Below are 57,671 nucleotides of genomic sequence, written 5' to 3'. Positions count from 1 at the left end.
CATTCGTTGACCACCGAGCGCGCAGGATCGGTGCCCATCCGCGCGGTACCGAGCAGATGCCAGCCGCCCCAGGGAATCGGGTTGTTGATGCAGATGTCGGTGGCGCCGGCGGTTTCGAGAATTTCCCGGCCGCGCGCCAATCCATGCTCCATCATCTTCCGGCTGTTTTCGCTGATCGTGTAGTCGATCTTCGGCGCGGGAATCCCATGGCTGTCCTTCAGCACGGGATCGAGCGTGACGCGGTTGTGCTCCTCGGGCAGATCCTCGCAGATCGCAGATACCGCGAGCCGATGGCCGTTGAGCTTGCGGAACACGCGGTGATGGTCCGCGCCCCATGGCAAAATGCCCTTCTGTTCGCTCGCGACGGCTTCGAACACCGGCCCCGCGCCGCGGCCGAACTGGATGCCGTAGCCGCGCACGAAGCCGCGCGAGAGATCGGTGTCGTAAAACTCCTTGCTCCAGAGGCAAGTCGGCGGCGCGCGGTTGGAATCGGTCGGCTCCTTCACAAAACCGTAGATTTGCGCATAGGGATGGAACATCAGGTTTTTGCCGACCAGGCCGGATGAATTGGCCAGGCCATTCGGGAAGCGGCCGGAGACCGAATTCAAGAGCAGCCGCGGCGTGCCAACGCCGTTGCAGGCGATGATGACGACTTCGGCCGGCTGGAATTGCTCGACGTCATCCCTGTCGTAATAGACGACGCCCGAGGCCATGCCATGCTCGTTGGTCAGAATCTCGCGCACGCGGCAATGGGTCTTGAGCTCGACGCCGGCGCGGATCGCCTGCGGCCAATAGGTGATGTCGGTCGAGGCCTTGGCGCCTTGCGCGCAGGCCGGCGTGCAATGGCCGAGATTGATACAGCGCGCCCGGCCCTCGTAATCCGTCGTCGCGACCGTGGTGTCCGACGGCCACCAATGCCACCCGAGCTTGTTCATGGCCTTGCCGATCAGCGGGCCGGAAAGTCCGAGCGGCTGCGGCGGCATAGGCGGATGCGTCAGCGGCGACAACGGATCGCCCGACAAACCCGAGACCCCCATCATGCGGTCGTTCTCTTCGAAGAACGGTACCAGCGTGTCGTAGTCGATCGGCCAGTCGTCGGCGACGCCGTCGAGCGTTTTCGCCTTGAAATCGGACGGATGCAGCCGCGGCCAATGCGCGGTGTACATCACCGTCGAGCCGCCGACACCGTTGAAGTTCACGACCTTGATCGGCGAGTTGTCGTCGTTGATTGGATAGTCCTCGGGCCGGCCGCGGACGTTCGGGCTGGTCGACCAGTCGCCATAAAATTTCGCCTCCCAGTCGCGCCCCGTGCTCGGATATTCCGAGGGCTTCATCCAGCCGCCCTGGTCGAGGCAGAGGATATGCATTTTGGTTTCAGCCAGGCTCCACGCCACCGCCGCGCCGGACGCGCCGGCGCCGATGATGAGGACGTCAACGGGGTCGTTCATTGCGGTCGCTTCGCTCCCTGAACTAGCGTCGCCTTGAAGGCGATCTGGGCTCCACGATAGGGGCAGATGCTGCCGGCAGTAAAGCCGAGCGAGGCCGACTTGGCGGGACAAACGCGCAACCCAGCCACGCCATGATACAGGTTTGTTTGCGGACGCGAGACGGGGTAGCTTTTGAGCAAACCATACGCATGGAGGCGACGCCGATTCCGGACTACGACGCCATCATCATCGGCGCGGGCATGTCGGGGCTGTACCAGCTCTACCGGCTGCGCGAGCATGGATTTCGCGTGCGCGTGTTCGAAGCCGGTACCGATGTCGGCGGCACGTGGTACTGGAACCGCTATCCCGGCGCGCGCTTCGATTCCGAGAGCTATTCCTATGGCTACTCGTTCTCGAAGGAGTTGCTGGAGGAATGGGAGTGGTCGGAGCATTTTGCGGGCCAGCCGGAGACGTTGCGCTATCTCAATTATGTCGCCGACAAGTTCGACCTGCGCCGGGACATCCAGTTCAGGAGCCGGGTGACGGCGGCTACTTACGGGGAAGATACGCGGAGCTGGACCATTACGCTGGAGGACGGCAGCCGGTTCGACGCGCGCTTCCTGATCACCGCGATCGGGCCGTTGTCGACGCCTACACTGCCGCGGATCGAGGGCCGCGAGGATTTCAAGGGCGCCTCCTTTCATACCGCGCGATGGCCGAAGGAGCCGGTGAACTTTGCCGGCAAGCGCGTCGCCGTGATCGGCACCGGCGCGACCGGCGTGCAGACCATCCAGACCATTGCGGGACAGGTCGGCCACCTCACCGTATTCCAGCGCACGCCGAACTGGTGCGCGCCGCTGCACAACGGCAAGATCGACGCCGAAACCCAGAAGAAGATCAAGGCCGACTATCCCGAGATCTTCGCCCGTTGCCAGGAAACCTTCGCCTGCTTCCTGCACACGCCGGACCCGCGCGGCGCGTTCGAGGTGTCGGACGAGGAGCGCGAGGCGTTTTATGAGAAGCTCTATGGCGAGCGCGGCTTCGGCATCTGGCAGGGCAATTTTCGCGATATACTGATCGACCGCAAGGCGAACGCCACGATCTCCGATTTCGTCGCGCGCAAGATCCGGCAGCGCGTGAAGAATTCGGCGGTCGCGGAAAAGCTGATTCCGAAAAATCACGGCTTCGGTACGCGACGCCTGCCACTCGAGACCTTCTATTACGAGGTCTACAATCAGGACAATGTCGAGTTGGTCGACATCAACGAGACGCCGATCGAGCGGATCACGCCTGAGGGCATCAGGACAAGCGAACGGGATTACGAGTTCGACATCATCATCTATGCGACCGGTTTCGATGCCATCACCGGCAGTTTCGACAAGATCGATTTTCGCGGGATTGGCGGCGCGCGACTGAAGGACAAATGGAAGCGAGGACCGGAGACCTATCTCGGCATCATGGTGCATGAATTTCCGAACATGCTGATGCTGATGGGACCACACACCGCGCTCGGCAACATCCCGCGCAGCATCGAATACAGCGTCGACTGGGTCACCGGGCTGCTCCTGTTCGCGATCAAAGAGGGGTTGACGCGGCTGGAAGCGACGCCGGAGGGCGTGAAATCCTGGACCGATCACGTCAAGGCGCTCGGCGAGGGATTGCTGTCCAACGAGGTCAACTCCTGGATGACCGGCATCAATTCCAACGTCGAAGGCAAACAGAGGCGCATCGTCGCCCGCTACAGCGGCAGCGCGCCGGCTTATCGCGCGAGGTGCGACGAGGTAGCGGCCAAGGGGTATGACGAGTTGAGGCTGGGGTAGCGTCATCGTCATGCCGGCAATGCCTCCTCCCGTCATTGCGAGCGAAGCGAAGCAATCCACGTCTCGGCTCGGGGATAGCTTCGCTGCGCTCGCAATGACGGGGAAGTAGCGACACAACATGCCATCGTCATCCCCCCGCGCCAGGCGGGGATCCAGTACGCCGCGGCTTATCGGTTCAATTACTGCTGTCTCTGGAATACTGGATCCCCGCCTTCGCGGGGATGACGACTGAATATGAGGCGGCCTTCTCGCGACGCATTGCGTCCGAGCTTTGCTCTCAACTTCCCGCCCTCTCATTCAGAGGGCGCAGGGAAGACCGGGTGCGCGCCGCACCCGCGGTCTCGTGTGCAAAGTGCGCAAAAGGAAACGCACACGAGCATACAGGTACAGCGGGAGCATCCCGGCCTTCCCTGCGCAATGGCTTTACGGCTTACTTCGTGCTCTTCTCGGCGAACGGCCTTTTTGCCACCGTCGCCCCGGAGAAGCTTTCGCTTCTTAAGGACTTAATGCCAGCACCGCGACATCAGAACCACACGACTTCGCCGTACGCATCCGGCACACTCGTCAGTCATGGCATCAGCGTCCATCGCATCTCACCGCGCGTCAGGTGACGATGGCCGACGCCCCTCATCTCGCCGTGAGACGGAGCGAGTTATGCCGCTGATTTGGGGAAGAACGGAAGCGGAATATTTTTGATTTGGCGGATTGACATTATTTCTGAAAATCAGAAGTGATTTGCCCCGCACATCACAGGCGCCGTAGGACCTCCTACGCCTTCTCAGACGATCAACTTCAGCAGATAGCTCCTCGTTTCACGAAGGCGAGTATCGACGGCGTTAGCATCGAAGAGATATTCGCCGCCCTCGGGACGATACATCGCCAGTATCTCAACGGTTTGCTGGAGATAGTCGTCGTCGGGAAACGCATCATCCAGGGCGGCTTCGATTTCATTCGCGCTTGCGATACTCGTGTCAGCCCCCGACACAAAACGATCGATCAGCGAGATTATTCGGAGCGCAGTCAAGTGTTTCACCACGCATCGATACACGGCCGCTTGCGACCGCTGCGTAATTCCGGCTTTGGCACCGAACGCAGGCCGGACATGATCCAGTGCCGCGTGTCGGCGGGGTCGATCACTTCGTCGATCTCGAGCACCGAGGCGATCGAGACCGCCTTGCCGTTGGCGTAGAGTTCGGCGACCTTGGCCTTGTAATAGTCCTCGCGCTCGACCGGGTCTTCGATTGCTTCCATCTCCTTGCGGAAACCGAGCCGGACATAGCCTTCCAGCCCCATGCCACCGAACTCGCCGGTCGGCCAGGCCACGGTGAAGAAAGAGGCATGGAAGCCACCGCCGATCATGGACTGCGCGCCCAGCCCATAGCCCTTGCGCAGGACGATGCCGAACAGCGGCACGGTAAGGCTGGCGCCGGTCACGAACATGCGCGCGACATGGCGCACGATCGCGGTTTTCTCCGCTTCGGGTCCGACCATGAAGCCCGGCGTATCGCAGAGCGATATAATCGGAATGTCGAAGGCGTCGCAGAGCTGCATGAAGCGCGCGGCCTTGTCGCCGGCCGGCGCGTCGATCGCGCCGCCGAGATGCTTTGGGTTGTTGGCGATCAGGCCGAACGGTTTTCCCTCGATACGGATAAAGGCGGTGATCATGCCGACGCCGAAATCCCGGCGGATCTCCAGCACCGAGCCTTCGTCGGCCAAGAGATCGATGACGCTGCGGATGTCGTAGACCCGCAGCCGGTTCTCCGGAATGGACCGCCGCAGTAGGCGCTGGTCCGGCGCTTTCCAGTCGGCGACCGCGCCCTGGAAGTAGGACAGATATTTCTGCGCCGCGGATGTCGCCTCCGCTTCATCCTCGACCAGAATGTCGATGACGCCGTTCGGCGACTGGAACGACACCGGACCTACTTCAGCAGGGTGATAGACGCCGAGCCCGCCGCCCTCGATCATCGCCGGTCCGCCCATGCCGATCGAGGCATTCTTCGTCGCGATGATGACGTCGCAACAACCGAGCATCGCGGCATTGCCGGCAAAGCAATAGCCGGAGACGACGCCGATCACCGGCACGAGCCCCGAGAGCTTTGCGAACTGCACGAAGGACGGCCCGTCGAGGCCGGTCATGCCGAGCCTGTCCGTATCGCCGGGGCGGCCGCCGCCGCCTTCGGCATAGAACACCAGCGGCAGCCGCCATTGCTCGGCCAAGCCGAGCATGCGGTCGATCTTCTTGTGATTCATGTGACCTTGCGTGCCGGCGAGCACGGTGTAATCGTAAGCGATCACCATGCAGCGGGCGGCGTCCGCGCCGAATTTTTCTGCGTTCACGGTGGCGACGCCGGAGATCAGGCCGTCGGCCGGCGTGTTGCGGATCAGGTCGTCGACCGTGCGGCGGCGGCGCTGCGCGGCAATGGCGAGCGAGCCATATTCGACGAAGGAGCCTTCATCGACGAGGTGCGCGATGTTCTCGCGCGCCGTGCGCTGGTTGGTTTTCCGCCGTCGTTCGACCGAGGCCGGCCGGTTTTCATCCAGCGTGATGGCATGGCGTTCGATCAACTCGGCGAGGTCGGGGCGGATGTGGTCGAGATCGATATCGTCCTCCTCGGTGACATCATGGGCGTCGATCTCGGCAGGCTCCAGATAGAGGATCGGCTCGTCCTGCATCAGCGTCACGCCGGAGCCGGCAGCGATCTGCGTCACCCGGCCGCCCTGCGGCGCCGTGACCAGATGCTCCATCTTCATGGATTCGAGCACGGCGATCTGCTGGCCGGGGCGAACGAGGTCTCCCTCCTCGACGTCTATCGCGACGATCGTGCCTTGCAGCGGCGCTGGCACCGCGACCGAACCTGCCGGGCCGGTTGCCGATGCCGCGACCGCGATCGCGAGCGTCTCGTCATCGGAAGCGCTGCCGGATTCGACCAGTTCCGTCTCCGCCGTCGTGTTGGTTTCGCCAACCAGATCGGCGACATGCTTGTCGATAAAACCGGTGCTGAGACGGTTCTCGACGAAATCCGGATGCGCCAAAATCGCCGCGAGGAAGGGAACGTTGGTGGCGACACCGCCGATGCGAAATTCACGCAGCGTCCGCGAGGCCTTATGCACCACGTCGGTCCAGTTGCCGCCTGGCGAATGCACGATGACCTTTGCGAGCAGCGAGTCGAAGGCGGCGCTGGTCCGGTAACCCGAATAACCGAACGTATCGACGCGCACGCCGGGGCCGGACGGCAGGTCGAACACGGCCAGCGTCCCGCCGGTCGGCCTGGTGGCGCCGGTCTCGTCCATCACCTCCATGTTGACGCGGAGCTGGATCGCAAAGCCGCGCGGCCTCGGGATATAGCCCTGCGCAAGCCCGAGCGAGCCCAGCGTCGCACCGGCCGCGACCGCAAGCTGCGACTGCACGAGATCGAGGCCGAGCACCTCCTCGGTGACGGTATGCTCCACCTGCAGCCGCGGATTGGCCTCGATAAAGGCAAACGCCTTGTCGCTGGTCCTGGCGTCGTTATCGACGAGGAATTCGAAAGTGCCGAGATTGTCGTAGTTCGCGGCGGCGGCAAGCTCCTTGGCGGCGTCGATGATGCGCGAGCGCAAGGCGTCGTTCAGCGACGGGCTTGGCGCGACCTCGATGAGCTTTTGGTTGCGGCGCTGGATCGTGCATTCGCGCTCCCACAAATGGCTGATCGCGCCGTGGTGGTCGCAGATGACCTGCACCTCGATGTGGCGGGCATTGCGAATCAGGCGCTCGACATAGACGCCATCGCTGCCGAAGGCCGCCATCGCCTCGGATTGGCAGCGCGCATAGGCCTCCTCCAGCCTGCCCGCGTCGTCGACGATGCGCATGCCGCGGCCACCGCCGCCGGCGATGGCCTTGATCATGATGGCGCCGCCTGCGCCGAGCGATTCCAGGAAGGCCTTGGCCTCATCGAGGCTGGTCGGCCCGCTGGTGCCCTCGATAACAGGCACGCCGCATTTTTTTGCCAGCGCCTTGGCCTGCGCCTTGTCGCCGAACAGATCGAGCGCTTCCGGCGACGGGCCGACGAAGACGATACTTTCCTCGATGCAGCGGCGGGCCAACCCGGCATTCTCGCTGAGGAAACCATAGCCGGGATGCACGGCGTCGCATTCGGTCGCCTTGGCGGCTGCGATCACCGCCTCGATATCGAGATAGGCCCGCGCGCCGCGCCCGGGGATTTCAAGGGCGGCGTCGGCGGCGCGGACATGCAGCGATTGCGCGTCGTCGGCGGAGTAGATTGCGACCGTCGCAAGGCCAGCGTCGCCCGCGGCGCGCGCGATGCGGATGGCAATCTCGCCGCGGTTGGCAATCAGCAGCTTGTGGAAAGACATGAACGGTTCCGTCTGGACAGCAGAGCGAAATGATGCGGCGATCGGCTCACCTCGCCCCGCTTGCTTCCCATACCCCAATCAGCAGCGCGAGGCGGCTACCGGCAGTTTCTTGTTTACTCGACATGAACCGTTGCCGAGATTCTGCGCAAGTGGAATTTCGTTCCACATGACGGAATTCACACAGCTACTGAGGCGCTTAGCGCTCTACCGGCAATCGAGCTGGGCTTCGAACCAGCTCTGCAGCGACGCTGCGAGCGGCGGCCAGGCCCGCTGAAATGGCGAGAGTTGTCTTGCGTTGGCGCGATAGATTCCGCGCAATTCCCGCTCGATCGCGGGGAAATCGACACCGGTGCAACGGCCTTCACTGACGATCAGCCGACCGTCCACCACGACGTCGCGCAAGAAAGACGCGTTGCCGCGGGCGAACAGGAGATCGATGGGATCGACCGGCATGATCCGGTCGCGGTCAAGCCGATCGAGATCGATGGTGACGAAATCGGCTGGCGCGCCTGATATGAGGGCGCCCGTTCCGGGCGCGCCGGTCGCCTTGCGGCCATTGGCGATCGCGAGCGCGAGGAATCCGGCAGCGGTCCAGGTTCGCTCAAAGCCGCGGCCGCCGTGCATCATCTGCACCAGCCGCATCTCGCGCAGCACGTCGTCGTCTTCGTCGAGCGCGAGACCATCGACGCCGACCGCGATGGCGCAGCCACACCGGTGCGCCGCGGCGATCGGCGCGAGACCCGAGCGCAGGTGCAAATTGGAGGAGAAGTTGGTGACGATACGCGCGCCGGACGCGGCGATCATCTCGATCTCGTCGGGGCGGGCGTGGATGCAATGCGCCAGCGTCAGCCGCTCCGACAGGAAGCCGATGTCGCGGAGATAACGGACGACGCCATCCGGAAAATGCTGGTCAGCCCAGGCGCGCTGATAGATTGTCTCCAGGAGATGCATGTGGATGCGTCGCCCGGTGCGCGCCGAATTCTCGGCTACCGCCTCGAGCAGCGGTTTTGAGCACCATTGCACGCCCGCGGGGCCGAGCTGCACATCGACTTTTGGACCTGCGATGGCCGAGGCGATGGCATCCGTGAGTTCGATATAGGCCTTTGGCGACATCGGCGCGCGGACGAACAATTCCTCAATGGCCTTGCGATCGTCGCTTGAGAGCTGCGACAGCACCGGTTCGCTGTCGCCATAGACGACCGGGTTCTGGTCGCGTACCGCGAGCGCAAACGCGATGCGGATGCCGACATCGGACGCCGCCCGCGCAATCGCCTTTGCCTCCTCGACCAGCGGCATGGTGCCGCTTGGCCGGGTGTAGTGCACCATCATCGCCGCGCAACCCGCCCGCGCCGATCGCGCTAGCGCAGACGCCGCGGTCAGATAGGGATCGACCGGCGTGCCGAGCGCAGAGCGCAGGATCCAGCTTTCCAGCGGCATGCCGAGCGCGCCGAACGAGGACGCGGTCGGCCGCGCGTGATCATGGGCGTTGACGAAGGCGGGAAGAATGAGGGAGCGCGGGCCGGTTGTGGACGGCGTCGCTGGCGAGATGGACGTGACGAGGCCGTTGTCGTGTTGAAGCACGACGTTGTCAAGCAGACCATGGTCGGTGCCGGAGAATAGGCTATGTGCCGCGATTTCCATTGTATCACCGCACTCCGTCATTGCGAGGAGCGAAGCGACGAAGCAATCCATCCATCCCCGTGCGGCGACATGGATTGCTTCGCTTCGCTCGCAATGACGAACGGATATACCGGTTGTTAATTCGCCGTATACACCAACTCCCGCTCGGCGCGCGGCGGCAGGAATTCGCGGGAGAAAATCTCCGCAGGCGCCGGCGCGCGGGCGAGCTGGTAGCCTTCGACGATGATACCGATGGCGCGGGCCATGCGGTCGTCCTTGACATCGCCGACGCCGATCTCCTTCATCTCGGGCGACACGATCAGCTTGTCGAAGGAAAACTGCAGGCGACGCTTCTCGACCTCGGCATTGATCAGATTGTCGTAGTTCAACGCGGCCTTCATCCCGGCATTCTGGTCCTTGGCGATCGCGATAACGGCTTTGTTGACGGCGCGGACGAGGCCGGCGACGGCCTTCGGGTTGGACGCCAGCAGCTTGCGCGACACCATCATGCCGTTGGAATAGAGATCGAGGCCGTAATCGCCGAACGAAAACCACCTGTAGTCCTTGTCGGGATCCTGGCGGTTCAGCACCAGGTTGAAGTAGCTCGTGATGTTAAACACGAGCGCCGCGTCGATATCGCCCTTGATCAGCATCGGCTCCTGCAGGTTCGGCGCCATGTTGGAGATCTTGATCTTCTCGCCCTCGAGCTTGTTCTTGTTGGCAAACACCGGCAACAACCGCGTCGTCGGCGTGCCCTGCGCGCCGCCGAGCGTGCGGCCCTCAAAGTCCTTGATGGTGTTGATGCCGCTGGTCTTCTTGGTGACGATGGCGAACGGCGGCTGGTTCCAGATCATGTAGACCATCACGGGCGCGTCCTGCGGCTTGGTCGAGGCGTTCTGGATGATGGCGTTGACGTCGCCGAAGCCGGCGTCATAGGCGCCCGACATGATGCGCGTCACCGTCGCGCCGGAGCCCTCGCCCTGATCGATCACGACATTGAGGCCCTCTTCCTTGAAGAAGCCGTTGTCCTTGGCGTAGAAGAACGCGGCATCCGAGCCTTGCGTTTTCCAACCCAGCGTGAACTTGATCGTCGTCTCCTGGGCATTGGCGGCGCCGGCAAACAAGACGGCTCCCAACAGCACGGCGCTTACTCTGGCTAACATCGTATTCTCCTCGACGGGGGTTCGATGGCGGTTGGCGAAAACTTTCATGTCGCGATCATGTCGTTCTTGCGGGTGGCCCAGCCGGTGACGCGCCCCTCGATTACCGAGAAGATCACGTAGAGCGCGACGCCGAGGCCGGCGAGCACGAACAGGCCGGCGAACACCAGCGGCACATTGAAATTCGAGGACGCGGTCATCATCACGTTGCCGATGCCGCGGTTCGAGGCGACGGTCTCCGACAATACCGCGCCGACGAAGGCGTAGGAGATCGCGACCTTCAGCGAGGCAAAGAAGAACGGCATGGTGCGGGGCAAGCCGACGTTCCAGAGGATGTCGAACTTGCTGGCGCCGAGTGCTTTCAGCACGTCTTCGAGTTCGGGTTCGGTCGTCGCCAGTCCCGTCGCGATGTTGACCACGATCGGGAAGAAGCAGATCGAGAGCGCGGTCAGCACCGCCGGCACCGAACCGGAGCCGAACCACAGCACGAAGATCGGCACCACGGCGACCTTCGGAATCGAGGAAAATCCGACCAGCAGGGGATAGGCCGTATCATACGCGGTTTTCGAGACGCCGATCACCGCGCCCAATACGACGCCGAGGCCGACGCCAAGAACAAACCCGACCATCGTCGTCGCCAGCGTCTGCAGGATATGCGGCCACAGGGTGGGGAATTTCTCGACCAGCGTGACGAATACCTGCGAGGGACGCGGCAGCACCAGGTCGGACATGCCTGATATCAGGCAGAACAATTCCCAGGCGACGAAGAACAGCACGATCAGTGCCGCCGACCAGGCTTTCTGGCGATAATCGAGATCGGGCATGTCAGGCTGCTCCCTGCGCTGACGCGGTACGGGCATCCTCGATGAACGCGCGCAGTTTCTGGTTCAGCGCGACGAAATCCGGCTCGAAGGTCATGGCCACGGTGCGTGGCCGGGCGAAGTCGACGCGGCTGTCATCGAGGATGCGGCCCGGACGCGCGCTCATCACGCAGATGCGGCCGCCGAGAAAGGCAGCCTCGCGCAGATCATGCGTCACCAAGAGCACGGTCGGCTTGTGCGCGATCCAGAGGTCCTGCAGGATCGACCACAGCTCTTCCCGCGTGAACTGGTCGAGCGCGCCGAAGGGCTCGTCGAGCAGCAGCATGCGCGGCTCGTGGATCAGCGCGCGGCACAGATTGGCGCGCTGAAGCATGCCCCCGGAGAGTTGCCAGGGGTAGCGGTTGCCGAACCCCTTGAGGCCGACCTGCTCGAGCAGCGCATTGGCCTTGTCGCGGAATTCGGTCTTGCGCAGCTTGCGGAATTGCGAGCGGAACGGCTCGACGATCTTGAGCGGCAGCATGATGTTCCGCTCGATCGTCATCCAGGGCAGCATGGTCGGATTCTGGAACGCCATGCCGACGCGTAAAGCGCGCGCCGCCACCTCGCGGCCGCCGACGATGACCACGCCCGATGTCGGCTGCACCAGGCCGCTCACCAGCCGCAGGATGGTCGACTTGCCGCAGCCGGACGGCCCGACCAGCGCGACGAACTCGCCATCGGCGATCCGCAAGCTTGTCGTGGACAGGGCCGGCACCGCCCGGGCGCCGCGGCCGAAGGTGACGGAAGCCTCCGACAGTTCGATCGCTATCGGAGCTGCGGAGCCCGGAACCGGCGTGCCCTGAAATTCGGAATGTGGTTGCATGCGCATCATGGCTGGAAGTGCATGCAAACCGGATGCCAGCCAAACTTGCCTCTGAAATCAAGGGGGCTGCGATTTGCCGCCCGATCCGGCGGATTCCTTTTGTGCAATTCCGCCCTCAAAGTGCATGCAATTGAGGCGCACAATCAGGCGGCAATTGTGATAAGAGGACCCATTCGAAGCACCCGTCAGGATTCGCCGATGGCGCCCCGCCCCGCCAGCAAGACTGCTGTCCCATCCGACAAGGTCGGCGTGATCTGCCGCGCGCTGCGCCGCGCCATCATCGAGCAGGCGCTGGCGCCCGGCGCGAAATTGCCGGAAGATTCGCTCGGCGAGCGGTTTGGCGTCAGCCGCACCATTGCGCGGCATGCGCTGGGCCAATTGGCAGCGGAAGGTCTCGTCGAACTGCGCCGCAACCGGATCGCCGTGGTGGCGACGCCGAGCTGGCAGGAAGCGCGCGATGCCTTTGATATCCGGATCGAACTCGAGCGTCTGGTGGTGCGGCAACTCGCCGGCAAGCTGACCAAGAGCCAGATTGCCGAACTCAACGCCCATGTCGATGCCGAGGATCGCGCGCGCGACGGCTCGGATGCGGTGTCGATCCGCCTCGCGACGGAATTCCACATCCTGCTCGCCAACATGACGAACAGTCCGATCCTGGTGCGTTACGTCAGCGAGGTCGCCTATCGCTGCTGCCTGACGCTATCGCTCTACAGCCGCCCGCATTCGTCGGAATGCGCGATCAACGAGCACCGCGCAATCATCGCCGCGCTAGTCAAGGGCGACGAGGCCAAGGTGATGAGCCTGATGCACAGCCACCTGGATTCGGTGGCCAGCCGCGCACTGGTAGCCCCCGCCCCGCCGCGCGGCCGCGATTTGCTGGATATTCTGGCGCCCTATGCCGAGGAAGGCGAAAGCGAGCGGGTGGTGAAGCTGCCGAAGGTGGTGCGGGCGAGGTAGGGCGACGTGTCCCGGACGCGGCGCAGCGTGAAACGCTGCTCCGCAGAGCCGGGACCCACGGCAGCAGCGGGTGGGCCCCGGATCAGCAGCGCACCACGCCGCAAGTGCGGCGCGCTGCCCAGCATCCGGGGAACGACCTCACGCCTCAATCCCCATCTGAACCAAAATCCGCTCGGCGCTGTCGTTCCAGACGTCCATCTTCACGATCAGCCCACCCCTGACCACAAAGCGATCGACATAGCGATTGCCTTCGAACGGCGTGCCGTCGAGCCATTCGCCGTAGAGCGTGCCGATGCTGTAGACGACGGTCTCTTCGGCGCCCGGGCAGACGTCGAAGCGGTCCATCTTCTTCTTGACCCAGCGATAGCGCCGCGCGTTGAAGCCGGTCGGGCCGCGGGGATGGTCGAACTCACGTCCACCGGTGAAGGTGATGATCGTGCCCGGCTTCATGTAGGCCACGGCCGCATCGGGATCCGGGATCATCGATGCCGTGAGGTAGGCTTTGACCACCTCGGCGTCGGACATTCCCTTCACTTCGGTTTTAGCGGCGACAGACATGGCGGCTTCTCCTGATGCCAGGGATACTACAGTTCAGCCCACAAACTGCATGCACATATTTTGAACAGTTCAGCCTTCCAATTGCACACAATCTGGAGCTGCCCGTCGCCCCCGCTTCCGATAGGTTGAGACCTTCTCCAGCCCGACGCCTGATGAACACCAAAACCGCCTTTGACCTGATCTTCCGCAACGCCAGGACGCGAACCTCGGCGACGCCTGTCGATATCGGCATCGCCGGCGGGCGTATCGTGGCCATCGAACCCCGGCTTGCCTGCGAAGCAGCCGAGATCGAGGTCGGCGGCAAGCTTGCCCTGCCCGGCTTCGTCGACGCCCACATCCATCTCGACAAGGCCTGCCTGCTCGGCCGCTGCGCGCACAATCATCGCAGCGTCAGCGAAGCCATCGCCGCGGTCGCCGCGATGAAGCGCGATTTCACGGTGGAAGACGTCTATGCCCGCGGCGCGCGCGTGATCGAGCGCGCCATCGTGCATGGCACCACGCGGATGCGTACCCATGTCGAAATCGATCCGCGGATCGGCTTGCGCGGTTTTGAGGCGGTGAAAGCGCTCAAGCGCGATTATGCCTGGGCGCTCGATCTTTCGATCTGCGTGTTTCCGCAGGAGGGCCTGACCAACGATCCCGGCGCCGAGGAACTGCTCATTGCGGCCCTGCGCGACGGCGGTGAGGTGATCGGCGGCTGCCCCTATATGGACACCGATCCGAACACGCATCTCGAAAAGATCTTCGACCTCGCGCAGCAATTCGATGTCGATATCGACCTGCACCTCGACTTCGATCTCGATCCGTCCTGGTGGCATCTCGACGAGGTCTGCAGGCAGACCGAGCGGCGCAATTACCATGGCCGCGTCGCGATCGGTCACGCCACCAAATTATCGGCGCTGCCGCCGGACCGGCTGAAGGCGGCAACGGCGCGGCTGGCGAAATCCGGCGTCGCCGTCACCGTGCTGCCCGCGACCGATCTCTATCTGATGGGCCGCGACGCCACGCATAACGCGCCGCGCGGGCTGACGGTGGCGCACAAGTTGGTTGAAGATGGCGTTCTCTGTTCGGTGGCGACCAACAATGTGCTCAATCCCTTCACGCCGTTCGGCGACGCCTCGCTGCTACGGATGGCGAATTTCTACGCCAATGTCGCACATGCCGGGATCAGCGATTTCGACGCCTGCCTCGATCTCGTGACCGAGCTGCCGGCACGGCTGATGAACCTGCGCGACTACGGCGTCGCGGTGGGCAATCCGGCGGACCTGATCATTCTCGATACCGACAGCGGGACAAACGCGATTGCGGAATTGCCTGATGTGCTGATGGGCTTCAAGAACGGGCGGCAGGTGTTCGAGCGGCGAAAGCCGACGCTATTTGCTCCGTAGGTTGCTGAGCCGGACCTTCGGGCGCGTCTCCGGACGATGCTTCGTATAGCCGGGCGAACCATGCAGGCCATGCCGTGCCTTATGCGCTGCCCTGCAATTGACGATCCCGCCGATCCATTGTTGTTATCAGCCAACCACAACAACAAGCCGGGGGCAGGAAATCATGAAAAAAGCCACCACCGTTAGAAGCGTCGAAACGCTCGCCTGCGACGCCGGATGGCGGAACTACCACTTCGTCAAGATCATGACCGAGGACGGCATCGTCGGCTGGAGCGAGTACGACGAGGGTTTTGGCGCGCCCGGCGTGACGGCGGCGATCGAGCGGCTCGGCGCGCGCGTCGTCGGCAAGAACGCGTTCCAGCACGAGCGGATTTACGCCGAACTGTTCGCCGCGACGCGGCCGGCCGCGGGCGGCGTGGTGGCGCTGGCGCTTGGGGCTCTCGAGAACGCGCTGCTCGACGTCAAGGCCAAGGCGCTCGGCGTGCCCTGCTACGAACTGCTCGGCGGCAAGATCCGCGACCGCATCCGCCTCTACTGGTCGCACTGCGCGACCTGGCGCATCAACCATCCCGACTGGTTCAAGCCGGCGATTACCGATCTCGATGGTGTGAAATCGATTGGCCGCGAGGTACGCGAAAAAGGCTTTACGGCGATGAAGACCAACATCTTCGTCTACACCGACAGCAAGCCGCAAGGCTGGCGGCCGGGCTTTGGTTCGCCGTTCGAACCCGAGATCAACGTCGATCGCAAAGTGCTGCGCAATCTTTGCATGCATCTGGAGGCAATCCGCGACGGCGCCGGCCCCGATGTCGATCTGCTGCTCGACCTCAACTTCAATGCCAAGACCGAGGGCTACCTCAAGATACTGCGCGCTATCAAGGACATCGATCTGTTCTGGGTGGAGATCGACACCTTCAACCCGCAGGCGCTGGGCTACATCCGCCGCCAGAGCCCGCATCCAGTGTCATCCTGCGAGACGCTCTTGGGACTGCGCGAGTTCCTGCCCTATTTCAACGAGCAGGCGATGGATGTCGCCATCGTCGACACGCCATGGAACGGGGTGTGGCAATCGATGAAGATCGCAGCAGCCGCCGAGCATTTCGAGGTCAACGTCGCCCCGCATAATTTCTACGGCCACCTCTGCACCATGCAGAACGCGCATTTTTCCGCCGCGGTGCCGAACTTGCGCATCATGGAAACCGACATCGATCGCCTGGCGTGGGACCATGAACTGTTCACGCATGTGCCTGAGATCGTCGATGGCCATCTCATCATGCCGGACCGCCCGGGCTGGGGCACCGAGCCCAACGAGGAGGGCCTGCGCGCCCATCCGCCGAAGAGCAAGGGCGGGCTGTTGAATTACGGGCAGAAGAAATAGGCGACGCGATTCTGCAGTAGCGCACACCAGGACGTGTACTCAATCGCGGCGCGCAGACCAGGCGCGTTCGATGTCCGCCATAGTGCTGACAACGACGCAAAAACGGACAGTGCTTATGGGCCGCGTTGAGCCGCGGCAAGGCGCCCAAGGCCGCGCGGCGCGGCTTAGCGAAGCCAAATGGGCCGCCGGTCTACATAAATAAAATCGAACGTTGCGGTTCAGGTGTCTTTGATGTCCCATATACCCCAACAGCGGCGCGAACTCGTCCGAGTTGCGTTAAGGCTGTATGGCGAGGAGGTCGAGGCATGAGGATAACGATCGTAGCTTTGGGAACGGCCCTGGCCCTGTATAACCTGGGCACGTTTGGTACCGCAGCGCATGCGCAGACGGCCCAAGTCGTTCGTGAACCACGGGAAAGGCCCATCATCAGGGTGCCCGTCGTAAGGCCAACTCCCTACTGGGATTACAATATCGTTCCACGATATCGTTATCGCCCTGAGGACGACCGGGTCGATCCATGCGGCGGGCCCGTAGTGCCGGTGATACGCGAGGGGCCTCAAGAGGCAACGGTTCCGTTGTGGCTGGCGAACGAATTGGGTCTTGGCCGTGTGCATGGTCGAGATTGGCCGTGTAGGGGTCGAAGGCGGTAATGCACCAAGCGAGCAGAAATTTTCTGCTTAGCTCCCAACAGCCGACTTCTTCGCCTTCATAGGTACATGCTCTAGCAGACTCGTCATCTAGAGGAGCGCGGAATGCGTGTCTCGAACGATGCACGGCCACCGGCCGAGCCATCGCACTTCGAGACGGCCGCTGCGCGGCCCCCTCAGGGTGGGGACAGAGTGAAATCTCCTACATTCACTTGTCGCCCAGAAACGCGCTCTCGATGACGTCGCCGATCGGCTGCCAGGAACTGCCGTCGAACTGCACCAGCCGCATCTGTTCGATCGGATGGAAGTCCGACGGCCCGGTGTTGATCGCTATTCCCGGAAATGCGACCGTGCTCTGGTAGTTCCGCAAGGATGCGGCTTGCCGCATGATGTTCTCGCGCGACAGGTCGTCGCCGCATTGGATCAGTACGCGCGCTAGCGTCTCGGCCGCCGCGTAACCGAAGATGGCATTGCCATCCTCCTTGTCGCCATCAGGATAATACTTATCCATGAACGCCAGCCATTCCTTGATGGCGGGGTCATCCTTCCAGGTGGCGTCGCTGGCGTCCTTCAGGAACGAGGTGGAGATCACGCCGACGGAATTCTGCAGCCCCGCCGGCCGCAGCGCGTTCGCGATCGACGCCGCCGCATTGACCAGCACTAGCACCGGATGCCAACCCAATTCAGCCGCTCTACGGATGGCACGCGCCGAGATCGGCGGTGCGCAGTTGAGCACGAGGACGTCAGCGCCCGAGTTCTTGAGGATGTCGACCTGGGTATCGATCGACATATCAGCCTCGATGGCGATGTCAGCAACGATCATGTTGGCGGTGATGCCGAGCCCCTCCTGCAATCCCCGGAACAGATCGCGACCGAACTGATCGTTCTGCCAGAGCACGGCGATCTTCCGGCTCGGATAGGCGGCCTGGATGTAATTGGCGTAGATGCGGCCTTCGGCCCGGAACGTCGGCTGCCAGCCCATCGTCCACGGAAAGCGCTTGGGATGCGCCCACTCCTCGTCGCCGGAGGCGACGAAGAGCTGTGGGATATTTCTCTCGTTGAGATAGGTTCGCGTCGCCAGGTTGGTCGGTGTGCCGAACGATCCGAACATCAGGTGCACTCGCTCCTGCTCGACCAGCTCACGGGTATGCTCGACCGCCGTTCTCGGATTTGAGCTGTCGTCGCGGGAGATGAACCTGATCTTACGCCCGTTGATGCCGCCGCGCTCGTTGATCATGTCGAAATAGGCGGCCTCCGCCCTGCCGATCGAAGCGAACGCGGCAAGCGGGCCGGTATAGGGCATGATGTTGCCGATGCGGATTTCGGTGTCGGTCACGCCGGCAGCCCGGGCCGGCTGCAGGGCGGCGACTGCCAACATTGCGACGACGGAATACAGCGCCAGTCTGGCTTTTGTTATTATTTGCATCAACATGGCCTCCAAACTACAGGGAGTTTGTGACGCCTAACCCAGCGGCCGCAATGATAGCGCGCATGACGAGATTGTCGAAATCAAATGTTGGCCGCGTGGCCGCGTAGGGTGGGCAAAGCCACCGGGTCGCGCGAAATGCGCGCCCGATGACAGGCTCAGCGTGCCCACCCTTCATCCTCGCGGATCGATGGTGGGCACGGCGCTTGCGCGCCTTTGCCCACCCTACGCTCTCCGCTTCACCGGAGCGTAATATCCAGCCATCCCAGCGTATTCACCGCGACGCGGTCGCCGATATCGACCACAACGGTCGTGGTCTCGGCCTCGATGATGGCGGGTCCGGCCAAAGTGTGGCCGGGCTGCAGGTCATCGAGCGCGTAGACCGGGACTTCGCGCCAGCCGCCGAAGAAGGCCTGCCGCTGGCTGCGTGGCGAACAGGTGCTGGATGCTGCGCTCTCCCGCGCGCCCTCGTCCTGCCGCTGGACTTCACCGACCGCTGCCACGCGCGCGTTGACGAACACGACTTCCTGGCCGCGCGAGGCGTAGGTGTACAATTCCTCGTGCCTGACGTGAAAGCGGTCCTCGATCTGCTCGACGAGATCGGCGGCATTCCAGTCAAGACCGTCGAGCGAGACGTCGATCTCAAAGATCTGCTCGCCGTAGCGCATTTCGGCGGAGCGCTCGATTGCGATCGGCCCATCGAACCATGAGCGCAGCCGGCCGGCGGCCTGCTGTTCCAGTCCGGCAAACAGCCCGCGCACTTCGTCGGCCGAGATGCGCGCGCCGGCGCCATAATGCGTGCGGCTAACTTCATAGCGGAGATCGCTGGTCAGCATGCCCCAGGCCGACAGCACGGACGCCACCGTCGGCACGATGATGCGCTTGATCTCGAGCTCGCGCGCGACCTCCGCCGCGTGCAGGCCCGCCGCGCCGCCGAAGCTCAACAGCGCAAATTTTCGCGGATCGACGCCGCGGCGCAGCGTCATCAGGCGGATGCCGTCGGCCATGTTCAAATTGATCATGCGGTAGATGCCGGCGGCGGCCTCGATGCGCGACAGCTCCATCGTTTCAGCGATGCGGTCGACGGCCGCCTCCGACGCCGCGCGGTCGAGCGGGCGCTTGCCGCCCATGAAGGCTGCGGCGTCGAGATAGCCGAGCACGACATTGGCGTCGGTGACGGTGGCAGCCTCGCCGCCATTGCCGTAACAGGCCGGGCCAGGTACCGAGCCCGCGCTTTCGGGCCCGACCCGCAGGGTGCGGCTGGCATCGACGCTCGCGATCGAGCCGCCGCCCGCGGCGATGCTGGCGATGTCGAGGCTGCGCAGCGCGATGCGCTGGCCGGCCAGCATGCCGTCGGCGGAGAGCGAGACCTGTCCCCCAGAAATCAGCGAGATATCGGTGGAGGTGCCGCCCATGTCGAACGGCACCAGATCGGGAATGCCGACCAAGTCGGAACAGCGCCGTCCGCCGGACATGCCGCCCGCGGGGCCTGACAGCACCGTGCCCGCGGCAAGGCGCGAAGCTTCCTCGACCGGCGCCATGCCGCCATGCGACAGCACCACGAAGAGACTGCCCTTGAAGCCGGCTTCGCCGAGCCGCGCTTCGAGGTTGGTCAGATAGCGCCGCACGATCGGCTCGACGTAGGCGTTCACGATCGTGGTCGAGACGCGCTCATATTCCTTGATCTGCGGCAGCACGTCGCTGGAGCGCGAGATGCTGATGCCGGGCAGCGCCTGCTTCAGCCGCTCGACGGCGGCGAGTTCGTGAACCGGGTTGAGATAGGAATGCAGAAAGCACACCGCGACCGAGCTCGCGCCCGATTGCCTGATGCCGGCAATGGCATCGTCGAGCGACTTTGGGTCGAGCGGAACAAGGACACTGCCATCGGCCTTGAGTCGTTCCCTGACCCCAAGGCGCAGGTCACGCGGCACCAGCGGCGCCGGTGGCGGCGAGCGCAGATCGTAGCGGTCGGGCTTGAGTCCCTCGCGCATCTCGATGACGTCGCGATGACCTTCGGTGGTGATCAGCGCCACTTTTGCGCCCTTGCGCTCCAGCAGCGCATTGGTCGCGACCGTCGTGCCGTGCACGAGGCGATCGGTCGCCGCGAGCATGTCCGCGCGTGTGACGTTGAGCCGTCGCGCCAATTCTTCCAGCCCCGCCATCACGCCGATCGACTGATCCGCCGGAGTAGATGGCGATTTTGCAAATACGGTTCGTCCGGTCTCGTCCGTGGCCACGAGATCGGTGTAGGTGCCGCCGACGTCAACGCCTATCCTGAACATCATGAGGACGCCTGCTCCGCCGCGACTTCGGTCAGGCCCTGCTCGCGGTCGCGCCGCCGCGCATCCGCCGATCGTTTCGCAGGCGGCCCCCAGCCGCCGCCGCCGGAGGAACGTATTTCGAGGCAATCGCCGGGACGCAGCTCGATACCGACTTCCTTGGTGCGCAGCACGCGCGGCTCGCGGCCCTCGGAGAGTAGACGATAATGGTGCGGCTTGCCGTCCTCACCGCCGAGCATGCCGCACGGACCGTGTCGCGCGCCGTCGCCGGCGGTATTGCCCTTCGCAGGCTTTTCCGTCTCCAGTACCAGATCGAGCGACACGCCGAGACCGCCACGATGCTGTCCGTCGCCGCCGGAGCCGGGGCGGAATTCATGGTTACGGAAATGCAGCGGAAAGCGCACTTCGGCCACCTCCAGGCTGCCGAACTTCAGCCCGCCGACCGAGTGCCATTCGCCGATCGACGACCAACCGTCGCCGCCCGACGACGCGCCGCCGCCGGGCCGCGCCTGGAACAGGTGCCAGATGAAATTCTTGCCGGTGCGCGGGTCCTCACCCTGGATCGCGATGCGAAAGCGCCGGCTCCAGCCCGCCATTGCGCGCTCCGGGCAGGACGCCGACAGGGCTTTCACGATGGCCTCGACGATTTCATTGGACGGATGACTGGTGCACAGCGTCACCGGCCGGCCCGGATCGGCCCACACCACCGTGCCCTGTTTCGCAATTACCTTCAGCGGCCGCAGCGCGCCGGTGTTCTTGGGGATTTCCGCATCGATCAGATAGGCAAACGCCATCGCCACCGCGGCCTGCATGTTGGCGTGCGAGGAGTTCACAAAGCTGGTCGATTGCGGATCGGAGTCGGTGAGATCGACTTCGACGTCGCTGCCGTTCTTGGTGACCTTGGCGGCTATGCGGATATCGGTACGGCCATGGCCGTCGTCGTCGAGAAACGCCTCGCCGTAAAACACGCCGTCCTTCCAGGTCGAGACCACCGCGCGGGTCTGCTGCTCGGTCGCGTCGAGGATGGCTTCCACCGCGGCTTCGACCACCGGCGCGCCGAACTCGGCGAACAGTCGCGACAACCGCCGCTCGCCGAGATGCGCCGCGCCGAGCATCGCCGCGAGGTCGCCGCGGAACTCTCTGGGGTTGCGAATGTTCAGCGCCAGCAGGTCAAGCAGATCGTCGCGGAGCTTGCCCGCTTCATAGAGCTTGATTGGCGGAACGCGCAGCCCTTCCTGATAGATCTCGGTCGCGGCGGGGTTATAAGCGCCGTGGGTGGCGCCGCCGATGTCGCTCTGGTGTGCGCGCACGATGGTCCAGAGCAGCCGCCGCTCGCCGTCGAACACCGGCACGAAGGCGGTCAAATCAGGCAGATGGCTGCCGCCATAATAGGGATCGTTGAGCAGGATGACATCGCCCCACTTCACATCCTTGAACCGCTCTTCGACCGCGAGCGTCGCCCAGGGCAGCGCGCCGACATGCACAGGTAAGTGATCAGCCTGCGCGATCAGTCGTGCGCTGGTGTCGCAGATCGCCAGCGAGAAATCGCGGCTGGAATTGAGGATCTGCGAATAGGAGGTGCGAAGCATCGCCTCGCCCATCTCCTTCACGATCGAACTGAGGCGATGCTGGACGACGGAACGCGTGATGGGATCGATCTTGGCGGACATTCGGTGCCGTTATTACTTGCCGTTCGATGGGTTTCCCTTCGCTCTACCATCCTACGTGTACATCAAAAACACAATCACCCCGACTATCAAGGCCGCGGCCATGAATAGCAGCACTGCGGGAAGGCCGAAGATCGTTGCCACTACGCCGGTTGTCGATTGCATCAGTGCGGCGCCGAGGAAGAATGCGAGGTTGATCGCAGAGAGCGCCTTGCCGGCGTTCTGCGCGCCCGCCATTTGCCGCGTCATGCCGAAGAGCAGCGGCTGCGTCGATATCGCGATGCCCATCATGACAAATAGCGCGCCATCGATCTGCGCCGGCACGGCCTTTACGCCGAGCAACTCGGACAGTGGATAGTTGGGCGCGCCGGCCGCTGCCAGGGCTAGCAGCAACGCCGCAAGGGAATGCGTCGCGGCCAGCACTTCGCGGCGATGGCCGATGGTGCGATCGAGAATGCCCATCAACAAGGGGCCTACGATCAGCGCCAGCGTGAACAGGCCAAGCACGTTGCCGGCCTCGATGCGGCCGAGCGCCTTGACTTCCATCAACCACGGGCCGCCCCACAAGCCCCGCATCACCAGCGAGGCCGCGAGCGAAACCAGCGCCAGCGCGATCAGGCCGCGCAGTGGTCGCGACAGGCCGATGCGCAGGACATCGGCCATCTGCGACAGCGGCGAGGACGGATCGGCATGCGCGGCCGGCTGTTTCGGAACCAGCAGAAATACGGCCAGCGCAACGGCAGCGCCGAAACCGGCAGAGATCCAAAACCCCGCGCGCCAGCCAAAATGTTCGACGACGAAGGCCAGCGGGCTCGACGACAGCAGCATGCCGATATTGCCGATCGAGAGAATGATGCCGGACCAAAGGCCGAAGCGTGCCGCCGACATCTGCTTCGCCGCCAGCGTCATCGGGCACATCAGCATGCCCGAGGTGGCGACCCCGAGCAGAAATTGGCCGAACAGAAAGCCCTCCGGCCCGGTGGCCAGACCCGACGCCAGCGCGCCGACGATGGTTCCCGCCAGCAGACCGAGCGACACCGGCCGCACGCCAAACCGATCCATCGCTGCGCCGACCGGAATCTGCGAAGCGGCAAAGGCGAAATGATAGATCGAGGTCAGGCTGGCCAGCGTCTGCGAGGGCGTTTTGAAATCGGCCGCCATCACGTCGAGGCTGATGGCCGGAATGGTTCGCAGCAGCGTAGACAGCATGTGGCCGCAGGCCAGCGCCAGCAGCGCAAAAATCAGGGCGCGGAAATTGACATCCGCACCGTCGGCCTTGCCGTCGTCCATGAGCCGTCTCGCCCCAAAACCGGTTCGGGGCGAGGTAGCACCAATATGTTGAGAACGCGAATCCGCCGCTCGCAGCGATCAGGTCCTGTGGAACACCAGCGTTCGCAGTTCGATACTCTCGCGTGGCGGCGCATCGGCCGGCGTGGTCGGATCGATGAAGGCGGTATGCGGCCCGAACCGCGTGCGGCCATCGGTTGCGGAATCGTAGCACTTCAACAGCAACGCCTCGTCGGCCCGCATTTCCGGAATGTAGTACCAGCGATGATTCGGATTGTATTTGACCGAATAGGTTTCGCCGCTGCGGTTCGGATAGATCAGGTCGGAAGCGACGAGATCGCCCGGCTCCACCGTCCGGCCGTCGCACATCGCCAGCGGCGCATCCAGCACGGGCCCCCGGATCGGCCGCCAGACGTTGATGACCTGCACCCGTCCCCTCAGAAGCTCGTCGGCCTCATCCGGCAGATGTTCGCGCACGCGGTTGGCGCCTGATTTGTCGGTCTGGTCGACATGGACGCGTGTGGCCGGCTGGCGTGGGCCAGCCCCCCTGATATCGGCGGCGCCCTCCACGCGCTTGCGTACGGTGTGGTCGAAGATGAAGACGCGGTCGGCCTTGAGCGTCGCCTTCAGGAAGGCTTCCACGGCGGGATAGTAGACGTTCCTCACTTCCTTATCGTCGTAGAAATTCCTGACGATGGTGGGATGGCGGACCAGCGCAAAACCTTCGCGGTCGAGCGAAAGGTTTGCCGCGATCAGGCGCGCGTCGAAGATCGGAACGTTGTGCGGTTCGGGCAGCGCGGTGGATTTGGCTTCGCCCGGCGGCGGATCGAAAGCGTAGGTGCGGGGCTTTCCCGGCGTCGGCGCGAGATAGTTCAGCTCGGCGGTGACGAAGGGAAGCGATTCGAGTTTTGCTTGCTGCAGGCCCATGGTGGTCTCCTGGACTCCATTGTTGTTCTGCTTGATCTTGGCGCGGCCGCCGAACCCCACAAGGCGCGCTCGAAAATAGCAACATTGCCGTTCCCGGTGGCGGCAAACGGGGAAAATCCTTTTCGAAAGTGCCGGCCAACCCGCATGGTATTTCCGCCCCTCACGCGTTCGTCATCGCGCAAGAGCGCGCGTTGACGCTGCGATGAGGCACGGCAACAATGTGGTTCACTCGACCCGTTCCAGCTCAACGCACAGGCAAAACCACATGCAAGTCACGATGAAGGACAGAGCGCCGTCGTCACCGGCGGCAGCAAGGGCATTGGCCTCGCCGTCGCGCGGCGATTTGCCGCCTCCGGCGCCAAAGTGGCGATCCTCGCGCGCGGCGCAGCCGACCTGACGGCGGCGCGAAAGCTGCTTGCGAAGGACGGACTGGAGGTCCGCGATTACGTCTGCGACGTCTCGAAGGCGGAAGACATCGGCAATGCGCATGAAAGGATTGTCGCCGACCTCGGCCCGGTCGACATCCTCATCAACAATGCAGGCACCGCGCGGACAATGGCGTTCGAGAACATCTCCGACGAGGCCTGGCAGGAAGACCTCGATCTCAAACTATTCGCTGCGATCCGCTTCAGCCGGCTGGTCTGGCCGGGCATGAAGGCGCGCAAATGGGGCCGCATCATCAACGTGCTCAACACCTACGCCAAGGCGCCGGCGGCCTCCTCGGCGCCGACCTCGGTCTCACGGGCGGCCGGCATGGCGCTGACCAAGGTGATGGCGAGCGAAGGCGGCGAGCACAACATCCTGGTGAACGCCATGCTGGTCGGCCTGATCATGAGCGATCAATGGGTCAAGCGCCACGCCGCGCAGGCACCCGAAATGGATTTCGAGGTGTTTGCCAAGAATCTCGCCAAGGGCACGCCTTTGGGGCGCATCGGCACAGCGGAGGAATTCGCCAATTTGGCCTGTTTCCTCGCTTCCGATCAGGGCTCGTTCATCACCGGCACCGCCATCAATGTCGATGGCGGGCGGTCGCCGGTGGTGTAAGAGCGAGCTGCGCTGCTGCATCTTCTCCCTCGCCCCGCTCTTGCGGGGAGAGGGTTGGGGTGAGGGGCTGTTTCGGCAAATTCGAAAGATCGGAGTACGCGGAGAGCGCGCCCCTCACCCGCCGCGTAAGCGCGGCGACCTCTCCCCGCAAGAGCGGGGCGAGGTAAACAAAACAAAAAGGCCCCCGTCGCCAGGGGCCTTTTCGCTTTTTCTTAAACCGCGTCCTTGGCGGCCTTGACCGGGCGGGCCCGGACGATCTTGCGAGCCGGCTTGGCCTTGAACATCATTTCCTCGCCCGTGAAGGGGTTGGTGCCCTTCCGAGCCTTGGTCGCCGGCTTCTTCACCACGACGAATTTCGCGAAGCCGGGAACGAGGAACACTCCGTTCTTCTTCAGCTCCTTGTGGCCGACGTCAACGAGCGTGTCCATCACGTTCTTGACCTCTTTCTTCGAAACTTCGGTGGTGGTCGCGATCTTCTCGATGAGCTGCGACTTAGACATTTGGGTGGCCATGGTTGCTCCATTGATTCTGGCACAGGCGACGATATGTCGGAAACCGCCTAAAAAACAGGGTTTCCGACATTCTGCACAACTATCTCGCTAGTCGAGTTGCAGTGATTCGTCCAATTTTTCCGGGGTTTTTGGCATCGGAAACCGTCCGGAGCCCTATTTTTATGGGGAATCAGCGCACCCCGAGGCCCCCTTTCCGGACAATCTGACCCTGCCCTCGGGTCTTTGCCCCTACCGGGGCGAGCCGTGATTTGCCTTCTGACAGGACAAAATGCGCAGATTGAGCGGCCAGTAAGCACGTTGTTTGGTCGGGCTGGATCCTTCCGCCGGCGACCGCTACCCGCACGAATTCTCCGGCGGCCAGCGCCAGCGTATTGGACTTGCGCGGGCGCTGGCGCTGAAGCCGGACGTGCTGGTGGCGGACGAGCCGGTGTCGGCGCTAGACGTTTCCGTGCAGGCGCAGGTGTTAACGCTGCTCGCCGAATTGCGGGCGCGGCTCGGGCTTTCGATCGTCTTCATTACGCATGATTTGCGCGTGGCGGCGCAAATCTGCGACCTCGTCGCGGTGATGAAGGATGGTGAGGTGGTGGAGCACGGACACGCGGCGGAGGTGTTCGGAAATCCGCAGCATCCGTATGCGCGCGCGCTGCTCGACTCGATCCCCGGCGGGGAGTTTGCGCGGGAGCACGCGACGGCGGCGGTGTAGTTGCTCCCTCCCGCCCTTTCGCGGGGGAGAGGGAGAAGATCACGCCATCTCCCTGGCATCTCGCCGGCGGTAGACCAGCAGCATCAGCGGCGCCAGTTTTCGCAAAATGCCGTGGGCGACGATCGGCACTGGCTCGGTGAACGGAAGTGCCAGTTCGTTCTCCGGCACGCCGCGGACGGCCTTTGCGAGCTCGTTGCCAAGCGGAATCGTCAGCGCCACGGCGCGGCCGTTGCAACCGGTCCAGCCGAACGCATTGGGCCCGAGCTTGTGAATGCGCGGCAGGAAATCCGTGGTCATGCCGACATAACCGTTCCAGACATAATCGAACGAGACCTCGCCGATCTGCGGCCACAGCCGCTGCAGGCGTTCGGTGACGCGCGCCTTGATCCGCTCCACCTTGTTGCCGGGGCCAATCACCGCGCCGCCGGTGACCAGGCGGTTTCGCGCGTCGTAGCGCGCGAAATAGAGTTCGCCATGGGTATCCGACATCGCCTGCCGGCCGGGAATGATGGTCTTTCGGACGTTGTCCGACAACGGCTGCGTCGCCATCTGCCACGACAGCACCGGCATCACCTCGCGCGTAATCTCAGGCACCAGCGATCTGGAGAACTCGCCGCTATAGGCATTGCTCGCCACGACCAGCGCACGGCCGGAAATCTCGCCCTTCTCGGTTTTGACGACCCAGCGGTCGCCCCGTCGCTCAAAACTTTCCGCCGGCGAGCGCGCGTAAATGTGCGCGCCGAGGCCGAGCACGGTGCGCGCGAGGCCACGGGCCAGCGCCAGCGGATTGATGTGGCCGCCGGTTTTGTTCCAGAAGCCGCCGAACCATGCATCGGAGCCGAGCATGTCGCGTGTCTGCTCGCGCGACAGCAACTCAACGGGCGCGCCGAACTTCAACCACTGCCGCACCCGCCGTTCCGCGATCTTGATGCGGCCGGGCGAATGCACGGGCTGAACCCAGCCGGCCTGTTCCCCCTCGGCGTCGATCCTGTAGCGCCTTGTCACGTCGAAGAGATGAGAAGCGCTGTCGCGCAACATGCCGACGAAACGTTCGCCGGCCGCACCGTGCCTGGCGATGATATCTTCCGGATCGGGCCGCGACAGCGTCGGGATCACCTGGCCATTGTTGCGGCCCGATGCACCCCAGCCCGGCTCCGCGGCTTCGACAATCGCGACATCGACGCCCGCTTCGCGCAGATGCAGCGCGGTGGAAAGTCCGGTGAAGCCTCCGCCGATCACGATCACATCGGCCTGCCGCGAGCCGATCAGTTCCGGCAAATCAGGCCCCGATGGCGTCACTGCCGCCCACAATGAATCGGGCCAGCGGACGTTGCTCGTGTTCATCATGATCCTTTCTTGCAGGCTACTGATCGTTCTGATTAGCTTAGACCGCTAACGAGCCTCAGGGAACAAAAGAGTGGCACTCAAAAACATCATCGGAATCGATCACGCCGTGGTCATGGTGAAAGATCTCGACAAAGCCGCCGAAAACTACAAGCGGCTCGGCTTCACCGTGTCGCCGCGCGGCACCCACAGCGCACATATGGGATCGGGCAACTACACCATCATGTTCGACCCCGACTACATGGAATTGCTCGGCGTGCTGACGCCGACAGAACATAATGCTCCGGCGCGGACATATCTGGAAAAGAACGGCGAAGGCATCGAGCGCATCGCGTTCACGGCGGTGGATTCCGCCGAAGGCGCGGAAGAAATTCGCGCGCGCGGCTATCCGCCGATTGGACCGACCGATTTCGAACGTCCCGTGACGATGCCGGATGGCACGGTATCCGCGGCCAAGTTTCGCATCTTCCAATGGCCGACGGCAGAAGCGCCGGGCGGCGTGCGCATGTTTGCCTGCCAGCACAAGACGCGCGAGACGGTTTGGATTCCCGAATTGATGAAGCACGCCAATGGCGCCAAGCGCCTGAAGCAGGTGCTGATCGTCACGCCGGAGCCGGCGGATGACGCCGCGCAACTTGCGAGCATGATCGATCGTGAGGCACTGGTCGAACCAGACGGCGTCATTGCGGTCCCCTCAGGCGGCGACCGCGCCGACTTCATATTCCTGACAAAGACCCAGCTCGGCACACGCTACCCTGGCGTTCCGCTGACGGGGCTGCCCGAGCGCGGCGGCGCGGGGCTGGTGATCGCGGCCGATCTCGCGGCGGCGGAACAGGCGCTCGGCGCTGTCGGCGTGAAAAGTGCTGATGGCGTTGTGGTGCCGCCGGCAGAGGGCAACGGCACGATGCTGGTGTTCGTTAAGGGGTAAGTCGGAGTGCTCGCGTCCCGGACGCGACGCAGCGTTCTCCCGACGATGCGAAGCATCGTCCGGTACGCTGCTTCGCAGAGCCGGGACGCAGCCGCGGCGTGGACCTCGGCTCTGCAGCGCACCGCCGGAGTCGCGCGAAGCGCGATCCCGAACGCGATGCGCTGCGTCCGGGGAACGCGACGGCCGATTACTCCGCGGGCGCTGCCGCAGGTAGCTCCGGATGTGCGCTGTAATCCACGCTCGGACTCGTCTTCGCCAGCGCAAACAGTCCCGCCGCCATCACGGCATAGGCCAGCGCCACGCCCGGCGTGACATCGAGACCGCCGCCGATGCCGACGGCTTCGCCGTGCATGAAGCCGAAATAGGTCATGATCGCGCCAGCCAGCGCAAAGGCTGACGCTTTCATGAAGTCGCGTTCGATCACGAACACGCCAATTGCGCCCAGCACGAGGCCGGTGAGGATCGAGCCGCCGCCCATCACTTCCAGCCCGTGATAGAGCACGCCTTGCTGCGGTAGCGATGCAAGGGCTGCTGATTTGACCGCGCCGACTTTGTCGGCCGCAAGACCGCCGACGGCTTGCGCCGCAGCCATGCTCGCACCGAGCATGGTGTCGATCTGCAGTTTCGCCCACGCCGCGAGATGGGGTGTCAGCGCCAGCACGATCGCGGGAGCGTGCTTGAGCGGCGTGGTCTGGAACGCCTGCGCGCCGATCAGCATACCGATATAGAGCAGGATCGGCGAGATCGCGACCACGGGCACCAGCGCCAGCAATACCGAGATGATGCCGAACCACGACAGCAGCACCACCATGACGCCGGTCGCGGCCGAATAGCCGATCCGCCCGCCCATCGCTTTCCAGCCGGGATGGCCGATATAAACAGCGTTGATGAAGGGATTACCCATCAGGCAACCGATCAGGCTGACGACGCCGTCGGCATCAGCACCCGCGTGGTCGGATATTCGTCGCCGGCGGCTTCCGCGCTTTCGACATTGTCCATGGCTTCGACGAGGTCGTAGATGCCGAACGGGATCGCGGTCACCAGGATGATGCCGAGGAATTCGAAGCCGGAGAAGACGTGGCCGAAGGCCGGCAGCGGTACCGAGAAGCCGAAATTGGCAAAGGCATCACTGAGGCCCTTCAGGCTCAACCCGCCGAGCCCGAGGCCGAACAGGTTCGAGCCCCACGCGATCAGCATGCCGGCGGCAATGGCGACAAGGCCTGCCGGAATCCCCTTCGGATATTTCACGCCACCGAACCAGCTCACCAGGATGATGGCGAAGCAGATCAGGCCGATCTGCGGCGTCATGTACATTTCCAGCGCCGGGCGCATCGAGATGAAGGTGACCGAGACGCCGGCGAGCGTGCCGAGCAGCGCCGCGCGCGGGGTGATTTTTCGGATGTAGGGCGCGATGAAACCGCCGATCATCAGGATAAAACTCTGGAAGGACACCCAGACCAGGCCGGCCGACCAGCCCTTCACGGGGTCGCCGGTCTTGAGCGTGATCGGCAGCATGATCACGAAGGTGACGATGAACATGTGCGGTACGCTGACGCCGGACGGCAGCGCGCAGACGTCGTTGCGGCCGGTCTTCTGCGCCAGTTTGTAGGCGAGATATGCGTAATAGAACGTCGAGAGGCACATCATGAGGCCGAGCGCCGGCAGGATGCGGCCGAACACGATATTGTCCGGCATCTTCAGCACGAAGCGCAGCAAGCCGGTCAGCACCAGCATGTTGACGAGGATGTTGGTGCCGAAGCCGAACAGCGCGTTCCAGTCGCCCGGCGTCCACAGCGCCGGCTTGAAAGTGGATGTACCTGATGTCCCCGTTGCGCTCGTGCTCATCGCAATCCCCCTGCTGCTGCCGTTGTTGGAATCTCCGGTGAAAGTGCGTCCAGCACCGCAGCTGAATCCGAGACCCAGCCGAAGATGCCGCCCTGCGCCTTGATCATCTTCAGGCCCATCTCGTGGAATTCGGGAAAATAGGAGGCGCAGCCATCTGCCAGCACCACGCAGCGATAGCCACGGTCGTTGGCTTCGCGCACCGTGGTGTTGACGCAGACCTCAGTGGTGACGCCGCATACCAAAAGGTTCTCGATGCCGTAGCGCTGCAAGACGTCACCGAGCTCGGTGGCGTAGAAGGCGCCCTTGCCCGGCTTGTCGATCACGATCTCGCTGTCGAGCGGATAGAGTTCGGGAATGATGTCGTGGCCGGGTTCGCCGCGAATGAGGACGCGGCCCATTGGGCCGGGATCGCCGATGCGCAAGGACGGCGCGCCGCGCTCGACCTTGGCCGGCGGCGCGTCGGAAAGGTCGGGCAGATGGCCCTCGCGGGTGTGAATGACCAGCATGCCGGCCGCGCGCGCCGCTTCCAGCACGGCGGCGATCGGCTTCACCGCGCGCGCGAGCTGGCTGACGTCGTTGCCGAGCGTTTCGCCGAAGCCGCCGGGCTCGATGAAATCGCGCTGCATGTCGATGATGAGAAGCGCGGTCGCTGCCCAGTCGAGCTCGATCGGCTCCGGCTCCGCTGCGAGCTTACTTGAGTTCGCCATGACGTACGCGCCCCGAACGAGAGAACCCCTCGGGAGAAATCAAGCAAGGCGCGTGCCATTGTGTACAATGGCGACCGGCGGCCGACAGCGACAAAATTGATCGTTGTTTCAATTCGTTGATTGTCGATGCTGAGGCGGTGCGCTTTCCGTCCAACGCATTCTGGACGGGCATCTGCTCACTATCTAAGCAAACCGCAATTGCGCGTGCTGAACGACAACTTGTCTGTCCTGGCGCCGGGCATCGCCTCGCTATGCAGAGGCCACCTCAAGAGATTGCGAATTCCAGCTCAGCAGCGGCGTCCCGAATGCTCTGCTCCAGACCGTCAGAAAACGCGGAAACCACGAGTGAGCGACTGCGCTCTGATAGGCCCATGTGCGATATTTCTGACCTTCTTCGGATAGAAGCTCCTGATAGCCGCCGTGCGTTTCGGTCGCGCGACGGATGTCCCTCAATATATCGCGGGCGCAGGACCGGTACTTGTCGGTGCCGGAAAATTCATCGTACTCCAGCATGCGATCGGCGAATTCGACGTTAAACGTCGGCCAGCAGGAACGCCCCTGGTAGGCCGGAGCCGCAATCTTGTGGATCACCTTGTTCTGCGGGTTATCCGTGGACACCAGGAAGTGTGATGTATCCGGGATTCGAAACCGCGGTTCGCCAAGGATCAGATCCGTCGTGGCTGCGAATAGCGCGCGTTCGCTTACCTCGCTCAGATCCCAAAATCCCTGGTGCACATTGACGAAGTCCAGGGCAACGGAAGACGCCCCCGGTTCGCTCGGGGAATCCAGGGAATGCGTGATATAGCCATGCTTGCCGAACAGCCCGAGCAACTGCTTTTTATATTGTGAAAGCGTGCGTCCGAGCAGCCCTTCCAGCTCGATCTGGTCGATCACCCCCAACCGTATTCCGCGCACAAAGGTCGCGTAGACGCATGCATTGGTGACGAACCGCCGGCGCTCGGCCCGGGTATCCGTCGCCGCGGAACGGGGTGCCGTTACGTCGCACAGCAAAGCTGTGAGGCCGTTGTCGTCGAACGGCTGCAACGAGCCGGCAAGTTGAAATATCGCTTTCTCCAGGTCCTTCCGATACTCGCCAAGCAACAAGCGGCCGGCATGCGCGCCTTGCGCCATCGCCAAATACCAAGATGTCCTTTGGTCCGCGCGCATAATCTGCTCCAGACCCGCGAGAATGCCCAGCAGCGTATCCGACGGCAGCGAGAAGTAATTGACGCCGATGTAACGATCGTTGCCTGCGGGAACGATGGTCGTCGTGACGACATCGGAGCGAACGGCCTCCAACATCAGCCGGACGCTTTTGTCCAGCAAGCCAACCCTGCGGACGGCATCCTCGGAATCCAGGATGGTCTCGGGATCGAGTACGTCTGGATAAAACCAGGCAAAGTCCCGGGGATAATAGGCGGATGCGTGCGGCGCCCCCGTGACCAGAAAGTCCTCCGTCGGAGAAAAGGCACTGTTGACCGAGTGCGCGTACAGCTCCTCGATCCCGGCCGATGGGCGATACCTTCTCAGGAAGCGATCACCGAGAAAATTGACGGCCTGAATACCGTTGGCGACACAGGAGGCAAACGGACCCTGATAAAACCGGTATTCGCGATGTGATGAAAATGAAATATGACGATGCATAGGCTTGGATCAACGAGGTCTCGTGGTTTCGACTATCACGTGTTGCTACTCATGACATCGTCGATTCGTCTTTCTGTCAGATGAATTATGATGTCACCTGCTTGTCACAAATGGACGTGGCAGCGGTGCTCAGAACGTAAGGCGACTTAGGCGAGCGGCGGATTACGCTGCGTTAATCCGTCCTAGGTTCGCTCGGCTGGAAATTCTCGATCAGCCGCAGCAATACGCGCGCCCCCGCATCTGCGTCGGCAAGTTCGACATGCTCGGCCGGGTTATGGCTGATGCCACCGCGGCAGCGCACGAACAGCATGGCAACATCTGATATATCGATCATTGCCATGCCGTCATGCCCTGCCCCGCTCGGCAGTTCGAACACGCCATAGCCTTCGGCAGTAACTGCTTCCGCGACCTGCGCTTTCAGCCAGGGCGCGCAGGGCACGGTGCCGTTCTCATGGGTGACGTCGATCTGCAGCGACAGTTCACGGCGCTTTGCGATTGCCTCGATCTGCTGCACGATCTCGGCGACGGCGTGCTTGCGGTGCGGATCGGCCGGCGCGCGGATGTCGAGCGTGAAGGAGACCTGCCCCGGAATGACGTTGGTGGCGCCCGGCAGCGCGGTGATGACGCCGACGGTGCCGACCAGACCGGCGCCATCGGCCTTGCAGAATTGCTCGACCGCGACGATGCATTCGGCAGCGCCCGCCAGCGCGTCGCGCCGCAGCGCCATCGGCACCGTCCCGGCATGGCCGGCCATGCCGGAGAGATTTGCGGCGAGCCGCGTGGCGCCCGCGATCGCCGTCACCACGCCGACAGGAATGTTTTGCTGTTCCAGCACCGGCCCCTGCTCGATGTGCAGCTCGACATAGGCATGCAGCTCGCGGCGGGTGCGCGCCGTTGCACCGATCTCGCCAGGGTCGAGGCCGAATTGCACCATGGCCTCGCGCATCGAGACGCCGTCACGGTCGCGCGCGTCGAGCACGCTTGCGTCGAAGGTTCCCGCGACCGCCCGGCTGCCGAGCAGCGTGGAGGCAAACCGCACGCCCTCCTCGTCGGCAAAACCGACGATCTCGATCGCGAACGGCAGCCGCACGCCGCGCCGGTTCAGATCGGCGACGCAGGCGATCGCGGTGATGACCCCGAGCGGCCCATCCCATTTGCCGGCATCGCGCACGGTATCGTAGTGCGAGCCCAGCATCAGGCAGGGCAGTCCCGGGCGGTCTCCTTCGTAACGGCCGCAGACATTGCCGATGGCGTCGAGATGCGCTTCCATGCCGGCATCCCGCATCCAGGACAGAATGAGATCGGCTGCCGTGCGATGCTCAGGCGAGAGGAAGATCCTCGCCAGATGCTGCGGCGTCTCGGAAATCATTCCGAGCTGATTGATACGGCTTACGATTTCATCGCCGAGCCGGGATCCTGTCGTCCCGCCACTGGCCGTCTGTATCTTCGTCATGCTGTTCCAGCGAAACGCGCCGTGAGCGGCGCCTTCCGAATTGTGAGGACGCCTTTTAACCCCTTCCCACTGTGCACTCAATCTGACCATGGGGCTCATCGGTGGGCAAGAAAACGTCGTTATCATTATCCAACCCGAAAGCCGACAGGTTCATCGGGATGAAGTGCATGTTGGGGCAGGCCATGCTGATTTCCGAGATCTCGGGCACCGCCGCCAACGCCGCCTCGCCCATCCGGTACAGGCTGTCCTGAACGCTCATGCTGTACGTCGTGCTGAACACTTCGAGCACGGTATCCATAATCTTCGCATTCGCCGCCGGATAGTTCGACGGCTTGCCCGACCATTTCCAGGACGCGACCATGCTGGTCGCGCAGATCCGGTCGGCGGTCTCCGGCAACGTGGTGTAGCGATCCCTAGGATAATTCTCCCAGCCGGACTGCGTCGACTTCATGAAGGAGAACCCGTCGATGCCGGATTCCAGTGTCGACGGCCCGCCCCGCGCGGCCGCGACCTCGACAAACGGCCTGCCGTTGTTGTCGAGCACAAAGCTGTGGGGATGCGGCTTGCCGCCAAAACTCAGGCGGCGCCATTTGGTCTCATGCGCGGTGAGGGCAACCGAGGCAATCTGCGGATAGGTGTCGAGATATCGTTTCGCCAGCACCTGGCAAAACTCCTCGGTGCAGAGGCCAGTGTTCTCGCGTGCGACGACATTGACGATGTTCTTGATTGTGTCGGTCGCCACCGATGTGGAATTGTCGGCATGGGTATAGGCACGGGCAAAGTCGCCTTCCATCATTGCCTTGATGCTGAGCTGGCTGACCTCATGGCGATCACAGTCCCGATGAATCCGCATGACCCGGACGCGGCCCTTTCCGTATCGGTTCTTGATCAACGGCATGCAAAGGGCCTCCCGTTCAGGTGGAGAATTTGCGGCGATATCGATCGCCCGCTAAGCTCGGATATTGAGCAACCTTCGTGCCACAGAGCAAGGCTTTAGGGACAAGGCTTTAGGGGACAGCTTCTGGCACGAGCCTTGTATCGGTTAAGACGGGCCGAGCGGCCCGCATCAGGGGGAGTCCGAACATGAGCAGCGAAGCCCATCCAGTCGACCAAGTTCTGCCGACGCCGCGCCTGCTGGCGCTCGGCCTGCAGCACGTGCTGGTGATGTATGCCGGCGCGGTTGCCGTGCCGCTGATCATCGGCCGAGCACTGAAGCTGCCGCCGGAAGACGTTGCCTTCCTGATCAGCGCGGATCTGTTCGCCTGCGGGATCGCCACCCTGGTGCAATGCATCGGCTTTCCCGGCGTCGGTATCCGACTGCCGGTCATGATGGGCGTCACCTTTGCTTCCGTCAGCCCGATGCTGGCGATGGCCGCCGCGCCCGACATCGGGTTGCTCGGCATTTATGGCTCGGTGATCGCAGCCGGAATTTTCGCCACACTTGCTGCGCCGTTCATCAGCCGGCTGTTGCCGCTGTTTCCCCCCGTCGTCACCGGGACCATCATCCTGGTGATCGGGATTTCACTGATGCGGGTCGGCATCAACTGGGCCGGTGGCGGCCTGCCGACCTTGACCAAGATCGTCGATGGCGTGCCGGGCGCGTTCCCCAATCCCGGCTACGGCCAGTTACAAGGCCTCGGCATCGCATTGTTCGTGCTGCTCGTCATCCTCGGACTGATCAAATGGGGCTCCGGTTTCGTCGCCAATGTCGCAGTGCTGCTCGGCATCGTCGCTGGCGCGATCCTCGCCGCCCTGCTCGGCGTCATGCATTTCGAAAAAGTTGCCGCGGCGCCATGGGCTGCGATCGTGCTGCCGCTGCATTTCGGGCTGCCGAAATTTCAGCTCGTCCCAATCATCACCATGTGCATCGTGATGATTGTGGTGATGATCGAATCGCTCGGCATGTTCCTGGCACTTGCCGAAATCACCGGCAAGACCGTCGACCGCGATGCGCTGACCCGCGGGCTACGCGCCGATGGCGTCGGCACGTTTCTGGGTGGACTGTTCAACACCTTTCCCTACACGTCGTTCTCGCAGAACGTCGGGCTGGTCGGCGTCACCGGGGTGCGCTCGCGCTGGGTGACCATCGCCGGCGGCGGCATTCTGCTGCTGCTGGGGCTGGTGCCAAAGATGGCGGCGCTTGTCGAGGCGGTGCCGCTGGTGGTGCTCGGTGGCGCCGGGCTCGTGATGTTCGGCATGGTGGCGGCCACCGGCGCGCGCATCCTTACCGCGGTCGATTTCAAGAACAACCGCCATAATCTGTTCGTGGTGGCTATCTCGGTCGGGTTCGGCATGATCCCGCTGGTCTCGCCGAATTTCTTCAAGAACCTGCCGCACGACCTGCACCCGCTGCTGGAGTCCGGCATCCTGCTCAGCGCGCTGGTCGCGGTGACGCTGAATGCATTCTTCAACGGCGTCGGCGGCAAGTCCGCAGCGGAAGCGGATGCCGCAGCGGCGGCGGCAACGGCGACGCATTAGTGAGGTAAACTGTAGGGTCGGCACTAGCTCCCGCGGTAGGTCGCATAGCTCCACGGCGTCACGAGCAGCGGCACGTGGAGATGGCCTTCGGGATCGCTCACCGAGAAGTGCAAGGGAATTCGATCGAGAAACGGCGGATCGGAGGTCGGCACATTGCGGCCGGCAAAATAGTCACCGACGCGGAACATGAGTTCATAGCGGCCGAGCGGCACTGGCCGGCCGCCGATTAATGGCTGATCGGTGCGGCCGTCGCTGTTGGTCACGGCGCGCGTCACGACGCGACTCTGCCCTAAATCGGACAGTTCGGTGAGCTCGATCGATATCCCCGCCGCGGGCCTGCCGCAGTGCGTATCCAGCACATGGGTCGACAGGCGGCCATGCACCGGCAGCCGATCCCCGGAAGCCACAAGCTGGTCGAGGCGCAGCGCCGCAATCCGGCAAATTTCAGCAATCGACGTCCGCATCTCGGCTTTCGCGTCGTTCGGCAGACGGCGCTTGAAATCGCGAAGAATGGAATCGCGGGTATGGCGGCGGACGCAAACGATATAGGGAAAGCCGAACTTGGCGCGATAGGCGCTGTTGGCGCGCTGGAAGGCTTCATATTCGGCATCCGACAGCCGATCGAGGCCGACGCTGTCCTGCTCAGCGGAGGATTCCGCGGTGAGGCCCGTGGCGCGCTGGGTCTTGTTGGCGAGGTCGGGATGCGCCCGGATCAGCGTCATCAGCGCTTCGTCCGCCGCGCGGTCGACCGCAGCCGTCATTGCCGCAAACAGCGCGCCGATGCCTGCAAACGGCCGCAGCACGGCTGCCGCTTCGGCCACCCACGGCGAATGCTCGAAAATATTGGCGAGCGCCGCGACGAAATCATCCTTGCTGCAATGGTTTAGATCGGAAAGCTTCTTCAACATCGGTGCCGGCCTATCCGATATCGAAAGCGCTATCGGCAAGATGCGACAGATTGGCGTGCCAGTGCTGCGCGATCTGCAGCCGCGTCGGCACCCAGACGCGCTCGTGGCTTCCGATGTAGTCGAGAAACCGCATCAGCGCCGCCGCGCGGCCGGGGCGGCCGACGACCCGGCAATGCAGGCCGACCGACATCATCTTCGGCGCGCGCTCACCTTCCGCATAAAGAACGTCAAAACTGTCCTTGAGGTAGGTGAAGAATTCATCGCCGCCGCCAAAGCCCTGCGCGTTGACAAAGCGCATGTCGTTGGCGTCGAGCGTATAGGGGATGACCAGATGGGGCTTTGAGCCGCGCGACTTGATCCAGTACGGCAGGTCGTCGGCATAGGAGTCGCTGAGATAAAGCAGGCCGCCGGCCTCCATCAGCAGCCTTAAGGTGTTGATCGAGGAGCGCCCGGTGTACCAGCCGAGCGGGCGGGCGCCGGTCGCCTCGGTGTGGACGCGGATTGCGGCTGCGATCTCGGTGCGCTCCTCGTTCTCCGACATGTCCTTGTGCTCGATCCATCGCAGGCTGTGGCTGGCGATGTCCCAGCCGGCCTGCTTCATGGCAGCAACCACGTCGGGATTTCGCTGCAACGCCTTCGCAACGCCGAACACGGTGACCGGCAAATTGCGCTCGGTGAAAGCCCGCCACAGCCGCCAGAAGCCGGCGCGCGAGCCATATTCGAACATCGATTCGATGTTGGCATGGCGCTGTCCGGGCCAGGGCTGCGCACCCAGCACGTCGGACAAAAAAGCCTCGGAAGCGCGATCGCCGTCGAGAACATTGTTCTCGCCGCCTTCCTCGAAATTGACCACGAACTGCACCGCAACCCGCGCATTGCCCGGCCACTTCGGATCGGGCGGATTGCGCCCGTAGCCGTGAAAGTCGCGCGGATAGGTCGGCGCCGCCATGATCAGACTTCCTCGAAGCGGATCTTCTGCGCGCCCTTCCACAGCACGGCCTTGCCGAACGCGGTCAGGTTCTCCAACCCCGAAGTCAGGGTGATGAAGTGGTTGCCGGCGAGCTGGCCCATCTTGCTCGCAAAGTGCACGCCGCCATAGGCCAGCAGGATTTCGGTCTCGCTGATGCCGCCGGGATAAAGAATGATCTGGCCGGGCGCGGGATAGCTGGTGTGGTTCTCGTAGGAGACGCCGAAATCGAGATCGCCAAGCGGCATCCAGACACCCTCGCCGCTCCAGCGGACGTGGATCGCCTGGCTCTCGAACGGCATCGCCTTGCGAAAGGCGGCGACCGTCTTCGGCGCCAGTTGCTCCTCGAAGCGGGCCTGGAAAGTAAATTCGCCGGCACGGACAATCAGTTGGCTCATCGATCTCTTCTTCTGGATATAGGTGAGGACGTGGTTCAGCCGTATCCATTACAGCCCGAACAAGCGGACGCAAGGCCGATTCCGCCTTGCGGGAGGTTTCAGCGAGCGCCTTGGGTCCACCCTGCGCCTACCCTTGCGCCTACCTTAATTGTGAGCGCAGCAATTCACTGAATGCTCCCGGATTGATTGGGAACTCGGTTTCCGCTCGGCCTTATTCACGCTTCGCCGCGCCAGAATGCGGTCTGCAGGGGCAATTGGTGTTTGATCATCGCGACGCCATCGACCACCTTCAGGCCGCGCGCGGCGCAGGCTTGCATGAACTCGGTCCGGCGGGCGGCAATGATATCGAATACGGCGCAATCATCCGGCAGCCTCGCGGGATTCATCGGCAGGGCGTCCGTCCCGCGAAGCCCAAGCGAGGTGGCGTTGACCAAGAGGCCAGCGTCATCGAATCTTTCGTCTAGGCGGATCTCAAGATCGGGGAAGCGGCTGCGGAGTTTTTGGGCGAGGATTTCGACCGGCCCTGGCGCTTCGTTCAGGATTTGCAGCCGCCTCACGCCTGCGGCAGCCAGCGCGTGACAGATCGCGCGGCCGGCTCCCCCCGCCCCGATCACGACGCAGCGGCGGTCGGGATCGAATATCCCCTCCTCGCGCGCCGCATTCAGGAAACCGCCGCCATCGAAGGATTCGCCGACCAGCCGACCACCAGCCTCGATCCGGATCGTGTTGACGACGCCTTCGAACTCTGCGGCCGGCCCGACCGCATCGCACAGCTCGAACGCAGCCGGCTTGTGCGGCATCGTGAGATTGAAGCCGGCGACGCTCGGCGATTTCACGAGCGTGCGGATCGCCTCGGAGAGATGTTCCGGCGCGATGTCGAGCGGCACCATGTGCCAGTCCAGCCCATTGCCCTGGAAGTAAGGCGTGTAGTGGCGGGGCGCGCCGACATGGCCGGCCGGGTGGGCAAAGATGAATACAAATCGTGAAGCACCGGTCGGAAGCCGCATCGCTCTCATCCTTTCACGGCGCCCGCCATCAGCCCGCTGACCAGATAGCGGCGCACGGCGAGCGAGAAAATCAGGACCGGCGCCATCACCAGCGAGCCGCCCGCGGCGATCTTGCCCCACTCCCATCCCTCGTAGTTCATGAAGTTGACCACGGCGACCGGCGCGGTGCGCGCGTTGGTCCGCGTCAGGATCAGCGCAAAGAAGAAGTCGTTCCAGGCGTAGAGGAAGCACAGGATCGCGGTGGCGGCGATGCCGGGCGCGACCATCGGCAGCACGATCTGGAGGAAGACGACCCGGGTCGACGCGCCGTCGACCAGCGCCGCCTCTTCCAGCGACGACGGCACGGTTTCAAAAAACGGCTGCATCATCCAGATCACCAGCGGCAGGTTGAAACTGGTGTAGACCAGCACCAGCCCGGTGACGGTGTCGAGCAGCCCGATCCAGCGATAGAACAGAAAGAACGGAATCGTGAACGCGATCGGCGGCGCCATCCGCGTTACCAGGATGGCAAAGCTCAGCGCGTGCTTTCCCCGCCCCGCCCAGCGCGACAACGCATAGGCCGCGGGCACTCCGAGAATGAGCGCCAGCGCCGTGGAGAATGACGCACTCATCAGGCTGTTGACAAAGGAGGCCGCGAACGCGCCTTGCCAGAGCGACGCATAATTTTGCAGCGTCGGCGTGAAGATCAAGGGTGGCGGAAACTGCAGGATCAGGTCGTTGGACTTGAAGCTCATCTGCAAGAGCCAGAGGAACGGCGACAGCAGCATGATGAGCGTCACGCCGATCGCAACGAGCCGGCGCGGGCTGGCCGAACGGCGGACTGGACCACTCATGCCCCCACTCATGCCATGGCCTCGCGGCGGCGGCCCATCCACACCACACCGAGGCTGACCGCGACGACGAGCAGCAGCATCACGATCGTGACCGAACTGGAATAGCCGATTTCGTTGAAGTCGAATGCGAGCAGATAGGCATAATAGTTGGTCACCTCGGTGACGCTGCCCGGCCCGCCGCCGGTCAAGAGGAACACCAGCGGAAATGCCTTGACGCTATCGATCAGGCGAAACATGCCCGATATGACCAGGATCGGCGTGATGAAGGGCAACGTGATGTAGAAGAATATCTGCAGCCGGTTGGCGCCGTCGACCAGGGCGGCTTCGGAAAATTCCTCCGGAATGGTCTGCAGCGCGGCCAATACCATCAGGAAGGTGAAGGGCATCCATTCCCAGGTGTCGGCGATGATGATAGCGGTCAGCGCGAAATCGACGCTCGAAGTCAGCGACGGCATGGTCACGTTAAGCAGGCCTGCGGCGTAATAAAGCGGGCTGATGTCGGGCGTGTAAATCAGCTTCCAGATGATCGCCACGACGATCGGCGGCAGCACCATCGGAATCAGGAACAGGGTGCGGGCGAATTCCACGACGCGCGACTGCGTGTGCAGCAATAGCGCCAACAGCATGCCGAACAGGACCTGCAACAGCACGCCCCAGAGCGACAGCTTGGCCTGCACCCATAGCGAATTGACGAAGCGCGGGTCGCCGGGGAGCAGGCGATAGTTCCGCAAGGGCGAAGAGAAATCGGTCGACGATCCCGGATTGACCAGTTGGAACGGCGTCAGGCTGGTCACGACAAGATAGATCGCAGGCAAGCCTGCGATCACGAACAACACGATCAGGCTCGGCGCCAGCGCGATGGCGTTGAAGCGGCGGCGCTCGGCGTCGACCAGTCCTTCTCCGCTCAAAGCGCGGTCCCTGCGCGGCGGAGATTGGCGACCGCCTGCTCCTGCGCTGCGTTCATCGCAGCTTGGGCTGCGAGCTGCCCGGTAGCTACCTGTTCGAACGCCTTGTTGAGGACATCGCCAACGATCGGGAACTCCTTCACCGTGCGATAGGCCATGTAGTTCTCGCCCTTGGCCGGCAGCCCCAGCACTTCGAGATAGAGCGCGCCGAGGTCCTGGCCGTTGACCGTGTTCAGCTTGCGGTATTCCTCACTCTCGATCACGGATCTGCGGCAGACCGAGGAATGGCCGTGCTCCTTGACCAGCCGCATCGAGATTTCGGGGCTGAGCGCCCATTTGATGAATTCCCACGCCGCTTTCTTGTTCTTGGCGTTCTTGGGAATGCCGAGGCCCTGGCTGTTGGCGGCCGGGTAGTCGTGCACAGGCCCGGCGGGCATCCTGACGACGCGGGAGGTGTCTTTCACCTTGCTGTCGTTCGAGAGCAGGATCGGTGTAATCCAGGCGCTGGAATGAATGAAGATGTTGGAGCGGCCGGTCATGTGGGATTGCCGCGCCTGATCCTCGTATAGGTGAGTACGCCCTTCGGCGCGTAGTTCTTCAGAAGGTTCGCGTAATATTCAATGGCCTTGATCGCCTCCGGCGAGTTCAGCGTCGGCATGATGTCGGCAGGCGGCTTGCGGAAGATGTTGCCGCCAAAACCCTGGATATAGGGCGGCAGGCACCAGTGATGGAGCTGGAAGCTGACGATGCCGTTGACGTTCTCGGTGCCGTTGATCTCGGCGCAGACCTGCTGCAATTCGGCAAAGGTCTTCGGAACCTTGAGGCCCTTTTTCTCCATCAGGTCCATGCGCGACAGGCCCATCACCATAGCCCCGCCTTCCCAGGAATAGCCGTAGGTGGCGCCCTTGGCGTCGCGGTACGGCACCTGCGCGCCCTCGACGAAATCCTTCGGATTCCATTCCGCCGGCGTCAGATTTGGATCAGTGGTGAATTCGTCGAGATTGGCGAGCAAGCCGGCCGCCACCCAGCGCGCGGCCAGGATGAAGGTGACGTTGACGAAATCGAACGCCGAGCCGCCCGATGACAATTCGAGATTGGCCTGCTGGTTGTAGACTGGAAACGCCGAGAGTTGCAGATCAACCTTCATGCCGGTCTGCGCCTCGAACTCCGGGATGTAGTTCTGCAGCAGCGTGAAAAAGCGGTGCTGAAAGGACGCGCCGCGCAGCGTGACGCCGGCAAACGGTTTTGTTTGTGCAATGGCCGGCAGCGGAAATGCGGCCGCGCCGAGGGTGGCGGCGCCGGCCTGAAGCAGCGCTCGGCGGTTGAAGCCCGCGGATTTATGGCTCGAATTCTTCTTGGTCATGGCACCCTCCCTGACGGTCTTTTTGGACAATATGACCGACATAAAATGTACTGTCAAAAGAAGGCTTCTCGCGCGTACACTATTTTTACGGTATGAATTGACATCGCATCGCAATAAAGCAGACAATATTTTTCAAAGCTTGAGGGTCCACGATTGCCCAGGGACGTCGAACTCCGTCAGTCCAACACCCACGTCGCGCGGGAAATCGCCAAGCTCATCGTCTCCGGCACGTGGCAGGAGGGAAGCACGCTGCCGCGCGAGATCGAGCTCGCGTCGCAATTCAGCGTCAGCCGCACCTCGATCCGGGAATCGCTGTCCATCCTCAAGGCAAAGGGCTTGATTGCAGCGCGGCAGAAGGCCGGCACCCATGTCCGCGAGCGGATCAACTGGAACATGCTGGATGCAGAGCTTCTGGAATGGACATGGGCGCTGCGTCCGACGGAAGAGTTCGCCCGCCAGCTCACACAGGTGCGCCGGATCGTCGAACCGGAGGCTTGCGCAATCTGTGCCGAGCGCGGCTCGGACGCCGACCTCGCCCGGATCGAACGGGCCTATCGCGAGATGGACGCCGCCGGGATGGACAGCCGCGCCTATTCCGAACCTGATCTACGCTTCCATCGCGGCATCCTGACGGCGACCGGCAACGACTTTCTGGTCGCCTTCGGCGCCACCGTCGAGGCGGCGCTGCGGATGTCGTTCGATCTCTCGACGCTGAACCCGGGCGCGCCGCGCAAAAGCCTGCCCTATCACCGCGTCATCCTCGACGAGATCTGGGCGCGCAATCCCGACGGCGCGCGGCGTGCGATGCATCGCCTGATGGACCTGACCGAGCGCAACATTACCTCGGCGCTGTCACGCCGGCATGGCGAAGCGCTGGCGGCAGCGGATGTCAGCCGTGAACACGACGCGTAACGGAACGGTCCTAAACGCTTGCTTTCCCTTGGCCTTGCGCGTTTCATTCCGGTCAAACATCAGCGACCGGGGAAACGTCCATGCCCGCAAGAATCATCGGAATGATCGGCACCCAGCAGGAGGGCGTCGCGGTTCACCTGATCAAGGGACAGATTTCCCGCCAATGGGTGATCGACTTCACTCGCCTGCATGAGCAGTGGAACTATGATTCCGTCCTTGTCGGCTATTACGCCTCCGCCGCCGAAGGCTTTGCGATTGCGCTCTATGCAGCCGACCACACCGAGCGGATCAAGTTCCTGATCGCACACCGGCCGGGCTCGGTGGCCCCCGCCCTGGCCGCGCGGCAGGTCGCAACCTTCGACCAGCTCACGCAGGGCCGGGTGGCGCTGCATATCATCGCCGGCACCAGCGATGCGGATCAGGCGAGCGAAGGCGACTTCCTGCCCAAGAATGACCGCTATCGCCGCGCCGGCGAATATCTGGAGGTGATGCAAAAACTCTGGACCAGCGACAGCCCGATCGATCACAGGGGCGAGTTCTACCGCGTCGAGGGCGGTTTCTCCGATATCAAGCCCTACCAGCAGCCCTTCCCTCCGCTGTTTTTCGGCGGCTCGTCGGGGGGTGCGCTGGAGATGGGCGCCAAACATTGCGACGTGTTCGCGATCTTCGGCGAGCCGCTGAAAGAAACGCGGGAACGGGTGCAGGATTTCCGCCGCCGAGCAGCCGCCTTTGGGCGCAGCGTCGGCTTCAACATGTCGCTGCGGCCGATCATGGCGGACAGCGAAGGCGCGGCGTGGGACAAGGCGAACGCGCTGCTGGAGGATGTCGAGCGCAAGACCGGTGCCGCGCCGCAGCCGACCAACCTTTCCGCCGAACGCCTGCTCAGCTACGCCGCGCGTGGCGACGTCCATGACGAGCGGTTGTGGATGGGGATTGCGCGTGCCACCGGCGCGCCCGGCAATACATCATGCCTGGTCGGAACGCCCGAGCAGATCGCGGCGGCGGTGCTGGAATATTACCGCCTCGGCATTCACTCCTTCCTGCTGCGCGGTTTCGAGAATCCGCACGACACGATGGCGATCGGCCGCGACTTGATTCCACTCATCAAGCAAGGGGCGCTGGCGATCGACCGGCAGGCCGAAGCAGCCGAATAGAGTTCACCTCGAGTATCCGCAGGCACCTCAAGACACCGGCGCAAGGTCTTGGGACATGAAGAGAAAACCCATGAAAGAATTTGCATGAAGGCGGTCGTTGTCGAGAACTACAATTCGATCGACGGTATCTCGATCAAGGAGATCGATACGCCCGGCCTCGCCGCGGGCGAAGTCCGCGTCAGGATCGGCGCCGCGGCAGTCGGCTTCGTCGATGGCTTGAAGGTGCAGGGCCTTTATCAGACCAAGGACCCGCTGCCGTTCGTGCCGGGAACGGAATTTGCCGGAACGGTTGATGCCGTCGCCGACAATATCGGCGCGTTCAAGCCGGGCATGCCGGTGATCGGCATGGCCCGTTCCGGCGCGCTCGCCGAATATATCTCGGTGCCGTCTGCGGCGCTCCAGCACCTGCCGCCGCAAGTTCCGTTCGAGGCTGGCGCGTCGTTTCAAGCCAACTATCTGACCGGGCTCTACGCGTTGGATGCCCGCGCGTCGCTGCGCGAAGGCGAGATATTGCTGGTGCTGGGCGCGGCCGGCGGCGTCGGCATCGCGGCCGTCCAGATCGGCAGACTGATGGGCGCGCGGGTGATCGCCGCGGCCTCAACGCCGGAAAAGCGCGACTTCGCGGTTCGTCACGGCGCCGATCACACCATCGACTACACCCTCGCGGATTGGCGGGAGGCGCTGAAGGAACTGACCGGCGGGCATGGGCCGGATGTCATTTTCGATCCCGTCGGCGGCGAAGTATCGCTGCAGGCGTTCCGCTCGATCGCCTGGCGCGGGCGGCACCTCGTCGTCGGATTCGCCTCCGGCACCATTCCAGCGCTGGCGTTCAACCTGCCGCTGCTCAAGGGCGGCGCGCTGCTCGGCGTCGACCTCGCCCAGATCCAGAAGCGCGAGCCGGAAACTCACGCCCGCCTGATGGCGCAGTTGTTCGACTGGCTGGCATCGGGAAAATTGTGGCCCGTGGTCGGCAAGATCGTGCCGTTCGAGAATTTCCGCGAGGCGTTCAAGACCATGCAGTCGCGATCGGCGCTCGGCAAAATGATCGTGAAATTCGGCTGAAGCGACGCATCGAAGCAGGATACGGAATGATGTCTCTGGAAAACGGCAAGCCATCGCGTCGCCTGATGCACACGCGATCGGTCGAATGCGAAGGCTTTCTGCGGAACGACGGGCTCTGGGAAGTCGAGGCCTGGCTGCGCGACACAAAACCCTTCGTCCAGCGCGCCGATCGTTTCCGCGGCGAACTGAAGCCGGGCGATCCCGTGCACGATATTGGCCTGCGGCTCGCGATCGACGAGGACATGACCATCCGCGAGGCAGAAGCGATGATGCGCGCCACGCCCTATCCGACCTGTCTCGAGGTCGAGCCGATCTTGCAGCGCCTGATCGGCGAGCGCATCGGCCCCGGCTGGCGCGAAACGGTGCGGCGCAAGATCAGCCGGCTGGAAACCTGCACGCATCTGGCGGAACTGCTGGGCCCCGCCGTGACCACGCTGTATCAGACCATGTCCTACGGCAAGAATCCGGAAGGCCGCGACACGCTGGAGAACCGGCAGAACTCCGGCAAGCGCCCATTCTTCATCGGCGGCTGCCACTCCTGGCGCACCGACGGCCCTGTCGTCGCGGCGATGTTTCCGCAGTTCGCGACCAAGCCGGCGGCAACGGATTAGGCGCGGACGCGATCGTAGATCGCAAACGCCGCGGCCAAGGCGCAGCCGGCGATGATCCCGACCGTCAGGTCTTCGATCAGCGTCAGGCCGAAGGTTGCGATCAGCACCGCCGCGCTGCGCCAGTTGCGAAGCAGGCGAAGGAACTCCTCCTTCTCCGCCATATTCCAGCAGACAACGACCAGCACGCCCGCCAGCGCCGACAACGGGACAAAGCTTGCGAGCGGAGCTGCGGCCACCATGAACACCAGTACGAAGAGCGCATGGGTCATGCCGGAGACCGGGCTGCACGCCCCCGCACGGATGTTGGTCGCGGTACGGGCGATCGTGCCGGTGACGCTGATGCCGCCGAACAGAGCCGAGGCGACGTTGGCGATGCCTTGCGCCACGACCTCCATGTTGTAGCGGTGCTTGCGCCCCGTCATGCCATCGGCAACCTTTGCGGATAGCAGGCTTTCGACCGCCCCGAGCAACGTGAAGGATAGCGCCGCCGGCAATACCTCGAGCACGGTCGCATAAGAGATCGCCGGCAGACGCGGTCCCGGCAGACCGTCTGGAAGCTGGCCGAAACGGCTGCCGATCGTCTCCACCGGCAGATGGAACAGCCAGGCGGCGACTGCGGCCAGCACGACCGCGATCAGCATTCCCGGCACATTCGGCGAAAGTCGCCGCAGCAGGAAGATCAGGGCTGCCGAGCCGATGCCGATCGCGACCGCGGCCGGCGAGATGGTCGGCAAGGACTGGCCGAGCATCGCAAGCTTTGGCAACAGCGGCCCGGGTTCGGCAGTCGGAAGCTTCAGGCCGCCGAGATCGCGAAGCTGGCTGGCAAAGATCGTGACCGCGATGCCGCAGGTGAAGCCGACGGTCACCGCATGGGGGATATAACGGATCAGGGCACCGAGCCGCAAAAGGCCGATCAACGTCAGCATGAAGCCGGAGATGAAAACCGTCAGCAGCAGCCCTTCTAGACCGAACCGCGTCACGGTCGCCGATACCAGGACGATGAACGCGCCGGCGGGGCCGCCGATCTGGTAACGGCTGCCGCCGAGCGCCGATACTAAAAAGCCGCCGATGACGGCGGCGTATAATCCCCGCTCGGGCGATACGCCCGAGGCGACGGCAATCGCCATCGAGAGCGGAAGAGCGACAATCGCGACCGTAAGCGCCGCCAGCATGTCCTTCCGAAAGCTGGCAATACCATAGCCCTCCGACAGAACGGTGACGAGCTTGGGTCGGTAATGATGGGCGGTGGCGGTACCGTCGGGCATTTAGGGGCGGAGCCGGGGTGGATTCGAGAACTATATATAATGGAACACACACCAGGCGGCCACCGGCTCGAATACGGAGCCCAAAGCCATTTTCGCCCGGACGAGACCGAGCATGACGCCGGGCCATTGCGTAGCCCCGGCCGGCTGCCGGCCGTGGGATAGGAGTCCACCGGCACTCGGTTCAAGCGCCGTCGCCACCTCGATCCTTCCGGTAGCTTTTGACTAGATGGACAGCTACAGGGTGCATAGCCGGGCATCTCGAACAGCGCGTTAGATTAAATCGACTTCGCGGGCTGGCAAGCGGCTGGCCGACGTCCACGCCTGAGAGTATAAGCTAGCGCCTAGATGCCGGATCGACGGGGAGTGCCAAGATGAGCAATTACCGCGTCTCCTTCTACAAAGATCTCTTGAATTCCGACGGTCACAGCTTCAAGTGCCTCCAGCGCTGGGTCGATGTACAGTCCGACGATCCCTCTCAGGCGAAGGTGCTTGCGGGGCGGCTGGTCGACAACGACCGCCTGAACGCCGATTGCATCGAGGTAATGCACCTGATGGACGGCTCTCATGAGTTCGAACGTTCATCTGGCCGTGCGTCCAGCAAGCACATCGGAAACGTCGTGCAGTAGATCGCGTTGTGAATCCCTGCGCGTGTGACCGCCGTTTATTCACCACTGGACGCATTCACACCGATTTCGCTCAGCGTCGAGATGGGCGCGATGCCAAGCACGGCCGGCGCGTCAGCGAAAATCCCGTGACACGGATTTTTCGCATCGCAAGAAGTCGTCGCGCCGACGCAAAAGGACGCAGCCCGAAACGAATTGTCAGATTGAGCGTGACGCTGCGTCGGACGCATGTCACTATTCCCCGATAATCAAATGCCGCGCACGTCGGACGAAGTGCGGCTGCCAAGGGAGAGACAATAGCGTCGGCCTGGGCGCGTGAGTTCCTTTTGGCCCAACCGTCCGTTGGCGTCGCATGGGACAACAGATTGTCCATCGCCTGCTGATTTCGTTTCCCGCTTTGCTCGGGGTTCTCTTCCTCTGCTTTTGCCTGCTGCAGGTTGTTCCGGCAGATCCCGCGATGATCATTGCCGGGCCCGATGCCAAGGCTGAGACCATCGCTGCGATCCGACAGGAACTCGGTCTCGACAGATCGATCCCCGTTCAATTCTTCGAATACATCCTGCGTGTGCTGCGCGGAGATCTCGGCCGCTCCATCATTTCCAACCGAATGGTGAGCGAGGAACTGGCGATGACGATCGGGCCGACGATCGAGCTGATGCTCGGTGCGATGCTGATCGCCGTGCCGGCCGGGCTCGCGCTCGGGACGCTGGCGGCAGTCCATCGCGGCCGCCTCACCGATCGCATCATCATGGCCTGCTCGGTCGCCGGCGTGTCGATGCCGGTGTTCTTTATCGGCCTGATCCTGATCCAGTTCGTTGGGTTCAAATGGGCGCTGTTGCCCTTCACCGGTCGTACCGGCCCGGTATGGGACGGCGGATTGCCGAGCCTGATCCTGCCCGCTCTGACGCTCGGCGCGGTGCTGATCGGCCCGATCGCGCGGCTGACGCGCACCGCCGTGCTCGAAGTGCTCGGCGCCGATTTCGTCCGCACGGCGCGCGCCAAGGGATTGCGTGAGCGGGTGGTGATCATTCATCACGCGCTGCGCAACGCCATGATCCCCGTCGTCACCCTGATCGGGCTGCAAGCGGCGTTCCTGCTCGGCGGCGCCGTGGTCACGGAAACCATGTTCTCATGGCCCGGCGTCGGCCGGCTTGCCGTCGGCGCCATCGTCTCCAGCGATTTTCCGACGGCGCAGGGCGCGATCATGATCCTCGCCATCGCCTTCCTGACGATCAACCTCTTGGTCGATGTGCTCTACGTCTATCTCGATCCCAGGGTGCAGCGCAGATGAGCGTCGAGGCTCTCGAGCAAGGCTTTGTCCTGGAGCGCGAAACCGGCGTATTCGCTCGCGCCGGGGTGTTGCGCCGGCTGGCGCGCGACCGCGTCGCTGCACTCGCCGGGCTGGCGCTCGCGGCTATCGTGCTGGCGGCGCTGTTTGCGCCCTGGATCGCGCCCTACGATCCCTACTTCACCGACCTCACCAAGGTGATGCTGCCTCCCGACGCCGCGCACTGGTTCGGCACCGACAATACCGGGCGCGACATTTTCAGCCGAGTCCTTTACGGCACGCGCAACACGCTGATGCTCGGGCTGGTCGGCGTGATCGTCGGCGGCTTCATCGGCGGTGTTCTCGGCATCCTCGCCGCCTACTACCGGCGGCTGGATGGCTGGATCATGCGGCTGGTCGACGTGATGCTCGCCTTCCCTGCGATCCTGATCGGACTGGCAGTGGCCGCGATCTTCGGCGCCGGGCTGACCGCCGTGGTGATCGCGCTCGTGGTTGCCACGGTACCCGATGTCGCCCGCGTTGCACGCGGCGCGGCGATCGGCGTGATGGGCCAGGAATTCATGGAGGCCGGCCGCGCCGTCGGCGTCTGTGACCGTGAATTGATCTGGCGCTATCTGACGCTGAATTGCATATCAACGATCTTCGTGTTCCTGACGCTGCGCTTCGGCCAGATCATCCTGATCGGCGCCGCGCTCGGCTTCCTCGGCATGGGCGCGCAGCCGCCGACCGCCGAGCTCGGCATGATGGCAGCGCAGGGCCGCGACTTCCTGTTCATGGCGCCGCATATCGCGACGATCCCGAGCTGTGCCATCTTCGTGATCGTGCTGGCCGCCAACCTTCTGGGCGACGCATTCCGCGACGTCCTCGATCCGAGGCTGCAGACATGATCAGGTTCGTACTGGGAATGTCCTTGGCACTATGCGTCACCGGCCCGGCGACGGCCCAGACGCTCCAACTGATGAAAGGGATCGACGCGCCGCATTACGATGCGCAACGCACCACCTGGACCCCGACCTCCGACATCGTCAACATGTTCCAGGACACGCTGGTCGCGCTCGACTGGGACGGCCGCACGCCGATCCCCTATCTCGCCAAATCATGGACGATCAGCGAGGACGGCCGGACCTATACGTTCAAGCTGCGCGACGACGTGTCGTTCTGCAGCGGCAAGAAGTTTACCGCCGAGGATGTCGTCTACAGCTTCAAGCGCTTGAAGGATCCCGCGATCAAGGCCCCTTACGCGTGGCGGGCCGGCGACATCAAGGAATTGCGCGCGACCGATCCCTACACCGTCGAGTACGATCTCAAAGAGCCCTTTTCCGAGCTGCTGCTGCAGCTCACCATGTTCACCAACGTGATCCACAACAAGGAGAGCGTGGAAGCACTCGGCAAGGATTACGGCATCAAGGGCGCCGACGGCACCGGCCCCTGGTGTTTTGAGAGCTGGCAGCCGCGCACCGAAATTGTGCTCAAGCGCCATGACGTCTATCGATGGGGCCCCTCGATGTACAAGAACAAGGGGCCGGTGAAGTTCGAGAAGCTCAGCGTCAAGATCATGCCCGAGGAGTCCAGCCGCGTGGCGGCGATGATGGCCGGGCAGTTCGACATCACCAATCAATTCCCGCCGCAGTTCATCGCCCAAGCCAAGTCTGCACCGATGCTGAACGTGACGGAAGCGAAGCCGAATTTCCAATTGCTCTATTTCGGCTTCAAGACGACGCGGCCCATGGTGGAAGACCGACGGGTGCGCGAAGCGATGAGCATCGCCATCAACCGCGTCGAGATCGCCAAGGGCGTGCTGCTCGGCAACGCCGAACCGGCCTTCACCATTGTCGATCCGGACGCGCTCGATCACGACCCCACCACCAAGGGCATCGTGAAAGAGGATATCGAGCGCGCCAAGGCGCTGCTCGATGAGGCCGGCTGGAAAATCGGCAGCGATGGCGTCCGCGAGAAGGACGGCGTCAAGCTGCAACCGAAGGTCTACTTCACCCAGGCCGGCAACACGCCGCGCATTGCCGAGGCGATCCAGGGCTACCTGCGCCGCATCGGCATACAGTGGCAGCTGCAGCCCTGGGATTCGACCATTGCATCCGCGAAGATGGCGGAGCAGGACTACGAAATCTGGTCGGTGACGGTGCCTTATCTGTCGGCCGGCGATCTAATGAACATCTACTTCGATTCCAGGAACATCCCGACGCCCAACCGGATGAACTGGAAAGACGCCGAGACCGATGAATGGCTGAAGCATGGCCGCTCGGCGCTGACGGACACCGACCGGGCCAAATACTACGCGCTGGTGCAGCACAAGGTGATGCGCGAGCACCTCTGGATGCCGGTGCTCAATATCAACATGTATCAGGTGGCCAACAAGAAGATCACCGATGCCAGGCCGCACATGCTCTACCAGAACACTTTCTATAAGGGCTTGGACGTGTCGCGCCAGAAATAACAGGGAGGGAACACGATGCGCAGCATTTTGACAGGCGCTGTGGCGCTGCTGGGCGTGGCCGGAATGTGCTCGACGGCCGAGGCGCAGACCTTGCGGGTGATGAAGTCACTGGATGCGCCGCACTACGACGGCCAGCGCACCACCTGGTCGCCGACGTCGGATATCGTCAACATGTTCCAGGATACGCTGGTGGCGCTCGACTGGGACGGCAAGACGACGATCCCCTACCTCGCGAAATCGTGGACGATCAGCGAGGACGGCAAGACCTACGTCTTCAAGCTGCGCGATGACGTGACGTTCTGCAGCGGCAAGAAGTTCACCGCCGCCGATGTCGTCTACACGTTCAAGCGATTGAAGGATCCGGAAACCAAAGCGCCCTATGCCTGGCGCGCCGGCGACATCAAGGAAGTGCGCGCGCCCGATCCCTATACTGTCGAATATGAGCTCAACGAGCCCTACTCCGAACTGCTGCTGCAGCTCACCATGTACACCAATGCGATCCACAATCAGGAGAGCGTGGAGACGCTCGGCAAGGACTACGGCATCAAGGGAATCGACGGCACCGGTCCCTGGTGTTTCGAGAGCTGGCAGCCGCGCACGGAAATCGTGCTGAAGCGCCACGACGCCTACAAATGGGGCCCCTCAATGTACCAAAACAAGGGCCCGGTGAAGTTCGAGAAACTCAGCATCAAGATCGTGCCGGAGGACGCCAGCCGCGTCGCCGCCATCATGGGCGGACAGTTCGACCTCACCCATCAGGTCCCGCTGCAATTCATCGAGCAGGTCAAGGCCGCGCCTAATCTGACCGTTCAGGAAGCCAAGCCCAACTTCCAGCTCATGTATTACGGTTACAAGATCACCCGCCCTATGGTCGCCGACAAGCGCGTGCGCGAGGCCATGAACATTGCGATCAACCGCGCCGAGATCGTCAAGGGCATCATGCTGGGCAATGCCGAGCCGGCATTCACCTACGTCGATCCGAAGGCGCTCGATTTCGCCGAGAAGACCAAAAACGTCATCAAGGAAGACGTCGAACGCGCCAAGAAGCTTCTGGACGAGGCCGGCTGGAAAGTCGCCGCCGACGGCATCCGCGAGAAGGACGGCATGAAGCTCGCACCCCGTGTGCTGTTCCCGCAGGTCACCTACTTCCCGCGCGTTTCTGAGGCGATTCAAGGCTACATGCGCAAGATCGGCATCGACTGGAAGATCGTCGGTTTCGACTCCACGATCGCGCCTGCCGAGATGGGCAAGCAGGACTTCGAGCTGTGGACCGTCACCGTGCCCTATCTGTCTGCAGGCGAGTTGATGAACATCTATTTCAACTCCAAGAACATCCCGACGCCCAACCGCATGAACTGGAAAGACGACGAGACCGACGAGTGGCTGCGCGCCGGCCGCGCCGCGCTCACCGACGCAGAGCGTGCGCTCAACTACGCGCGCGTGCAGGAGAAGGTAACGAACGAGCATCTGCTGATGCCCGTGATGAACGTGGCCATGTATACGACCAGTTCGAAGAAGCTGAAGGACGTGCGGCCGCACATGCTCTATCAAAACACCTTCTACAAGGGTCTGGATTACTCGTTCTGATGGATAATCTTCTCGAGGTTCGCGGCCTCAAAACCCACTTCGCGACGGACCGCGGGCTGTTCCGCGCCGTCGACGGCATCAGCTTCAGCGTTCCGCGCGGACGCACCATCGGCCTTGTCGGCGAGTCCGGCTGCGGCAAGAGCGTGACCTCGCTGTCGGTGATGGGCCTGGTGCCGAGCCCGCCGGGCAAGGTCGAGGCCGAGGCGGTGCTGTTTGGCAATCGCGACGTGCTAAAGCTCACAGCCGACGAGCGGCGCAGGCTGCGCGGCGGCAAGATGTCGATGATTTTTCAGGAACCGATGACCTCGCTCAATCCGGTCCACACCGTGGGACAGCAAATCGTCGAGGCAATCCTTGCCCATACCGCGATGTCGCCGCGCGCGGCGCGGGCGCGCGCAATCGAGATGCTCGAATTGGTGCGGATTCCGTCAGCGGCGCAGCGCATCGACGACTTTCCGCACAACATGTCGGGCGGCATGCGGCAGCGAGTCATGATCGCGATGGCGCTCTCCTGCGAGCCGGCGCTGCTGATCGCCGACGAGCCGACCACGGCGCTCGACGTCACCATCCAGGCGCAAATTCTTGACCTGTTGAGCGACCTGCAGCGGCGGCTCGGCATGGCGATCCTGATCATCACCCACGATCTCGGCGTCATCGCCGAGGTCGCCGACAAGGTGCTGGTGATGTATGCGGGGCGAATCGTCGAGAGCGCCGACGTGAACGACCTGTTCGCCGACCCGCAGCATCCTTACACCATCGGCCTGCTCGGTTCGATTCCGCGCATCGATATCGACCGCAAGCGGCTCGCCACCATCGAGGGCACGGTGCCCAGCCCCAACAACCAGCCGGCGGGCTGCCGCTTTGCGCCGCGCTGCCCGTTTGCGGACCAGCGCTGCCGGCTTGATCCGCCACCGCTGCGCGACATCGCGCCCGGTCACCAGGTCGCGTGCTGGAAAGCCCCGGTCGAGGTGACATCATGAGCGACGCCCCCGTTTTGCAGGTCGACGGCCTGGTCAAGCATTTTGCGGTCACCCGCGGGCTGATCCGCCGCAAGACCATTGGGCTCGTGCGCGCCGTCGAAGATGTCAGCTTCGAGATCGCCCGCGGCGAGACGCTCGCGCTGGTCGGCGAATCCGGTTGCGGCAAGTCAACCACTGGACGGCTGATCCTGCGTTTGATGGACCCGACCGCCGGCTCGGTACGCTTCAAGGGCAAGGAAATCGCCGATCTCGACAAGAATGCGCTGCGCCGGATGCGGCGGCATATGCAGATCATTTTCCAGGATCCCTACGCCTCGCTCAATCCGCGCATGACGGTCGGCGAAATCCTGGCCGAGCCGCTGCGCGTTCACGAAATTGGCGATGACGCATCACGCGAGGCGCGCGGCCGTGAGCTGCTGGACATCGTCGGCCTGCTGCCCGAACATGCCAGCCGCTATCCGCACCAGTTCTCGGGCGGGCAACGCCAGCGCATCGGCATCGCCCGCGCGCTCGCCGCCAATCCCGATTTGATCGTCTGCGACGAGCCGGTGTCGGCGCTGGACGTCTCGATCCAGGCGCAGATCGTCAACCTCCTGCAGAATCTGCAGCAGCGTTTTGGCCTCTCCTATCTGTTCATCGCCCATGATCTTGCCGTGGTGAAGCACATCAGCGACCGCGTCGCCGTGATGTATTTGGGCAAGCTGGTCGAGATATCAGACAAGAAGTCGCTCTACGACCGGCCGTTGCACCCGTATACCCAGGCGCTACTGGCGGCGATCCCGAAGCCCGATCCCGCGCTCCGCACCAAGCGCGTGATGCTGCAGGGCGACGTGCCGAGCCCGTTCAAGCCGCCGAGCGGCTGCCGCTTCCATACCCGCTGCCCGCATGCGCAGGCGCGCTGCTCGGCCGAGGAGCCGGAGCTGCGCGAGGCGGCACCCGGCCATCGCGTCGCCTGTCATTTTTTCGAGACGCTGCCCGCCCCGACCATCCTCGCGCGCGCCGGCCTTGCCAATGGAAAGTTCGCCGCACGGCTGGCGGCCTTCGAGGCGGCGAAGACGGCACGGACATCGGCCTGAGCCAGAGTGGTGTAAGGGCCCAGACACAAAATTGCGAAAACAACCCCATGCAAAGTAGAATGGGGCCCCTCTCGGGGCACTTCCCGCCCTAGCCGGCGTGTTCAATGGCGCGGATAGCACCGCGCAACTCGGCTAGGCCGCGCAGGCGGCCGATCGCGGTGTAGCCGGGATTGGTGCGCTTGGTCGCGGCGAGATCGTCGAGCATGCGGTGGCCGTGATCGGGCCGGAACACGATCTGATTTTCCGGCGAGCGCGTTCGGTTCTCCGCCAGCAAAGCCTTCAACACCGCGATCATGTCGACGTCGCCATCGAGATGATCGGACTCGCAGAACGACAGGCCGTCGGCTTCCCGCTTGGTCGCCCGCAGATGGGCAAAGCCGATCCGCGGCGCGAAGCGTTTGGCCATCGCGGGCAGATCGTTCTCCGGGCGCACGCCGAGCGAGCCGGTGCAGAAGCAGATGCCGTTGGCCTTGGATGGCACCGCGTCGAACAGCGCCTGATAGTCCTCCACCGATGAGGCGATGCGCGGCAGGCCGAACAGCGGGCGCGGCGGATCGTCCGGATGCAGCGTCAACGTTACCCCGACCTGCTCCGCCACCGGCGCGACGCGCGCGAGAAATTCGCTTAAGTGCTGACGCAGCACTTTGGAATCGATGCCGCGGTATTGCTGCAGGCGGTCGCGGAATTGCGGAATGGTCAGGGGATCGGTGGTGGATCCCGGCAGCGCGCTGGCAATGTTGGTGATGAGGACGTCGATATCGGCCTGCGTCATCGCTTCATAGACCTGCTTCGCGCGGCGCTGCGCGGCCTCGGAATATTCAGCAGGCGCTTCCGGCCGCTGCAGGATGTGCAGGTCGAACGCCGCGAAACGGTCCTGGTCGAAGCGCATCGCCTTGGCGCCGTTCGGCAGTTCCCATTCGAGATCGGTGCGGCACCAGTCCACGACCGGCATGAAATTGTAGCAGATGATCTTGATACCGGCGGCAGCGACCGCCTCCATGCTCGCGATCCACGCCTCGATCGAGCGCGTCGCCTTGCCCCCCAACCG

Annotated in this window: 45 protein-coding genes and 4 pseudogenes (2 of these 49 cut by a window edge); 19 read left to right on the top strand and 30 right to left on the bottom strand. The window is 63.3% G+C overall.

All coding sequences use genetic code 11. The features are described from left to right. Window positions 1-1,448: the 5' portion of a GMC family oxidoreductase gene (locus tag V1278_RS14265; protein ID WP_334381189.1), read on the bottom strand. The gene continues 151 nt to the left of window position 1, outside the view; 1,448 of the gene's 1,599 nt are visible here — the first part of the coding sequence; its start codon is at window positions 1,446-1,448; its stop codon lies beyond the left edge, outside the window. A 188-nt stretch (window positions 1,449-1,636) separates the two neighbouring features. Here V1278_RS14265 and V1278_RS14260 point away from each other — a divergent pair, with 188 nt between their 5' ends. Continuing rightward, window positions 1,637-3,247 carry a flavin-containing monooxygenase gene (locus tag V1278_RS14260; protein WP_334381187.1) on the top strand — a complete coding sequence of 537 codons (1,611 nt, stop codon included), beginning with the start codon at window positions 1,637-1,639 and terminating at the stop codon, window positions 3,245-3,247. A 778-nt stretch (window positions 3,248-4,025) separates the two neighbouring features. On the opposite strand, the gene V1278_RS14255 is transcribed toward V1278_RS14260, so the two are convergent. The 6 genes from V1278_RS14255 to V1278_RS14230 form a co-directional block, all read right to left on the bottom strand. Next, window positions 4,026-4,271 carry a hypothetical protein gene (locus V1278_RS14255; RefSeq protein WP_334381186.1) on the bottom strand — a complete coding sequence of 82 codons (246 nt, stop codon included), beginning with the start codon at window positions 4,269-4,271 and terminating at the stop codon, window positions 4,026-4,028. Window positions 4,272-4,276: 5 nt separating this feature from the next. Beyond that, entirely contained in the window at window positions 4,277-7,597 is a 3,321-nt protein-coding gene (locus tag V1278_RS14250) for a carboxyl transferase domain-containing protein (RefSeq protein ID WP_334381185.1), read from the bottom strand. 204 nt (window positions 7,598-7,801) lie between these two features. Further along, window positions 7,802-9,238 carry an amidohydrolase family protein gene (locus V1278_RS14245; RefSeq protein ID WP_334381183.1) on the bottom strand — a complete coding sequence of 479 codons (1,437 nt, stop codon included), beginning with the start codon at window positions 9,236-9,238 and terminating at the stop codon, window positions 7,802-7,804. A 116-nt stretch (window positions 9,239-9,354) separates the two neighbouring features. Further along, window positions 9,355-10,380 (bottom strand): ABC transporter substrate-binding protein, encoded by a 1,026-nt coding sequence (locus V1278_RS14240; RefSeq protein ID WP_334364025.1) that lies wholly within the window; start codon window positions 10,378-10,380, stop codon window positions 9,355-9,357. Window positions 10,381-10,424: 44 nt separating this feature from the next. Next, the gene (locus tag V1278_RS14235) at window positions 10,425-11,201 is read right to left on the bottom strand and encodes an ABC transporter permease (RefSeq protein WP_334381182.1); all 777 of its coding nucleotides are present in this window, start codon (window positions 11,199-11,201) and stop codon (window positions 10,425-10,427) included. Between the two features lies 1 nt (window position 11,202). Next, window positions 11,203-12,066 carry an ABC transporter ATP-binding protein gene (locus tag V1278_RS14230; RefSeq protein WP_442893765.1) on the bottom strand — a complete coding sequence of 288 codons (864 nt, stop codon included), beginning with the start codon at window positions 12,064-12,066 and terminating at the stop codon, window positions 11,203-11,205. Window positions 12,067-12,258: 192 nt separating this feature from the next. Here V1278_RS14230 and V1278_RS14225 point away from each other — a divergent pair, with 192 nt between their 5' ends. Further along, the gene (locus V1278_RS14225) at window positions 12,259-13,017 is read left to right on the top strand and encodes a GntR family transcriptional regulator (RefSeq protein ID WP_334381181.1); all 759 of its coding nucleotides are present in this window, start codon (window positions 12,259-12,261) and stop codon (window positions 13,015-13,017) included. Between the two features lie 138 nt (window positions 13,018-13,155). Here V1278_RS14225 and V1278_RS14220 read toward each other — a convergent pair whose 3' ends face one another. Next, complete coding sequence (locus V1278_RS14220) at window positions 13,156-13,575, bottom strand: nuclear transport factor 2 family protein (RefSeq protein ID WP_334381180.1); 420 nt, start codon at window positions 13,573-13,575, stop codon at window positions 13,156-13,158. Between the two features lie 152 nt (window positions 13,576-13,727). Between V1278_RS14220 and V1278_RS14215 the strand changes: the two genes are divergently transcribed. Further along, a complete protein-coding gene (locus V1278_RS14215) occupies window positions 13,728-14,963 on the top strand; it encodes an amidohydrolase family protein (protein ID WP_334381179.1) in 1,236 nt (411 codons plus the stop codon). 163 nt (window positions 14,964-15,126) lie between these two features. After that, a complete protein-coding gene (locus V1278_RS14210; RefSeq protein WP_334381178.1) occupies window positions 15,127-16,341 on the top strand; it encodes a mandelate racemase/muconate lactonizing enzyme family protein in 1,215 nt (404 codons plus the stop codon). An 855-nt stretch (window positions 16,342-17,196) separates the two neighbouring features. On the opposite strand, the gene V1278_RS14205 is transcribed toward V1278_RS14210, so the two are convergent. From V1278_RS14205 to V1278_RS14185, 5 genes are all read right to left on the bottom strand, one after another. Next, window positions 17,197-18,414, bottom strand: coding sequence for an ABC transporter substrate-binding protein (locus V1278_RS14205; protein ID WP_334381177.1), 1,218 nt, complete (start codon window positions 18,412-18,414; stop codon window positions 17,197-17,199). Window positions 18,415-18,653: 239 nt separating this feature from the next. Then, window positions 18,654-20,699 carry a hydantoinase/oxoprolinase family protein gene (locus V1278_RS14200; RefSeq protein WP_334381176.1) on the bottom strand — a complete coding sequence of 682 codons (2,046 nt, stop codon included), beginning with the start codon at window positions 20,697-20,699 and terminating at the stop codon, window positions 18,654-18,656. After that, window positions 20,696-22,363, bottom strand: coding sequence for a hydantoinase B/oxoprolinase family protein (locus tag V1278_RS14195; RefSeq protein ID WP_334381175.1), 1,668 nt, complete (start codon window positions 22,361-22,363; stop codon window positions 20,696-20,698). The genes V1278_RS14200 and V1278_RS14195 overlap by 4 nt, the downstream gene beginning before the upstream one ends. A 51-nt stretch (window positions 22,364-22,414) precedes the next feature. Then, complete coding sequence (locus V1278_RS14190; protein WP_334381173.1) at window positions 22,415-23,650, bottom strand: MFS transporter; 1,236 nt, start codon at window positions 23,648-23,650, stop codon at window positions 22,415-22,417. Between the two features lie 78 nt (window positions 23,651-23,728). Further along, the gene (locus V1278_RS14185; protein ID WP_334381172.1) at window positions 23,729-24,574 is read right to left on the bottom strand and encodes a CmcJ/NvfI family oxidoreductase; all 846 of its coding nucleotides are present in this window, start codon (window positions 24,572-24,574) and stop codon (window positions 23,729-23,731) included. Between the two features lie 300 nt (window positions 24,575-24,874). Between V1278_RS14185 and V1278_RS14180 the strand changes: the two are divergent. After that, window positions 24,875-25,618: pseudogene (locus tag V1278_RS14180) on the top strand (SDR family oxidoreductase); the annotation flags it as partial. Window positions 25,619-25,830: 212 nt separating this feature from the next. On the opposite strand, the gene V1278_RS14175 reads toward V1278_RS14180, so the two are convergent. After that, window positions 25,831-26,130, bottom strand: coding sequence for an HU family DNA-binding protein (locus V1278_RS14175; RefSeq protein ID WP_057851696.1), 300 nt, complete (start codon window positions 26,128-26,130; stop codon window positions 25,831-25,833). Between the two features lie 301 nt (window positions 26,131-26,431). Here V1278_RS14175 and V1278_RS14170 point away from each other — a divergent pair. Next, window positions 26,432-26,833: pseudogene (locus V1278_RS14170) on the top strand (ATP-binding cassette domain-containing protein); the annotation flags it as partial. Between the two features lie 39 nt (window positions 26,834-26,872). Here the strand turns inward: V1278_RS14170 and V1278_RS14165 are convergent. After that, complete coding sequence (locus tag V1278_RS14165) at window positions 26,873-28,177, bottom strand: NAD(P)/FAD-dependent oxidoreductase (protein WP_334384172.1); 1,305 nt, start codon at window positions 28,175-28,177, stop codon at window positions 26,873-26,875. Window positions 28,178-28,250: 73 nt separating this feature from the next. On the opposite strand from V1278_RS14165, the gene V1278_RS14160 reads away from it, so the two are divergent. Beyond that, on the top strand, window positions 28,251-29,105 hold the full coding sequence (locus tag V1278_RS14160) for a VOC family protein (RefSeq protein ID WP_334364038.1): 855 nt from the start codon (window positions 28,251-28,253) through the stop codon (window positions 29,103-29,105). A 187-nt stretch (window positions 29,106-29,292) separates the two neighbouring features. Here V1278_RS14160 and V1278_RS14155 read toward each other — a convergent pair. The 5 genes and pseudogenes from V1278_RS14155 to pucL all read right to left on the bottom strand — a co-directional run bounded on the left by V1278_RS14155 (window position 29,293) and on the right by pucL (window position 35,652). Further along, window positions 29,293-30,950: pseudogene (locus V1278_RS14155) on the bottom strand (regulator). Then, entirely contained in the window at window positions 30,947-31,657 is a 711-nt protein-coding gene (locus V1278_RS14150; RefSeq protein WP_334381171.1) for a cysteine hydrolase family protein, read from the bottom strand. The pseudogene V1278_RS14155 and the gene V1278_RS14150 overlap by 4 nt, the downstream one beginning before the upstream one ends. 249 nt (window positions 31,658-31,906) lie before the next feature. Next, entirely contained in the window at window positions 31,907-33,301 is a 1,395-nt protein-coding gene (locus V1278_RS14145; protein WP_334381170.1) for a hypothetical protein, read from the bottom strand. Between the two features lie 172 nt (window positions 33,302-33,473). Continuing rightward, the gene (locus V1278_RS14140; protein ID WP_334381168.1) at window positions 33,474-34,754 is read right to left on the bottom strand and encodes an allantoate amidohydrolase; all 1,281 of its coding nucleotides are present in this window, start codon (window positions 34,752-34,754) and stop codon (window positions 33,474-33,476) included. 55 nt (window positions 34,755-34,809) lie between these two features. Then, window positions 34,810-35,652: a factor-independent urate hydroxylase gene (gene pucL / locus V1278_RS14135; protein ID WP_334381167.1), complete on the bottom strand. Its 843-nt coding sequence runs from the start codon at window positions 35,650-35,652 to the stop codon at window positions 34,810-34,812. A 185-nt stretch (window positions 35,653-35,837) separates the two neighbouring features. Here pucL and V1278_RS14130 point away from each other — a divergent pair, with 185 nt between their 5' ends. Next, on the top strand, window positions 35,838-37,232 hold the full coding sequence (locus V1278_RS14130; RefSeq protein ID WP_334381166.1) for a nucleobase:cation symporter-2 family protein: 1,395 nt from the start codon (window positions 35,838-35,840) through the stop codon (window positions 37,230-37,232). A gap of 23 nt (window positions 37,233-37,255) precedes the next feature. Here V1278_RS14130 and uraD read toward each other — a convergent pair whose 3' ends face one another. The 8 genes from uraD to V1278_RS14090 form a co-directional block, all read right to left on the bottom strand. Then, the gene (uraD, locus tag V1278_RS14125) at window positions 37,256-38,140 is read right to left on the bottom strand and encodes a 2-oxo-4-hydroxy-4-carboxy-5-ureidoimidazoline decarboxylase (RefSeq protein ID WP_334364045.1); all 885 of its coding nucleotides are present in this window, start codon (window positions 38,138-38,140) and stop codon (window positions 37,256-37,258) included. A 10-nt stretch (window positions 38,141-38,150) separates the two neighbouring features. Then, window positions 38,151-39,089, bottom strand: coding sequence for an allantoinase PuuE (gene puuE, locus V1278_RS14120; RefSeq protein ID WP_334381165.1), 939 nt, complete (start codon window positions 39,087-39,089; stop codon window positions 38,151-38,153). Between the two features lie 2 nt (window positions 39,090-39,091). Further along, window positions 39,092-39,505 (bottom strand): DUF3830 family protein, encoded by a 414-nt coding sequence (locus V1278_RS14115; protein WP_057851712.1) that lies wholly within the window; start codon window positions 39,503-39,505, stop codon window positions 39,092-39,094. 215 nt (window positions 39,506-39,720) lie between these two features. Next, window positions 39,721-40,512, bottom strand: coding sequence for a shikimate dehydrogenase family protein (locus V1278_RS14110; RefSeq protein WP_334381164.1), 792 nt, complete (start codon window positions 40,510-40,512; stop codon window positions 39,721-39,723). 5 nt (window positions 40,513-40,517) lie between these two features. Then, window positions 40,518-41,345, bottom strand: a complete 828-nt coding sequence (locus V1278_RS14105; RefSeq protein ID WP_334381163.1) for a carbohydrate ABC transporter permease — start codon at window positions 41,343-41,345, stop codon at window positions 40,518-40,520. An 8-nt stretch (window positions 41,346-41,353) separates the two neighbouring features. Beyond that, window positions 41,354-42,253, bottom strand: a complete 900-nt coding sequence (locus V1278_RS14100; RefSeq protein WP_334381162.1) for a carbohydrate ABC transporter permease — start codon at window positions 42,251-42,253, stop codon at window positions 41,354-41,356. Further along, window positions 42,250-42,789 carry an extracellular solute-binding protein gene (locus V1278_RS14095; protein WP_334381161.1) on the bottom strand — a complete coding sequence of 180 codons (540 nt, stop codon included), beginning with the start codon at window positions 42,787-42,789 and terminating at the stop codon, window positions 42,250-42,252. Before V1278_RS14095 ends, V1278_RS14100 begins: the two co-directional genes overlap by 4 nt. Next, the gene (locus tag V1278_RS14090) at window positions 42,786-43,613 is read right to left on the bottom strand and encodes an ABC transporter substrate-binding protein (protein ID WP_334381159.1); all 828 of its coding nucleotides are present in this window, start codon (window positions 43,611-43,613) and stop codon (window positions 42,786-42,788) included. The genes V1278_RS14095 and V1278_RS14090 overlap by 4 nt, the downstream gene beginning before the upstream one ends. Before the next feature lie 153 nt (window positions 43,614-43,766). On the opposite strand from V1278_RS14090, the gene V1278_RS14085 reads away from it, so the two are divergent. The 4 genes from V1278_RS14085 to V1278_RS14070 all read left to right on the top strand — a co-directional run bounded on the left by V1278_RS14085 (window position 43,767) and on the right by V1278_RS14070 (window position 47,352). Further along, complete coding sequence (locus tag V1278_RS14085) at window positions 43,767-44,525, top strand: FadR/GntR family transcriptional regulator (RefSeq protein ID WP_334381158.1); 759 nt, start codon at window positions 43,767-43,769, stop codon at window positions 44,523-44,525. An 80-nt stretch (window positions 44,526-44,605) separates the two neighbouring features. Further along, window positions 44,606-45,679 carry an LLM class flavin-dependent oxidoreductase gene (locus tag V1278_RS14080; RefSeq protein WP_334381157.1) on the top strand — a complete coding sequence of 358 codons (1,074 nt, stop codon included), beginning with the start codon at window positions 44,606-44,608 and terminating at the stop codon, window positions 45,677-45,679. A gap of 84 nt (window positions 45,680-45,763) precedes the next feature. After that, window positions 45,764-46,741, top strand: a complete 978-nt coding sequence (locus tag V1278_RS14075; protein ID WP_334381156.1) for an NADPH:quinone oxidoreductase family protein — start codon at window positions 45,764-45,766, stop codon at window positions 46,739-46,741. 26 nt (window positions 46,742-46,767) lie between these two features. Beyond that, a complete protein-coding gene (locus V1278_RS14070) occupies window positions 46,768-47,352 on the top strand; it encodes a DUF2889 domain-containing protein (RefSeq protein ID WP_334381155.1) in 585 nt (194 codons plus the stop codon). Window positions 47,353-47,369: 17 nt separating this feature from the next. Here V1278_RS14070 and V1278_RS14065 read toward each other — a convergent pair. Continuing rightward, window positions 47,370-48,617 (bottom strand): annotated as a pseudogene (locus V1278_RS14065) (SulP family inorganic anion transporter); the annotation flags it as partial. A gap of 371 nt (window positions 48,618-48,988) precedes the next feature. On the opposite strand from V1278_RS14065, the gene V1278_RS14060 reads away from it, so the two are divergent. The 7 genes from V1278_RS14060 (at window position 48,989) to V1278_RS14030 (ending at window position 56,623) form a co-directional block, all read left to right on the top strand. Next, window positions 48,989-49,243, top strand: a complete 255-nt coding sequence (locus V1278_RS14060; protein ID WP_334364064.1) for a hypothetical protein — start codon at window positions 48,989-48,991, stop codon at window positions 49,241-49,243. A 349-nt stretch (window positions 49,244-49,592) separates the two neighbouring features. After that, window positions 49,593-50,531, top strand: coding sequence for an ABC transporter permease (locus V1278_RS14055; protein WP_334381154.1), 939 nt, complete (start codon window positions 49,593-49,595; stop codon window positions 50,529-50,531). Further along, entirely contained in the window at window positions 50,528-51,415 is an 888-nt protein-coding gene (locus tag V1278_RS14050) for an ABC transporter permease (protein WP_334381153.1), read from the top strand. The genes V1278_RS14055 and V1278_RS14050 overlap by 4 nt, the downstream gene beginning before the upstream one ends. After that, window positions 51,412-52,980, top strand: coding sequence for an ABC transporter substrate-binding protein (locus V1278_RS14045; protein ID WP_334381151.1), 1,569 nt, complete (start codon window positions 51,412-51,414; stop codon window positions 52,978-52,980). The genes V1278_RS14050 and V1278_RS14045 overlap by 4 nt, the downstream gene beginning before the upstream one ends. 15 nt (window positions 52,981-52,995) lie before the next feature. Next, on the top strand, window positions 52,996-54,567 hold the full coding sequence (locus V1278_RS14040) for an ABC transporter substrate-binding protein (RefSeq protein ID WP_334381150.1): 1,572 nt from the start codon (window positions 52,996-52,998) through the stop codon (window positions 54,565-54,567). After that, window positions 54,567-55,547, top strand: coding sequence for an ABC transporter ATP-binding protein (locus V1278_RS14035; RefSeq protein ID WP_334381149.1), 981 nt, complete (start codon window positions 54,567-54,569; stop codon window positions 55,545-55,547). The genes V1278_RS14040 and V1278_RS14035 overlap by 1 nt, the downstream gene beginning before the upstream one ends. Continuing rightward, complete coding sequence (locus V1278_RS14030) at window positions 55,544-56,623, top strand: ABC transporter ATP-binding protein (protein WP_334381148.1); 1,080 nt, start codon at window positions 55,544-55,546, stop codon at window positions 56,621-56,623. Before V1278_RS14035 ends, V1278_RS14030 begins: the two co-directional genes overlap by 4 nt. An 88-nt stretch (window positions 56,624-56,711) precedes the next feature. Here V1278_RS14030 and uxuA read toward each other — a convergent pair whose 3' ends face one another. Continuing rightward, on the bottom strand, window positions 56,712-57,671 hold the 3' portion of the coding sequence (gene uxuA, locus V1278_RS14025; protein ID WP_334384171.1) for a mannonate dehydratase. It continues 231 nt past the right edge of the window; 960 of the gene's 1,191 nt are visible here — the last part of the coding sequence; the start codon falls outside the window, past its right edge; its stop codon occupies window positions 56,712-56,714.

This window comes from Bradyrhizobium sp. AZCC 1577, from assembly GCF_036924575.1.
Taxonomy (GTDB): domain Bacteria; phylum Pseudomonadota; class Alphaproteobacteria; order Rhizobiales; family Xanthobacteraceae; genus Bradyrhizobium.
The sequence above is the reverse complement of the archived record's forward strand: the minus strand, read 5'-3'. Positions and strand labels throughout refer to the sequence as shown.

What these genes read in the sequence shown, in the direction of transcription:
- V1278_RS14045 (WP_334381151.1), top strand. Translation starts at nt 51,412, where the DNA reads ATGATCAGGTTCGTACTGGGAATGTCCTTGGCACTATGCGTCACCGGC.
- V1278_RS14075 (WP_334381156.1), top strand. Translation starts at nt 45,764, where the DNA reads ATGAAGGCGGTCGTTGTCGAGAACTACAATTCGATCGACGGTATCTCG.
- V1278_RS14080 (WP_334381157.1), top strand. Translation starts at nt 44,606, where the DNA reads ATGCCCGCAAGAATCATCGGAATGATCGGCACCCAGCAGGAGGGCGTC.
- V1278_RS14070 (WP_334381155.1), top strand. Translation starts at nt 46,768, where the DNA reads ATGATGTCTCTGGAAAACGGCAAGCCATCGCGTCGCCTGATGCACACG.
- V1278_RS14235 (WP_334381182.1), bottom strand. Translation starts at nt 11,201, where the DNA reads ATGCCCGATCTCGATTATCGCCAGAAAGCCTGGTCGGCGGCACTGATC.
- V1278_RS14210 (WP_334381178.1), top strand. Translation starts at nt 15,127, where the DNA reads ATGAAAAAAGCCACCACCGTTAGAAGCGTCGAAACGCTCGCCTGCGAC.
- V1278_RS14230 (WP_442893765.1), bottom strand. Translation starts at nt 12,066, where the DNA reads ATGCGCATGCAACCACATTCCGAATTTCAGGGCACGCCGGTTCCGGGC.
- uraD (WP_334364045.1), bottom strand. Translation starts at nt 38,140, where the DNA reads ATGTTGAAGAAGCTTTCCGATCTAAACCATTGCAGCAAGGATGATTTC.
- V1278_RS14200 (WP_334381176.1), bottom strand. Translation starts at nt 20,699, where the DNA reads ATGATGTTCAGGATAGGCGTTGACGTCGGCGGCACCTACACCGATCTC.
- V1278_RS14095 (WP_334381161.1), bottom strand. Translation starts at nt 42,789, where the DNA reads ATGACCGGCCGCTCCAACATCTTCATTCATTCCAGCGCCTGGATTACA.
- V1278_RS14190 (WP_334381173.1), bottom strand. Translation starts at nt 23,650, where the DNA reads ATGGACGACGGCAAGGCCGACGGTGCGGATGTCAATTTCCGCGCCCTG.
- V1278_RS14240 (WP_334364025.1), bottom strand. Translation starts at nt 10,380, where the DNA reads ATGTTAGCCAGAGTAAGCGCCGTGCTGTTGGGAGCCGTCTTGTTTGCC.
- V1278_RS14055 (WP_334381154.1), top strand. Translation starts at nt 49,593, where the DNA reads ATGGGACAACAGATTGTCCATCGCCTGCTGATTTCGTTTCCCGCTTTG.
- V1278_RS14040 (WP_334381150.1), top strand. Translation starts at nt 52,996, where the DNA reads ATGCGCAGCATTTTGACAGGCGCTGTGGCGCTGCTGGGCGTGGCCGGA.
- V1278_RS14205 (WP_334381177.1), bottom strand. Translation starts at nt 18,414, where the DNA reads ATGCAAATAATAACAAAAGCCAGACTGGCGCTGTATTCCGTCGTCGCA.
- V1278_RS14150 (WP_334381171.1), bottom strand. Translation starts at nt 31,657, where the DNA reads ATGGCGAACTCAAGTAAGCTCGCAGCGGAGCCGGAGCCGATCGAGCTC.
- V1278_RS14260 (WP_334381187.1), top strand. Translation starts at nt 1,637, where the DNA reads ATGGAGGCGACGCCGATTCCGGACTACGACGCCATCATCATCGGCGCG.
- V1278_RS14250 (WP_334381185.1), bottom strand. Translation starts at nt 7,597, where the DNA reads ATGTCTTTCCACAAGCTGCTGATTGCCAACCGCGGCGAGATTGCCATC.
- V1278_RS14220 (WP_334381180.1), bottom strand. Translation starts at nt 13,575, where the DNA reads ATGTCTGTCGCCGCTAAAACCGAAGTGAAGGGAATGTCCGACGCCGAG.
- V1278_RS14165 (WP_334384172.1), bottom strand. Translation starts at nt 28,177, where the DNA reads ATGAACACGAGCAACGTCCGCTGGCCCGATTCATTGTGGGCGGCAGTG.
- V1278_RS14105 (WP_334381163.1), bottom strand. Translation starts at nt 41,345, where the DNA reads ATGAGTGGTCCAGTCCGCCGTTCGGCCAGCCCGCGCCGGCTCGTTGCG.
- V1278_RS14110 (WP_334381164.1), bottom strand. Translation starts at nt 40,512, where the DNA reads ATGCGGCTTCCGACCGGTGCTTCACGATTTGTATTCATCTTTGCCCAC.
- V1278_RS14035 (WP_334381149.1), top strand. Translation starts at nt 54,567, where the DNA reads ATGGATAATCTTCTCGAGGTTCGCGGCCTCAAAACCCACTTCGCGACG.
- V1278_RS14215 (WP_334381179.1), top strand. Translation starts at nt 13,728, where the DNA reads ATGAACACCAAAACCGCCTTTGACCTGATCTTCCGCAACGCCAGGACG.
- V1278_RS14130 (WP_334381166.1), top strand. Translation starts at nt 35,838, where the DNA reads ATGAGCAGCGAAGCCCATCCAGTCGACCAAGTTCTGCCGACGCCGCGC.
- V1278_RS14140 (WP_334381168.1), bottom strand. Translation starts at nt 34,754, where the DNA reads ATGACGAAGATACAGACGGCCAGTGGCGGGACGACAGGATCCCGGCTC.
- V1278_RS14245 (WP_334381183.1), bottom strand. Translation starts at nt 9,238, where the DNA reads ATGGAAATCGCGGCACATAGCCTATTCTCCGGCACCGACCATGGTCTG.
- V1278_RS14050 (WP_334381153.1), top strand. Translation starts at nt 50,528, where the DNA reads ATGAGCGTCGAGGCTCTCGAGCAAGGCTTTGTCCTGGAGCGCGAAACC.
- V1278_RS14195 (WP_334381175.1), bottom strand. Translation starts at nt 22,363, where the DNA reads ATGTCCGCCAAGATCGATCCCATCACGCGTTCCGTCGTCCAGCATCGC.
- V1278_RS14185 (WP_334381172.1), bottom strand. Translation starts at nt 24,574, where the DNA reads ATGGGCCTGCAGCAAGCAAAACTCGAATCGCTTCCCTTCGTCACCGCC.
- V1278_RS14225 (WP_334381181.1), top strand. Translation starts at nt 12,259, where the DNA reads ATGGCGCCCCGCCCCGCCAGCAAGACTGCTGTCCCATCCGACAAGGTC.
- V1278_RS14090 (WP_334381159.1), bottom strand. Translation starts at nt 43,613, where the DNA reads ATGACCAAGAAGAATTCGAGCCATAAATCCGCGGGCTTCAACCGCCGA.
- V1278_RS14175 (WP_057851696.1), bottom strand. Translation starts at nt 26,130, where the DNA reads ATGGCCACCCAAATGTCTAAGTCGCAGCTCATCGAGAAGATCGCGACC.
- puuE (WP_334381165.1), bottom strand. Translation starts at nt 39,089, where the DNA reads ATGGCGGCGCCGACCTATCCGCGCGACTTTCACGGCTACGGGCGCAAT.
- V1278_RS14030 (WP_334381148.1), top strand. Translation starts at nt 55,544, where the DNA reads ATGAGCGACGCCCCCGTTTTGCAGGTCGACGGCCTGGTCAAGCATTTT.
- V1278_RS14145 (WP_334381170.1), bottom strand. Translation starts at nt 33,301, where the DNA reads ATGCATCGTCATATTTCATTTTCATCACATCGCGAATACCGGTTTTAT.
- V1278_RS14115 (WP_057851712.1), bottom strand. Translation starts at nt 39,505, where the DNA reads ATGAGCCAACTGATTGTCCGTGCCGGCGAATTTACTTTCCAGGCCCGC.
- pucL (WP_334381167.1), bottom strand. Translation starts at nt 35,652, where the DNA reads ATGCCGTTGATCAAGAACCGATACGGAAAGGGCCGCGTCCGGGTCATG.
- V1278_RS14060 (WP_334364064.1), top strand. Translation starts at nt 48,989, where the DNA reads ATGAGCAATTACCGCGTCTCCTTCTACAAAGATCTCTTGAATTCCGAC.